Below are 57671 nucleotides of genomic sequence, written 5' to 3' on the forward strand. Positions count from 1 at the left end.
GTTGTGATGGGGTCTGCATAAAAGTTAAGGTAGTCCAAGTCAATAAGGTCCTTAAAAATACCATTGGCCACAAACATATCTTTGTTTCCATCATTGTCATAATCGGCTATAAGGGCTCCCCAGCTCCAATCTGTGGCCTCAACCCCGGCAAATCGTGAGATTTCGGACATGCTGATATGCCCTTTGCTGTTGGGTTGACCTTGGTTGAGCTGAAGTACATTCCGTGGAAATTGACGGTGGTATCCGGCGTTCACGTTCGCTCGATACTTATTCCAATCTTCAAATATGGCTTTTGTCTTTAAGCGGGATTCTTCTTTGGGCAACATTTCGGTGACAAAGATTTCTGGCCAGCCATCATTATTGATGTCGGCCATATCAGCCCCCATGGAACCCAAACTAATCTCGCCAATAACCTGTTCCAAGGATTCGGTGAAGGTTCCGTTGCCATTGTTGATATAGAGGTAGTCTTTTTCGAAGAAATCGTTGGAAACAAAAATATCTTGCCACCCATCGCGATTAATATCACCAATGGTAACGCCAAGCCCAAAACCAATGGCACTGCCATAAATTCCAGCAGCCTCGCTAACATCGGTGAAAGAATCACCATCGTTCCGATACAATTTGTTGCCGCCGTTGGGGTCGCGAATTAAACGTTGGTCCTTTTTAAGGGTGTAACCTCCAACAGAACGAATTGAGTTGTTCAAAAGGTATATATCCAAATCACCATCTTTATCATAATCGAAAAAGGCAGCATGGGTAGAAAGACCGTAATCGGCTATGCCATATTCCTTGGCCTTTTCTTCAAACCTAAGATTTCCGTCATCATCCAACCCTTGATTGATGAATAGTTCATTATGCCGATTTTCACCCTCTGGTTTCCCTGACTTACAGATATAGATATCCAGCCAACCATCTCCGTTCACATCGGCTAGACTCACCCCGGTGGACCAGACGCCTTCTGAATTCAATCCCACATCATCGGTAACATCCTTGAACTTTAAATCGCCTTGGTTCAGGTACAATCGATTACTGACCATGTTTCCGGTGAAAAAAATGTCGGGCAGTCCGTCTTTGTTCAAGTCACCGATCGCCACACCTCCGCCATTATAGAAGTTTCGGTAGGTATAGGTGTTGAATTCTTCGGTGTATTTTAGGTCATTTCTGAAATTGATTCCGGTTTCCTCGGCAGACAGCAATGAAAAAAGGGTGTCATCTGCTGAACCGCAATCCAATGGTTCTGGATGCTCTTTGCATCCAGCCATCAACATTAGCAAACAAATGACTCCCCTTTTTAACATACTATCCTACTTCAATTTCCAAAAAATAAGAAAAGACACAAAAGTATTTGTGTCCTTTCTATAAAACTAACTAAAACAAACTAATAAAAGAATAACTAATGATTTAGAATCTAGTATCCAGGATTTTGCGCCAAATTGGGGTTACCATTTCTTGCGCCGGTAGGAACAGGATAGAGATTCTTGTTTGGATCAGTGATGGTTTTTTCCCACCATTGGTTGGTAAACCTGTCGAACCTGATCATCACAGTCCTTGAATAACATTCAAAGGCCAACTCCCTTTGGATTTCATCATAAATGTCATCTTCGGTCAATGGGCTTATTTCACCCAATCCAGCTCTTTCGCGTACCTGTCTTACCAACTCAACAGCTTCGGTACTTCCGTTGTCCATTCTCCAAAGTGCTTCAGCACGCATCAATAGGATACCACCATATCGATATACTGGAACGTCGTTGTCCATGGCCAAGGCGATACCGCTTTCGAATTCAAATTTTCCGATCCTAGCACCAGATTGACTGAAAGCCTTAGGTGTCAACTCATTGATATAAGGCGTGAAAATCAAAGGCTCACCATCTGGATCAGGGTTTCCTTGTGAATCAATTTCGATAGCTCCGTTAGGGTCCATGATTGGCTCTCCAGATGCCGTATATTGCTGTCCGGTAATGAACATTTCTTTTCTGGCATCTGTATCTTCAAAAGAATTGTAGAATTCTTCAAGCGCAGTAAATCCATTCCAAGGACCATCTGTAAAATTATACGTGGCCTTGTTCAATGGGTGCAACGTTTTCATGTGCATCACCAACGCTTGCCCACTTGTCTTGGAATAAGGAACCACCAAGATGTTCTCTCCAGATCCTTCGTTCAAGTAAGTGAAGTTGTCCAAATAAGCGGGTTCCAAGAAATATTGTCCGCCATCAATGATTTGCTGCGTTAAATCAGCAACTTTTTGCCATTGTGCAGTTCCGGTATAGACTTCAGCATTGAGGTAAACGTTGGCCAAAAGGGACATAGCTGCCCATTTATTGAATCTTCCGTAATATTCGCCGCCAGTAGTTTCTGGCAAAGTTGGAATTAATTCCTCCAATTCAGAAACGATAAAATTGTATACTTCGGTTCTAGGTGTACGGGATGGATTCACTTCTGCATCAGCAAAGGAAGTAACCAACGGCACATCTCCCCATAGGTCCATTACCATAAAGAGGTATTGGGCCCTTAAAACTCGTAACTCATTTATAGCAGCTTCTGTATCACCTGCAGTTGCTGAGAATTCTTCAATGAATCGGTTACAGTTGGAAATCCCCCCGAAATAAACCCTCCAAGCATTCTCGATGCTTCCTAGGTTATTCTCCCACTCGTGTCTATGCAAGCGGGCCCAAATACCACCATCATCCCAAGGTCCAAACTTGGCGGGAGCGGCACTGGTCTCAGAGGATAGTTCCTGTAAATTAAAATACGATTCATGATAATCCCTCAACGGAGCATAAGCCGTTACAATGGTTGCTAGTTGCGTATCTGTTGTGGTATATTCCGTTTCAGGGGTAAGTTCGCTATATAAAGTGGTCTCCAAATCTGAGCAGGAATTTGTCCCCGCCAGTAAAATGCCGACCAATGTCAATTTAGTTAATATTGATGTCCTTTTCATTACAATTGTTTTTTAGAATGTTACGTTTAGACCTAAACTAACGGTACGGGTCCTGAAATAAGAGCTACGGTCGTCAATTCCAGGAGCAAGTGGGTCACCGAAAAAGTCATAGTGTACCTCTGGATCCACCCCGGTATACCCGGTTATCACAAATAGGTTCTGGCCTGAAGCATAGACCCTAAAGTCCTTGATCAAGTCTGTTTTCAAATCGATGTTATACCCTAAGGTAATGTTATCCAATTTGAAGAAATCAGCCTTCTCAACATAATAACTATTCCAGTTCTCACCTTCGGACAATTCTGGTAGATAGTATTTTGTACGAACAACGTTATAGTTGTTGGAAGCTCTTGGAGATTCATAATAAGCTCTGTTGATGTTCACCAAACTGTGACCAAATGCACCTCTTAAAGTAGCACTCAAATCAAAGTTTTTATAACGGAACGTATTGCTCCACGCTAATTCAAAATCTGGAAGTCCATTTCCAACAACCACAGCATCATCCTCAAGGGTAATCACCCCGTCACCATTTTGATCGGTGATAATACGTGTTCCGTCTTCGGCAAGTCCTTCAAATATTGGAGCAATGATTTCACCAATAGGTTCACCTTCTTCCAATTTAATAGGGGTAACACCATTCAATCCTGGAGGTCCTAAATTTCCTCTAAATGTCTTTTCTGTTTCTCCATTCAAGGTAACCAACTCGGTATTAAATGTTGAGAACGTTACTCCTGTAGTATAGTTCACATCCCTAGTCTGCACCAAGGCAGCGTTCAATGCAATCTCCAAACCATTGGATTTCAACTCTCCAATGTTACGGAGCGTCCTGTCAAAAAAGTTAGGTGGTACGGCAACATTGATGAACTGCAATACGTCTGAAGTATTTCTGGTGTACCAATCGATAGATCCGTACAATCTTGAGTTCAATACTCCGAAATCCAAACCAATGTTGGTCTCTGCTTTTTCTTCCCATTTTAAATCTGGGTTTGGGTTGGATGCAAAGTTAACCCCTTGTAAGTATCGGCTATTGTTAAAGAATACCCTTGAACCTCTTGTTAAACGGGTTCTATACTCGTAATTCTGGGTTGGAAGGTTACCGGTAACCCCGTAACCTGCACGAAGCTTAAGGCTACTAAAAGGGGTGTCAAACAACTGAGCGATATCCAAACCACCACTTACCGCATAAAAATTACCCCATTGCTCGTTGGTACCAAACTTGGATGAACCTTCACGTCTGTAGGATGCACTCACAAAATATTTGTCATCCCAGTTAAACATGGCCCTTCCAAAGTAAGAAATCAATCGGGATTCTTCCTTTTGACTATTCAACCCTACCAAGGCATCATTACCTGTAGCGGAACCCAAACCAAGCTCCAAGGCATTGTACAACAAATCATCAGTAATGAAGTTTGTGTTAAATGCATTGAAATTTGTGAATGTAAATTCCTGCCATGAATATCCTCCTAATAGGGTGAATTTAAGATCGCCAAAATATTTTTCGTAGTTGGCTGTCAACTCGAAAAGTTCGTTCTCACGATCTTCAGCTTCCTTTCGAGCCCTACCACCTTGTCCAGCTGCGGAAGAAAACCGCATTTTGGAACCGTAATATTGCGACCGTTGATCACTTTCGTGCTGCAAAGAATAGAAAGCGGCAACATTAAGATTGTCTGTTAGCTTATAATCCGCTTTAACCGTACCCAAGAGTGTTGAGAAAATTCCATCATCAGTGGTTTCTTGAGTAATGGCATAAGGGTTGTGATACTCAGGCGTATTGGGCTCCCAATAGCCATTAGCCGGGTCATTGTCTATGTAAACTGGCGCAGTTGGGTCAGCAATAATGGCAAAACGTTGCGCCTCATAAGGCATGAAGGTTGCCTTTCTCTTTGTTAAGGTACCATTGAAAGTCAAGGTCAACTTATCATTCAATGCACGTTGCGTCAAATTGAATCTCAAGTTGAATTGATCGAACCCACTGCCAAGAGATACACCTTCTACATCCCTGTAGTTTACGGAAGCTCTGTAATTTCCGTTTTTCATACCATTTGAAACGGCAAGGTTATGAACGTTAGTTACCCCTGTGCGGGTTACCAAATCCAACCAATCCGTTTCATAGCCATTGTCGATACCGCCAGCTTCTATATATTGTGCAGGCGTAGAGTTCTCAACGAATTTAGCCACACTTTCCATAGATATATAGGTATTGTACTCCACACGCGAGTTGTCAACTCCTCTAGTTTTCTTGGTAGTTACCAAAATTACCCCGGAAGCACCCCGTGTACCATAGATAGCGGCTGCAGAACCATCCTTCAAAACTTCGATGGATTCAATGTCGTTGGGGTCGATACTCTGTAGAGAACCTCCCAGTACTCCATCAATGACCACCAAAGGTTGAGAGTTGGCACCAAACGTGGATAATCCCCTCAATCGGATGTTAAATCCTCCGTTGGGGTCATTCCCTGGTCTGGCAATGGATAAACCTGCCACTTTACCTTGAAGCAACTCTGCCGGGTTGTTGATGTTTCCTTTGTTAAAATCCTTGGTGTCAACACTGGCGACAGCACTGGTAATCTCGCGACGTTCGACGGTACCATAACCAATTCCTGTGATGGTCACCTCATCCAATTGGGTAAAATCTTCCGTCAACGAAACGTCAATCGTTGTTTGGCCTCCTACCGTAATTTCCTGCGATTTAAATCCTACATAGGAAAACACAAGAACATCTTGGCTATCAACATTGAGTTGATAAAGACCATCAAAATCGGTAACTGTTCCCACGCTCTTTCCCTTTACAATGACATTTGCACCGGGAATGGGCGAGCCCGTAGCGGCATCCGTTACGGTACCGGAAACTGTTTTTCCATCTTGGGCATGCACTTGTACACCCAATAGAAATGTGAAAATTGCCAATAACCAAAGACTCTTGGGCACTCGCAACATCACACATGATAGTTGTTTGTTTTTCAGCATTTTGTTTAGTTTACGTTAAATAAGTGTGCGTTTTACACATGCAAGGAAGTGAATTAAATTGGAATTTGCAAATATTTCGTTAAAAAAATGTACATTTAACACTTAACAGGTATTCTATTTATCGCTCCCAAAAATTTTTAAGTAATATTTTTACATTTTGACCTATAGTACATGAAAGTATCCAAAGCCCCTAAAATAGCCACGTCAGACACTATGCCCCTCAATTATTACCAAAAGGAGGACCAGGTTTTACTTGCGGTGGATTGTATCATTTTTGGGTTTCATAAAAAGAGTTTAAAAGTGTTGCTCATCAAACGTAACTTTCAACCTGAAAAAGGAAAATGGTCTCTAATTGGTGGATTTCTTAAAAGAAATGAACAGCTGGACCAAGCTGCAGAAAGGGTCCTGAGTACATTGACCGGGCTAAATAATATATATATGGAACAACTCTACACCTATAGTAAGGTGGATAGGGATCCCGGGCAACGAACTATCTCGGTTGCCTACTATGCTTTAATCAATGTCAGTTCCTATCAATATGACGGTATTCATATTGAATCTGCCCAGTGGTTCGATCTAGAAGAAGCACCTCCTTTAATTTTTGACCATAATGAAATGATTGAGCGAGCAATGGCACGACTCAGAAGAAAGGCAATGACCAAACCTATTGGTTTTGAATTGCTCCCCGAAAAATTCACCATGCGAAAGCTTCAAAACCTATACGAGTCCATTCTGAACAAAAAATTGGACAAGCGCAATTTTGTAAATAAGATTATTTCGCTGGATGTTTTGATCAAACTCAATGAAAAAGACATGACGACATCCCGAAGAGGTGCCTTTCTCTATGTGTTTGACAAAGAGAAGTACGAGAAAAAAGTAGAGGAAGAAGGGTTTATTTTTAAAATTTGACTATTCCCACATCACCCCCATTTAAATAATTCCTTCTCAATCCTTCCACAATTCATAAGCTTATTTAACCCAACTATTTGGTTTACACCAAAATCTTTTGTTATTTTATAAATGTGAAAAACACACATGTAAAAAGGAATGCAAGAAAAACACTTTATCCAAGACTCTGAATTTAGGTCAAGTCAAGCAACATAAAAGCATCATCCCTTTCGAATTCATAACACCTCAAAAGAACGCCAGCCACTTTTGTTCCTTTAAAGCTGATTGGATTCTTCAATTAAATTAAATATCAAATAACATGAAAACTAACAAACTCTTCACCCTTTTATTCTTGACATCGCTATTGCTGTCGACCTTGGCATACGCCCAAAACCAAAATAAGATTGGCTTTTTGGAAAAACCTGTTCCAATTGCCTCCGTAAATGATATTGAAGGCTTCTTTGGTGACCGAATTGCATTGAATCGAGATGTCTATCTTAAGGATTTTCCTATTGATGAATATGTAGATTTTGTTGTGTCCAGACAGCATACGGAATGGAATTGGACGAAAGCTGAGCAACATGGCAAATGGGTGGAATCAGCTTATTTGTCCGCAATCCAAAGTGGAGACGAAGAATTGCTGGCCAAAGCAAAAGCTGTGCTAAAACGTATTATAGATTCGCAAGAGGAAGAAGGCTATGTTGGTGCTACCGCAAAGTCTTTCCGGACTCCTGAGCGACCTGTTCGAGGGATGGATGCCTACGAGCTTTATTTTGTGTTCCATGCATTTCTTACGGTGTATGAAGAAACAAACAATCAGGAGGCATTGACCGCCGCCGAAAAATTGGCTGACTATTATTTAAAGTATTTCGGTCCAGGAAAACTTGAATTTTGGCCATCAGACCTTCGATATCCAGAAAACAAGGGCAAAGAGGTTAAAGGAACCTCAGAATTTGCCGGTCACAGTGTACACTATTCCTGGGAAGGAACCTTGCTATGTGACCCAATTGCACGACTTTACGAACTTACAGGGAAAAAGAAGTATCTGGACTGGAGCCAATGGCTTGTCAATAATATTGATAAATGGAGTGGCTGGGATGCGTTCTCCCGATTGGATTCCGTTGCAGATGGAACGTTAGGGGTGGATAAGTTGCAACCATACGTTCATTCCCATACCTTCCACATGAACTTTATGGGTTTTCTCCGATTATATCAGATTACTGGAGATAAATCACTCCTTAGAAAGGTGGCTGGCGCATGGGATGATATCCGAGAACGTCAAATGTTCATTACCGGAGGGGTCAGCGTTGGGGAACACTACGAATACGATTATGTAAAACCGCTTTCAGGAAATGTTGTTGAAACTTGCGCCACCATGTCTTGGATGCAACTGACCCAGTTGTTATTGCAATTAACAGGAGACACCAAATATGGAGACGCTATTGAACGTCTTATGATCAACCACGTATTTGCTGCACAGGATTGCCAAGGAGGGGTATGCCGTTACCACACTGCACCCAACGGGGATAAACCCAGTGGTCATGATGGGTTTTTTCATGGACCGGATTGTTGTACGGCAAGTGGGCACCGAATCATTTCCTTACTGCCAACATTCCTTTATGCCGAAAAGGGTGGTGAGTTTTTCATCAATCAATATATCCCTTCCAGTTATGCTGGCGACCAGTTCAGTTTTGATGTAGCGGGCAATTATCCCGAAACGGAAAACTTCAGCATAAACTTCACTGCCGGAAAAAATGTACACAAGACCATCAATCTAAGGATTCCTTCTTGGTGTTCCTCTCCCAAAGTAAGTGTCAATGGAGAGTCTGTTGTCAATGTTACCTCTGGCAGCTATTTGACATTAAAGGGGAAATGGTCACAAGGAGATAAAATCGACATTAGTTTTCCTATGGAAACCCAATGGGTAAAACGTGAAAATCATAGCGATTATGTTACTTCTCTACTACCTGGTGGAGAGATTATGTACAAAGAGGAACCGACTGACAAAACTCCTTATGCTTTTATCCGTGGCCCAATCGTATATTCTCTTGACATGGTTTGGAACAAGCAGATACATAATGATGATGTGGATATAGATGGCGATATCCGGATTGATACAACTGTAGAACCCATCCAAATTGACAAACCCTACGAAAATATTCTAGGTCCTGTTTATAAAACCAAAGCACTTTATAAAGGAAGTGAGACCGATGTGGTTCTGACCCCGTTCACCAATATTGGACAATGGTACCGGCCCGATGAACCGAAACCCGTTCGAGAAGCGGATGCTTTCACCTATGGCATTTGGCTTTTTAATGAAGGTACCAAGTAAGCATCAACAATAACATTTAGTGGCATACCCTGAGGTTTTCTTTGTTAGCAAGAGAACTAAAGGGTATGCTGCTTTTTAAGATAGTCTACAGTGAAACCCCACGTTTCCATGGAATAAAATCATCTTGATTTAGATTCATCGCCTTAACGGTTTTAACACCGCTTGCCACATCAATTATGAATTCCAGAAGTTCCTCCCCAGCTTGTTGGATTGATTTTTCCCCTCGGATAATAGGGCCGGCATCAAAATCGATGATGTCGGGCATTCGTTGTGCCAATTCGGAATTTGACGAAATTTTCAACACCGGAACCACCGGATTCCCGGTTGGTGTACCCAAGCCCGTAGTGAACAATATAATATTAGCCCCTGCTCCCGCCATTGCGGTGGTACTCTCCACATCGTTGCCAGGGGTACATAGGAGGTTCAACCCCTTCTTTGAAATGTACTCTCCGTAATCCAACACATCTTCTACGGGAGAAGTCCCGCCTTTTTTTGCTGCTCCCGCTGACTTCATGGCATCGGTAATCAACCCATCTTTAATGTTCCCGGGAGAAGGGTTCATATCAAATCCAGAACCTGCTTCCACTACAGATTTTTCAAAAGAGTTCATTAAGTCCAAAAACCTATGGGCCTCATGGTCACTCACACATCGGTTTACCAATTCTTGTTCCACTCCACACAATTCAGGAAATTCAGAAAGAACCGCTGTACCTTCCAAAGCAACCAGTAGGTCGGACACATATCCAAGTGCTGGATTGGCCGAAATTCCAGAAAATCCATCTGAGCCTCCACATTCCAGACCTATTCGCAGCGTTGATAATGGTACTGGGGTTCGTGCAATGTCATTAGCTTTTTTAAGGGCTTCAAAAGAATCCTTGATGATGATTTTGAGCATTTCATCAACGGTACCCATTTGCTGCTGCTCAAAAATGAGCACTGGCTTTTCATTTTTTGGGTTGAGTTTGTCCAAGGCATCTTTAAATATCTTGACCTGAAGGTTCTGACATCCCAAACTCAGCACAGTACAACCGGCCACATTGGGATTGTTCACGTACCCGGCCAATAATCTGGCCAATGACTCCGAATCCTGCCGTATTCCGCCACAGCCTCCGTGATGCGTGATAAACTTGACTTCAACATTGTCAAAAACCTTTTCTTTGATGGTTTCAGGCTCATTTGTGTCCTTACCACTGATCAAGGAACGTAAAAACAACCGATGGTCACTTGTTTTTTGATTGAGCAATTCCTTTTCAAAAACTTCTTTAAGCACCTCAATATTCCTGTTTTCACAAAAGACCAATGGAAAGAACAACCAAACATTTCGGGTTCCTACCTGGCCATCCTTTCGGTGATAGCCCATGTAAGTCCTATTTTTCCATTTTTCAATATTTGGAGGTATCCAAGAAGTGATACTGGTCTTTTTCTTCACTTTGGCGGTTTCATGCTTCACATTTTCGGTCGTTAGAACCTCGCCTTTGGCTATGGGCCGAGATGCTTTTCCTACCAAAACACCATACATAACAATGGCTTCCCCCACTTTGAAATCCTCAAGAGCAATTTTATGCTTCGCACTCACACTTGAAGTAGGGAAAATGGGTTCACCGTCGCACAAGATAGATTCATGTGCAGCCAAATCCTGAAGGGCCACCGCCATATTATCGGCTTCATGTATTTTTAGCAGTTTTTTCATGTTAGGCCATCACTTTTGATGCATAGTTCCGATATCCTTCTTCTACCCCATGGACTTCAATCTCTTGAAGGACCAGTGCAACAGTTTCCGTTAACTCTGGGATTTTGGTCAAGTCTCTCCCCCAAAAATCGGGATTTTCCAAGATTTTGGATACGGTATCCGTCAATTTGGGTAAATTCCAAGCGGTTTCAAAATACTTCACCACATTTTCGCCATCATTAACCGGAAGTTTTGCACCTGCATAATCCCCTTTGTAAAATCGAATTAAGCAGGCCAAGCTGAATGTCAATCTTTTTGGAAGCTTATCATTTTTTTCAATATACCCCATTAAACTGGGCAGCACCCTTACCTTGAATTTGGAAATTGAATTGAGGGCAATGCTGGACAATTGATGCTGAATGTATGGATTCCGAAAACGGTCAAAAACTGCATATGCAAAATTTTCCAACTCCTTTTTATCCATATCCAAAGTGGGTATGATTTCCTCAAAAACCACTTTTCGAATAAAAGTTCCCGTAAATGTATTTTCGATGGTTTCCCGAACAGTGGTATTGCCAAAAAGTATGGAAAAAGGGACCATCGCGGTATGTGCTCCGTTCAATATCCGCACCTTTCTTGTGCGGTACGGCTGCATATCCTCAATAATCTTGACATCTAAGTCGATGTTGGCAAAAGGCAATTTTTCCTTCAGTGCGGCACCTCCTTCAATAATCCACAAAAAATAGTGCTCTGCCGTAACCATCAATCCATCTTCGTAATCCAGTTGCTCAGCGTAGGATTGAAAATCATCTTTTGGATATCCCGGTACTATCCTATCCACCAAGGTATTGTGAAAGGAATTGGCATCTTTAAGCCATGTGGTAAATTCATTTCCAAGTTCCCATTTTACACTATAGCGGACCAGTATCTCCTTTAGTGTATCTGCATTGTAATTGATAAGTTCACAAGGAATGATGGTCAGTCCTTTCTCAAAATCACCATTGAAATGCTGAAATCGCTCAAATAAAAATCGAACCAATTTTGCTGGAAACGAATTGGGCGGCTCCATCGCAAAGCTGTCGTTTTCGTCAAAAGCAATGCCGGCTTCGGTAGTATTTGAAATGACATATTGAAGGCTTTCCACTTTAGCCAAATCACAGTAGGCACTGAAATCTGCATATGGATTGACCCCTTTTACAATATTTGAAATTAGGTGCTTTTCCTGAACGGGCTTTCCATCCTTGATACCATTTAAAAAGAGCGTATAAAGTCCATCTTGTTGGTCCAGAACATGGACCAAACCTTCTTTTATGGGCTGCACAATGGCAATTCCTGCCTGAAAACCAGTTTCATCATTCAAACGTTGAAAGGAATAATCCACAAAGGCACGAAGAAAGTTGCCCTCTCCAAATTGAACAATTTTAATGGGCAGCTTTTCACCTACGGAAATTGTATTTCTGTCCAACCTCATTTTTTATTGTAGTAGTCCCGTAACACAAAAAAGGCCTTTTTCTTGTACCCTTTTTCTGAAATCAAACCCTTTCTGTTCCACCCATCCTGAACACCCGGCAATTGCCGCAACGGTGATTGAAAATCAACCAAAATCCATGGTGTCATCCCAACAAGACCATCAATTTTATCAAACATGGCCAAGCTTTCTTTGTACAGATATTCCTGAAACTCTTCGCTCCAACGGGTGCGTTTGTCAGCATAAAATCCTTGCAGAGCCCCCCCCTCCAAATTCACTTACAATAATGGGCTTCTCAAAACCTGCTTTAAATGTTTTCCCTCTGGTCTCTTCAGGGGCGCCACCATACCAACCCAAATATTCATTTATGCTGATGATGTCCAATTTATCAATTAATGGATCATTATATGTATACACACTATCTGGATGGCCATCCAATTCTTGATCTTTTTTGATGGCTGCTGAAAGTAAGCGGGTATCATCAAGTGTTCTGATGTAATCGGCCAAATCCCCCAAAAAAGCATTTCGGTCTGGTATGGACGCTGTTTCGTTGGCGATGGACCAAATTATGGAACTGGCCCTGTTATAATCCCTATTGATGAGTTCCTTATACTGCGCCTTTGCCTTTTTGAGCACTTCAGGATTTCCCCATTGGATTCCCCAATACAACGGTAATTCTTCCCATAGTAAAATTCCCATCTTATCGGCTAAGCGAACAATGTTTTCCTGATGCGGATAGTGGGCCAACCGAATAAAATTACACCCCAGTTCCTGCGCCCAGTCCAAAACGAGCTTTGCATCTTCACTAGAATTGGCACGATCTTTACGAAGTGGATTTTCATCATGAAGGCAAATACCCTTTAAAAAAATGGGCTCCCCATTCAGCAGGATTTGTTTTCCCTTTGTTTCAATGGTCCTAAAACCGATTTCATCACTGATTGTATCATCCCCAGCTTGTATGTGCACCTGATAGAGTTTGGGATTTTTGGGCGACCACAATTCCAACCCTTTCACATTTAGGGTAAAACTTGTAGCGTCTTCATTTTTTATGATTATTTCTTGGTCGACTTTTAATTCTGGGATGCTAATACGGGCTTTTGAAGGCAAGGTATTCCCCGTAAATTCCAATTTCCCCTGTATTTGTTTTGTGCTTTTGCCAAGGGTTGATTTATCCAATGCGATGAAATAATTATTGACAAAAGTTTTGGGAACCTCAATCAATTTAACCTCTCGAATAATTCCCCCATGATTGAACCAATCCGTGACCTTGGATGGAATATAATCCGCCTTTCGAGAATTGTTTACACCAACAATGAGAAAATTATCTTTTTCCTTTAGCAAATCGGTGACTTCGTAGGAGAATGGCGTGAATCCCCCTTCATGCTTGCCCAAAACCTCCCCATTGAAGGTGACGGTGGCCATGTAATTTGCAGCCCCAATATTGATGAAGTATCGTTTTCCTTCGGAAATATCGACTTTATCAAAGGTTCGTCTGTACCAAATTGTCCCTTCAAAATAAGAGAGCTCAGGGTGTTGTACGTTCCAACTACCGGGCACCCAAAGGGTTTTTCCACGACTGAAACCGTATTCAACACGGTCAGATTTGTCCTTCGGTACCGCATTTTTGTATACAGGCATTCCTCCCATTCCACCCGTTTCATAGGCATCCACTACATACTCCCATTTACCATCCAGACTGGTGAAGTTGCGGTTTTGGGTATTAGTAATAAATACGTCTTGAGCTTGTGATGTACCACAGAACAGCATCGCAATGAATAAAAATAGCGGGGTAAGCTTCGTAGAGTTCATAAAACTGGATTGGTTAGCAAGGATTCAAAACAATAGTACCACTTTGGACAAACATCCAAAAGAAATAAATCCCATTAAATTTATGGATAAAATGTGAAAACAACACTTTAATTGTCCCATTTCACACAATGATACACTCAACCAAATAGACAAGGAATCATCGGCTGAAAATAGAGTTCGAAAAACTTGGTGGGGGCAACTTTGATATAATCCATCGGAAACTGTAAGACCGTAATTGAGGAAGATTTAAACGGACCGAAGCATGGAAGGTAAAAAAAGAAAAAAGCTAAACCCAGAACAGATGCTGTCTGGATTTAGCTTGCAGTGCAGAAGTCGTTATGATATAGCCGCTAAATAACGTTTCTCCACCGATTTCCAGTCAACAATATTCCAAAAAGCATCAATGTACTCTGGTCTTTTGTTTTGGTAGTTAAGGTAATACGCATGTTCCCAGACATCCAATCCCAAAATCGGGGTGCCTTGGTCCGGTGCCGTATCCATTAAAGGATTGTCTTGGTTTGGGGTGGAAGTAACTTTTAAATCGCCATCTCCATCTACAATCAACCAAGCCCATCCGGAGCCAAATCTAGTGGCTGCTGCATTGGAAAAAGCAGTTTTCAACGCATCCAAAGAACCAAAGTCACTTTCGATGGCTTCAGACAATTTTGCAGGGATTTCGGAACCATTGGGTGTTAAAATAGTCCAGAACAAACTGTGGTTGTAGTGTCCGCCACCATTGTTTCTTATACCTCCTGACAGTTTAGAAATCTTGCCAAACAAGCTCTCCAAATCAGCATCTTCCAAGTTGGCCTCCTGCAGGGCATCGTTTAATTTATTCACATACCCTTGATGATGTTTTGTATGGTGAATCTCCATGGTTGTGGCATCAATATAGGGTGATAATGCATCGTAACTGTACGGTAATTCCGGTAGTTTGTAACTCATAATATGTAGATTTGATTAAATGATTTTTAAATACAGTACAAAGATAGTACATTTGTATAATAAACCAAATATTTACTTTGTTTATTATGAATAATAATATTCAAGAAAACGAGAAAGCCATTTGGATACTGAAGAATGAAGGTGAAAAAACCTTGAAGGATTTGGCTCAGCAACTTGGTGTTACCACTGAAGGAGCCCGTTTTCAGCTTTTGAAACTATCCAATGAAGGTTATGTAAAGTCCGAGAGTCGCGCTATTGGGCGAGGGCGTCCCCAACAATTTTGGTCGTTGACCCAAAAAGGACATGCCAAGTTCCCAGACTCACACTCAGAACTTACTCTGAGGCTGATCAATAAGATAAAGGAAAATTTGGGTGAGGATACCCTCTCCGAAATTATCAGTTCCACAGGGCAGGATAACTTGGCTAACTATCGCAAATCCATTTTAGAAACTGATTCCTTGGAGACCAAAATCCAAAAACTGGCGCAACTCAGAGAAAAAGAAGGGTATATGGCCTATTTTGAAAAAACGGAGAACGGCGATTTCCTATTGATAGAAAACCACTGCCCCATTTGTGCAGCAGCTACCTTATGCCAAGGATTTTGCTCCACCGAATTGAACACATTTCAATCCATTCTTGGCCCTAATACCAAAGTGGAACGCGTTGACCATATCTTGGCGGGTGCTCGGCGCTGTGCTTACCTCATTCAAGAAAAGTAAAAAGGCCGTACAATTTCTTGCACGGCCTTTATTTCAAAACGTTTGTTGATTACTGCTGCGCCATCTCAAGATTAATGTTCAACTCCACATCATCTCCCAGCGTTGGGGTGTCACTTCCCACTCCAAATTCCAGTCGATTTACAGTGCCTGTAAGTTTTAGACCTGCTTTCAACTTTTGACTACGTTGGTCCGTGATAATACCATTTACTTTACCGGCCAAGGTTACAGGCTTGGTAACTCCATGCATGGTTAAATCTCCTTTGAGGGTAAAGGTTTTATCCCCAGTTTTTTCAAAATTTGTGCTTTTAAAAGACATTACAGGATGCTCCTCCGCTGCAAAAAAGTCTGGACTCTTTAAGTGATTATTTCTGTTTTCGTTATCCGTATCGATGCTTGCCACTTGAATGGTCACATCAAAAGCTGCATTGTTAAAATCATTACCCGCTGTTGCCGTTATATCGAATTCTCCAAAATGGCCTTCCACTTCTGAAATCATTAAGTGGGTAATTGCAAATCCTATTTTTGAATGTGCATTATCCGATTTCCAGGTTGATTGTGCTTGAATAGTTGTTCCTATTAGAACTAGTGCTAGAAAAAATGACAGTTTTCTCATACTCATTACTTGTTTAATTGTGATTGTATAGTTTTACTTGAAATTCTAATTTTAAATGATTTGTGTATAAGCGGTTTGCTGACCGCAATCAAACAAAATACTTTTTTGGTCTGAATCTTACAGCTTGTTCCTCCTCAAATTTTTTACGACTTCCATGCTTACCCAATAAATATTTGAAAATCGGGCATTCACTCCTGAGGAATCTCTTCGGGAAAAGAAAAGAAACCTTTCGTCCGGTGAAATATATGGGCCACTTTCCCAATGAACGGTATTGATTTCATCCCCAAGATTAAAGGCTTCGGACCAATTTCCATCCCCATCCTTAAAAGTCACATACAAGTCTGCCTTTCCATGACCGCCATCACGAACAGAACCAAAAACCATATAATCTTCATTGGGAGAAATCACTGGGTCTCCTGCATCATCCTTATTAAAAGGTCCGTTTACCATATTTTTTGTGAAATGTGAGCCATTGATGGATGCAGATTCAAATATCCTGCCATTCATTTCCAATGAAGGATTTTCAGGGTCAGGCAGATACGTAGTCGCAAAAAACAATGTATTTTTTCTGGATACTGACATAAACCAATCCCGACTATTAGAACTCAGCGAATCCATTTTCTTGGGTTCTGACCAATCGCCATTTTTCATGCGTTTGGAATTCCAAAAGTTGGGCGGATAATCTGCCACAAAATATAAATCTTGGTTATCTGGAGATATCATGGGTTCTCCAATGAACCAAAAATTTTCATACTTGAATTCCTTTACAAATTGAGGCGTATCCAAAACCACACTAGTATCATCTACATTTTTAATTCTCAAAATCCGTTCATAGCGCCAAATGGCTGAATCGGTTTGGGTAAACAAGTGTTCTCGACCATCTGGGCTCATCGTTAAGTTCTGCTGATATCTTCCGTCCACATTGATAATTCCCGCTGCATATAGTTTAGGACTGGGGCCCGGATAATTTTCATCCAAATAGTGGACCTTCCTCTTACATCCAGGAAAAACCATCATCAATCCAAAAATCAACATTATGTACTTGATTTTCATTTTTTAAGATTTCTTGATGGCCTTTCCACTTCCTGAACGTTTACGTCCTACAACCTCAAATTGTTCATTCCAGATTTTAGCGGTGTTGATTGCCCATTCCATACAAATTCACCCGCTATGCCTTCTGGAAGTTCAATGGATGCTTTGAGTTTCTTTCCAGATTTTTCGTAATTGACGGAAATAGCTCCCGCGGGATGCGGCATTTTACCACCAATCTTGTCAATATCACCCAAATGAGGTTCTATTTTAACGGTCTTAAAATTGGGAGAGGCACTTTCTATCCCCAAAAGAATCCTAAAGAATTCAATATTCGGGCTAGAGCCCCACGCATGACAATCAGAACGTGTTGTTTCTACTTGAGAAGTTTCACCCCAAGTGGTCAATCCCAATTCCATATTCTTTCTCCAAACATCCAACCAGTCCAAATACTGATTGCCATAGCCGGCCTCATTCAAGGCTAAATGCAAATAGTAGCTGAAATATATGGACGCTGGTGCCAATGACTCATCCTCCAATAGTGATTTTCCAATGATTTTTTTGGTGTCATCATCCACAATATTAGCCAATATGGCCAAAGAGTTGGAATGCTGGGAATATTTGTCCTTAGCCGGAGTATCCGCAAACAATTGTTTGGATTCATCCCAATATTTTCTTTTGATGGTCTCCGTCAATTGGTCCGCCATTGTGGAATATAGGGTCACAAACTCCGGCTTGCCCATTGCCTTTTCCAATGCAATTCCAGATTGCAATGCATGTAACATTTGAAGGTCCAACGCTGCTGATGAGCCATCTTCGGCCATGGGGGCCATACCAAAGTTCCAAGCTGGCACCCAGTCGGTATAGTTCCAGCCAGGTACATTTTTCAACGAACCGTCATCATCCAAATAGGTTATGAAGTAGTTCAAAACCTGACGTGAACCCATCAATTTTTCCGTGATAAAATCCGTATCGCTGCCATACATCATATAATCGTACAGCATGCTTACATACCAAAGGGAATAGGTTGGAATCACCTGATTTTGTCTATCGGGATACCTACTGAGCGTATAGCCATCGGGTTGTCTTGAATAATCCAATAGGTTGATGGCATTTTTGATCAAACGGTCATCACCACTGTTATAAAATGACACGAAATGTTGGATTCGCGTATCGCCAACATACTGCAATCGCTCGTAATATGGGCAATCCATATAGGTATCCACAGCACAAAGGCGGGCGGTTCTCCAGCCAATTTCCATCATATCGGATAGCTCTTTTCTATCGGAAATAAGGTTGGCTTTCATCTGGAAAGGATATCCAGTGAACGTCCCATAAATATCAGTGATGGTCAAAGGTTCATTCTTGGTGTTCACCTCAACCTCCACATACCGATACGTTCTGTAGGTCAGCGAAGTGTACTCTTGATTTTCGGTTCCGTTGGAAATGATACTATCCCTTCTCCCAATCATGGTTTTACCATCAATCACATTCCGATTACCTTTGGCGCCTTCGCTATCATAAAGTCCTTCCGCATATTGAACTGTAATAACACTATTCTTGCCTCCACTGAACAAAACACTGAGATACGCATTGGTCAAGTGTTCTTGATCCAACAAAATTTTCGCTATGGAATTGGCATCAATCTTTATGGAAGCTGGCTTTTCCGGAAAAGAGGATGGCACCTTTACCCCTTCTGATTTTCGAACACTGACCAAACGTTCCTTGGTCAATTCCATTTCAGGTAAAATTGAAGGAACCAAGTTCCACCCATCCTGCTGTCTGAATCCAAAACCTTGGGCCACGGCTTCAAAAACCGTATCCGCAGTATTCCATGAGCTATCATCAAAATCTTGATTTTTCCAATTACTTATGGCTTTGTTAAAATCTATGAAATCTCCAGCTCCTGCCGCATAATACCCTCTCACTTCTTGTTTTAGGGGCGTATAGCTTTTATCTTCGACTACTTTCCAACTTTTATTGGTGTCAACCACTTTTGCAGTATCACTTTCACCCTGCACTATCAATGCAGTCTTAAAAGAGAATTGTGCCACGGCGCGCAAATCAGCCTCATTCCAAACTTTGACAGCCAAGGTGTTTTTACCCTGTTTCAAATGGGAAGCAATATCAACAGTTTGGTAATTCCAATGTTTGATGTCGCCCCAATTAGGTCCAACGGAAGCCAATGTCCCATTCACAAAAAGTTTATACCTGTTATCGGCAGAAATACGGATTTTGAATTCACTTGGTACAGCATCCAACGAAAAGGACTTACGAAAAAGATACATCCCGGCCGCTTCGGCATCAGCATCTCCCAAAGTAATCCAAGTTGCGGTCCACTCGGGTTCGGCATTGGGGTTACGCTGTCCTATCAAGGATAAGCTTGAAAATAAAATCAGTAGTGTTAGAAAGTTTCTCATGGTATTTGTAATAGCTTAGAAAATTTATCAATGGTATTTATGGCAATCGTCCTATTTCCCGCCACATCGCCAATTCTTTCGAAAATCGGTCCTCAATCACTTTGCATTCTGTATCGATGCGCATGGTTGGCCTTGTTTCCAGAGCATAGGCGGGCCAGTTGGGCAAATCTGTGGCATGCGGTACCCCTGTTTTGGCAAAACCTGTCCAATACGCTGCCATATTGTGGGAAGCAATGAAACGCTCAGGCCGCCCCCCTCCAAAAAAACTGGGTTGGTCAGGCTCTCCATTCTTGGGTGGTTGCTCGTTATTAAATTTAAAGGAAATATCCATGGCATGGGGGGTTCCCATAGGATAATCCGTTCCAGGTATGAGTTTTTCAGATTTATACCCAAAGTTGTAGAGGTACACTGGTGCCCCACCTTGAACGGTTTTTCTTTGGGCGATTTCAATAGAACCCAATCCCATCATCACAATAGATGATACGGCCACAAAAATATCTGCTGGGGATGCATCAGGTCGTGCATTTTTATACGTTTCAATCACTTTTGAGGTATCCGCACCAAACTGAGGTTCCAATCGAGCTTTTAATCCTTCAAAATCGAGAGTTGCAAACTCGGTATCCTTTCGCTCCCAGGCAAAAAAGGTGTATTCGTCCTCATTCCAACCTACCATCAACGGTTTATCTTTTGAAATAGCAGGTGCTATAGGGTCAAACGGATGGTTGGGCAATGCGTTACCATCTACCACGGGACCAAAGCCACCAACTGCCGGTTCGGTTATACCTCCGGTATTTTTCTTTTGCTGAAAGGGCGGTACAAATGGAATCTTGGCTTGTACCTTCAGAATTTCATCCGTGGGAATCTCCAAAAGTTTATCCCACGTTTTTGTGGTCAATCCAAATTCTTTGAGGACCAATTCCGTATTTCTGGAGGCCATATCCTTGGTCAACATACGAACCCCAGGGCCACTTTCTATTGAAGCCTTGTTGAAATAGGGTGCTGCCTCGGGCATAGCATAGAGACAGGATGTTTTTGCACCACCTCCGGATTCACCAAAAATCATGACATTATCCGGGTCTCCCCCGAAGACGTGAATATTTTCCTTCACCCATTTTAAGCCTTCTGTGATGTCTAGAAGCCCCATATTTCCTGAACCTGTATAATCAGGTCCTGCCACCTCGTCCAGATACATAAACCCAAGCATACCCAAACGGTGATTCGTCTCCACGACAACCACATCAAAGTACCGAGCCAAATTGGCCCCATCTTGACCGGCGGAACCTCCAGAACCAATGACAAATCCACCACCATGACTGTAGAACATCACTGGTCGTTTTTTATCGTCATTGGCGGGTGTCCAAACGTTCAAGAATAGACAATCTTCCGCGGGTGCAGGTTCGTTTCGTCGTGGCGCTTGAATGGCAGGTGGGCCCAATTCGAACGTATCACGTATCCCGGTCCATGGTTCCAACGGTCCTGGTCTACGAAACCTTCGGTCTCCTGAAACCTTCCCGGCATACGGAATGCCTTTGAATATATTTACCCCGGCAGACCGCATTCCTTTAATCTTTCCTTTGGAGATTTCTGCTTCAACCCATTCTTCAGGAATATCCCAGCCTTTATATCCAAAAGGCATCATTGTACCTGGAAGGAACATCAAAGCTGATGATGCGCCCACGGTTTTCATAAAACTTCTTCTTGTATTCATTAAACGTATTCTTATTTAATCGTTATGACTTGTATGTTATCCATCCATGCGAGTCGAGCCATTCTCCGAAAGCATCAATCCATTTATCTGAAGGAAGGTCCTGTTTTCGCATTCCAAACCCGTGTCCACCCTTTTCATAAATATGCATTTCAACAGGCTCTCCTGCTTTGTTCCATTGATTGTACAACTGTGTACTCAATGTTTGAAAACCAAAAACATCATCCGAGGTGACCGCTATAAACATAGGCATGGGTTGTTCGGGCATATGGGAAGTATCAACCACTTGAAGGGCAGGGTAAATATTGGCTACAAAATCGGGTCTATTGGTCGGGTTTGTAAATTTAAATGCTGCTGCTCCGCTCAAGGCTCCCCCTGCTGAAAAACCAATGATGCCAATCTGATCAGGCTTCACTCCAAACTCTTGGGCATGTTGTCTAACGTAGGTAATTGCTGCAAATCCGTCTGCTTTGGCCAATTCAATAATGGGTTTGATTTCTTGATCCATTTTATCGGCTCCCTCTTGTACCTTTTTCATAAATTCTGCCTGAGGGTTACCATGGGTTGGAACCAACCTATATTTTAAAACAAAGGCAGCGATTCCATTTTCGACACACCAATCCGCAACTTTTGTCCCACCGTTCGTCATACTCAGCATGTGAAAACCGCCACCTGGAGCTATGATCAAGGCTGTACCATTGGCTTTTTCTGCTGATGGTCTATAGACTGTAATGCTGGGTGTTGAAACATTGGCCACTACTACATTGTTTGGATCCGGGGTATCCACTATTTCCTCGGGCCGGGTCCATTGCCATCCCTCAGGGGCCGTTATGCTTTCCAGTTGAATGACCTCCTGCGCATTAATACATTGAACCATAAATAGTGCAAAGGGTATGGTGAATTCAATTATTCTGTTTTTCATATTTTTTCTGATAAAGAAACTTTGCCATTTTGTACTGATTTTTTGATATTCAATTTACGCCATGGTCAATTTTGTAGCAAGATTTTTACCTCGCCTAACAAACCGGAAGGAAGCAAAGGTTCATTCCCCTGATAAAAAGGCATGGTGGTATAGGTTATTTTTTCTTGAACCTCTGGTTGTGCATCCCGAATCAAGCGGTTGGCCCAGACATTGGTCACATTAATTTTCAGTGTATTTTCACCGGTCTTGATTACATCCGTGATATCAGTGGTGAAAGGTGTCTTCCAAAGCACTCCAAGGTTTTTATCATTCACGGTCACTTCTGCAACATCCTTTACCTCGCCTAAATCGAGTATAACTTTACCCGATGTGGGAACCTCATCCATGGTGACGGTATTGGTATAAGTAGCCGTGCCAGAGAAAAATTTGATTCCATCGTCCTTATTTACAGTCCATGAACCCAATGTTTCAAAAGTGGCCGAGGCAGGTGCTCCCCTATCCTCTTGAAAGGTTACCTCCCAAGGTCCTGCTATGGTTTGGATTTCCGTTTCGGTGGTATTTGGAACGATATGTTCTGTTTCATCAGTATCTTCTTCAAAAACAACAAAAAAGGCTTCCCACGGAGCAAAATCTACAGGAATAATGGTTCGTCCATCCTTGATACTCCATGAAATATCATGGATTTCACCAGTTTGTGGATGCCATATTTTTGGTGCTTTTCCGGAACTTCGGAAGCTCAGTTCAGCATAATTGTTATTATCACTTCGGCTATCCACCCAATATATATCCAAGCCCCCTACATTTCGATGCACAAACAAAACATCAGCTTGTGATTCCAGCACTTGCATGTCTGGAGCAATACCCAATTTGGTCAAAACTGCTTCTGGATATTCCTCAAAAACATTTTCATGGGACCAGATTTGCTCTACCAAGGTCTTGAATTCATTTGGGTCATCTGCCAAACTGGGTGACCGTTCTGGTTTGGTTCCTGTTACTTTTGCACCCGCCTGTACCAATTCGTTCAATCTTTTCAACGTGGGTAAAGTCATGTTTTTAGCACTCTCATGAAGCACCAAAAGACCGTACTCCGTTCCTCCTTGTGAAACTAATTTTCCGTCTTTTACGGATAGGGCATTTTGTAAGGCTGAGGCATTTACAAAATCGTATGAATACCCTGGAATTCTGGGCAATTCTTCATTGAACTCCCAGGTAAGGTTGGCATTCTCACCATAGTATACCAAAGCATCTGCCGTTGCATTTCCTTGTTGTAATAAATAACAGCTCCTGGCCAAATAGGTAATCCAAGCATGGGCTTGTTCTGCCCAAGTTTCCTGCCTCGTAAAATATTGACCAAAAGGACCCAAAGAAAAACCTGGCATTTTATCATCCAGGGGTTGATGCACGGAGGTGTGTATAACAAAGCGATTTAAACCGGAGGCCATTTCAAGATCTGCGGTACGTTTTAATTTTTCTGGTGTGTGAACGAAGGATTTCCCAATGGACGTCATGGACTCGGCCGCCACAAAAGGCTGTCCGTACAAGTGGGCCACCGAGGCTGATTCCCGAATATCCGCTTCACTCCTCACCTCTTCATCGGTACCTCCACCAAAACTGCCCGGGGTCCACATGGCACTCATAGGAATATCCGAATTTCGTTTTACGTCCATTCCATCGGCCAAAAATATACGTCGCCCTTCGTGGGATTCTGTATAGCGTTTCATGCCGCGTTTGTGTAATTCCTCACCAATGACCTCATAATGGTTTTCCACGATCATCTCCCCGATGGTCTTCCGGAAATCCCATAAAAACTTTTCGCTTTCGTCCACACTGTTCACAATTCTACCCGTAAGAACAGGCAACCATTTCAACATAGAATAGCCTCGTCTTTTCATAAATTCCTCCGGAAAGTCGTGGGTCCATGTCATATGACCTGCCTCGTAGCTATCCAAGATGATGGAACGCAATCCGGTCTCGCCAATTTGCCCACCTGTGGCATCCTTATATAGGTCCAAATAATGGTTGATGTATTTCCGGACAGCGTCTTCATCCAATTTATCCACTTCAAGACCAGTGGCTTCTGGTGAAGCTGGGTGATTTTGTCTTCCTGTCAATGAGTATCCCATACGGACAATGACCCATTCTCCGTCGGGAATTTGCCACGTTAAACTACCCGAATCATCCATTTTTTGTGTAAGGTCCACCACATTTTCTGAAGGGATGCTGGCTGCATTTTCTGGCAAATAGGTGGGTGTGTCTTCCCGCCAAGGGCTGAAACCCGCTTTATCTTCAAATTGGTCAATGCGGTCTGTGGTAAACAACTTAAACTCGGCCACCTCAACCCCAGCAGGTTCCGTGGGTGCAGATAGGCCGATCATTGCCATAAAAGGATTAATTGAAGGCGGAAGTGTCTGCCAAGCCATTCTCCAGTATTTTCCTGTGGTAGGCACAAAGGAAATTGTGCTTTGCGGTACCGTAGAACCAGGGATTTCCACTACATCCTTGAACAAAATGCCATCATTACTAACTTGAAGCGTTCTATTGTTTGGGTTCCCTTGAAATTCTCCCAAAGCCGATGTTGAGGCTCCCACAATGGACAATGCCTTGAATGTTTGTGGTGCGTTAAATTCATATTGAAGCCATGCCTCCTCTCCCACTTTCAACGGAGGTAAATAATTGGATTGATGAAGGTTTCCATCCACCAATTCTGTCAAATTGAAGTTTCCCCCAGATGAACTCACATTCGGATTGAGCTCGGTCAATCTCTTTTCACCTTCGGGAACTTTATAGGCAAAAACCTGGGCATCCTCATAATAGGTGGGTCGCTCTCCCATAAATCCTCCCATAACACCACCAGATTCGGTAGGGATATCTTGAAACTTTCCAATGGTATTTGCAGGTTGGGGCAACTCCCCTTCAAAAGTTTTTCCTCCTTGGACCCTTGTTTCGGTCCAAACGTATTTTTTCATTCCGTCCTCCGGGGCTACCCAAGGACCTCCGGTTTCACTCCAACCAGGAGAGCCGGCTATGGTCATTTCCATACCCTTTTCAATGGCGAGGTCGGTCGTGAATTTAAAGGCATCTTTCCAATCGGGTGTCATGAAAACGAGTTTCTTTTCGACAACCTCGGGAGTGGAAAGTCCCGCATCGAAATTATGGAATCCCCCTATTCCTGTCCGTTCCATCCATTCTAAATCCTTTTGTATTCCTTCTTTGGTAACGTTTCCGTTCATCCAATGCCACCAAACTCTTGGTTTTGCTTCATTAGGCGGATTTTGAAAGTTGGAACGCAGTTCCGCAATATCATAGTTGGGTTGCTCCGCTGCATCATTACAAGCAGATAACGTAAGTAATACAAGGGCTAGTAAAAGTGCATTTTTCATGAATTTCGATTTTGTCTCAGTTTAAAATCTTTTGAATACCCGATTTCAAAAAAGCGGTGATGGGTATTTTCTATTGATAGAAATCTCCACCTCAGTAAAAGAACTAACCCGGCACTGTGGACGATGCCGGGATAATCCAATTAAAATCAACTCAACTCAAATTCTATATTTAAATAATTTAAAAATTAGGGTTCAATATAGCTTCACTAGCAGGTAATGGGAACAGCGTATAGATAGTTGCAAAGGCTGCCGCTGGCGGTCCAAATCCTGCTGGGAAATAATAATCCTGTGGATTGGCCTTAACTCGCGCTCCGAATGCGGACATGACTTCCTGTGCAGTTCCAGTTCGTACCAAATCCAGCCATCTTTTGTTCTCGAAGGCCAACTCCACTCTTCTTTCATCCATAATGGCCTGTCGCATAGCAGCTTGATCCAACCCTGTAATGGGTGTTAGTCCAACTCTATCCCTTACTAGGTTTAGATATGTCTCCGCTTCTCCAGGATCACCACCTTCATTCAATGCTTCTGCATAGAAAAGCAGGGCTTCAGAAAATCTGTAAACTGGCCAGTTGGTACCTGTGATCAAAGGAGTGGAATGTGGTGTCCAAAACTTATCGATATAGGGATAGTACACTCCATCGACTTCAATACTATCAATGGAAACCTCTTTTCTTGGATCACCATCTTCATAGGCACTGAGCAAATCTGGGGTAGGAATGTTGAATCCTTGGGTATTTGCCGCTTGAGCACCAGCCACACCAGTGATAGAGCCTACTTCCTCTGCTGTCAATGGCATGGGCAACCATGCGTAGGTAAAGGAACTGGCGAAACCTTGGGTCCCTTCCAAAAACTGAACCTCAAAAATGGATTCTATGCTATTTTCATTACCTGCATCAAAAACACTGGCATAATCACCCAATAGGTCATATTCCCCTGAGGTGATCAACGTGGAAAGTACGGATTCAGCGCCTGACCAATTTTCCTGAACGATATACACATTACCCAGAAGCATTTGAGCGGACCCTCTGGTTGCCCTTCCCACTTCTTGAGCGGATTTAACGGGCAATAATGAAATGGCCTCTGTGACATCTGCAATAATCTGTGTATAAATCTCATCAGCAGTAGATAAAGGCAATGCCGCATCATCACGACCTGTTACGGGCACCAAATGCAATGGAACAGAACCGAAATACTGCACTAAATCAAAATAGCACAAGGCTCTTAAAAAATAGGCTTGCCCTTTTATGTTGTCCTTCATTGCATTATCCTCAAACTCAATCTCATCAATTAAAGCGAGAATCTGGTTGGCCCGGGCAATGATCAAATAGTTGTTGTCGTATTTGTTCTCAACAGTCCCATTTCCGTCATTGACATAAAAATCGGCCAAACCTTCACCGTTCTGCACCGCTCTAAAGTTTCCGTTGTACTTGTAATAGGTATTGTCGGAAGTTAGCTCCCCCATCCCCCAAGCACCTTGGTTGTTCACACCAACTGGTATTTGGTGCAAGTTTCTCAAAGGGGCGTATGTGGCATTTATAGCCTGTTCAAAATCGCTCTGTGTTTCAAAGAATATGGCCTGGCTCAGTGAATCTTCCGGTGGGATTTGCAAGAAATCCTCGCTACAGGAAAGAAACAAACCAGCCGTAATTATTGATATGATTCCTATAATTTTTTTCATGACATATTTTTTTAAAATGATAGATTGAAGCCTAGCGTGAATGTTCGTGGTACGGGATATGTTCCCCAATCGAACCCTTGCGCAAGGGTTGATGTTTGCTGGCCTTGCACCGAAGTACTGATCTCTGGGTTCACCCCTTTATATTTGGTAAAGACAAAGGCTTGTTGAACTGAACCATAAATTCTGGCCCTATTCAAAAACGAAGACTCATTGAGTTTAAATGTATACCCCAACGTGATGTTCTTGACCGTTAGATAGCTACCATCTTGAATGAACCTTGAATTAAACCAGTCCCTTTCCATAAAGGTGGCCCCTGTAGATTTACCATATTTGCCCTTACCAGGATTCTCGGGAGACCTCCATCTATACTTGATTTCGCTCAATACATTAAAAACCCCGTCCAAGTTGGTGGTACCTTGATCATTACCCACGGCAATATCGTTACCTACTGATCCGGACATTACAATACTGGCATCCCAATTCTTCCATTTGAAATCATTGGTAAAACCAAAAATATAGTCTGGAAATGGGTTACCGATTACAGTCCTATCGTCATCCTCCGTATTAAATTTGATGACACCATCTCCATTCACATCGACAAACTTCACAGTTCCCACTTCTGACTCAACGGCTTTTGGTGATGCATCAAATTCTTGTTGATTATCGTAAACCCCATCATGAATAAGTCCCCAGAACTGTGCAATGGGCTCTCCTGGACGTGTGATACTAGTGTAAGCCCCTCCAGGTGAATAGATTCGGTCTACCCCTTCGGCCAAAGCGACCACTTTATTTCGGTTAAATGAAATATTAAAGTTGGATGTCCATGTAAAATTATCGTTGGCGATGTTTCTGCTGATCACAGCAAATTCATGTCCCCAAAATTCAAGTTCCCCCACATTATCATTGAAATCAGAGAAACCAGATTCTTGTGGAATTGCAACATTGAACAACAAGTCCGTAGTGTTCTTTTTGTAATAATCATAAATGAATTCCACCTTGTCATTGAACAGACGTAGATCCAATCCAATATCAAACTGTTTGGTGCGCTCCCATCCAAGATTGGCATTACCTAAACTGGTAAGCGCTGCACCTGGTGCAATGGTATTTCCAAATACGGCATTCAATGAGTTGTCTATGAGCGCATATTGCGTGTAGTTACCAATATTGTTGTTACCTATAATACCATAACTGGCGCGAATCTTACCAAAACTCAAGAAGTCGGTATTTTCCATAAAGGCTTCATCAGAGAATACCCATCCAGCCGATACCGATGGGAAGTTACCCCAGCGATTGTTGGATCCAAATCGGGAAGAACCATCACGTCTAAGAGATACTGTGAACAAGTACTTACCCATATAATCATAGTTCAATCTAGAGAAATACGATGTAAGGCTCCAATCGTTGATATTGTTGAACGATCGTGTACGATCAATATTCAAAGCTGATTGGATGGTCCTCACACGATCGTCTGGGAAATTGGATAGATATAACTGGGCGTTCTCACTTTCATATTTCTGATAAGAAATACCTCCCAAAATCTCAATATTATGATCTCCAAAAGAGGTTGAATACGTAGCCGTATTTTCATTTAACCAACTTACATATTTGCTCTCCCTTCGGATTGAGGTAGCTATGGTTGGAGGCAAGGATGCAAAAGCCGTTGATGCAGTTGACGGTTGAAAGTTGAAAAATGAGGTATATCCCATATCTCCACTGATAGAAGTCTTCAACTTTAGACCTTTGATGGGCTCATAGTCCAAATAAGCGTTCCCCAGTACCCGAACATCCTTGGTTTCGTTGGTGATTTCTTCAGCAGCTCTCAACCAGTTTGGCGTTGGAAATGCGCTTATCCCAGGAATCCATGCTGTAAGTGGCAAACTGCCATCTTCATTCCTAAAAGGAAGTATTGGCCAAGTTTGCATGGCATTGGTCACCAATCCACCGGGAATACCAGCGTTGACCAGTGTGGCATAGAATGCTCCATCAGAACTTGGAATGTTATCAATAGAATAGGTAGGCGCCACAGAAATCCCAAGATTGATTTCGTCATTCAACTTGAATGTGGAATTTGCCCGCAGTGAGTACCGCTTAAAGTCGGAGTTTACCATAACTCCATCTTGGAGGAAGACACCGCCTACAATGGCCAATGAAGTTCGCTCTGTTCTGGAGTTCCAGTTTACATTGATGCTTTGGATAGGTGCAGTTCTGAACATGGCATCATACCAATCATATCCCTTTCCATATTGCGCTGGATTTTGGAAAGGTTCTGGGACGGGTTGGCCTAAATCCTCAAAATGCTCTTTTCTAAATTGGGCAAATTCTTGCCCGTTCATTAAATCGGGCCTGCCTTTTTGAGGTACTACTTGAACACCCCCATAGTAGCTGAAAGACAATCCTCCTTGCTCTGATTTACCCGATTTTGTGGTAATCAAAACCACTCCGTTGGCCGCTCTGGAACCGTAAAGAGAGGTAGAAGCTGCATCCTTTAAGACACTGATGCTTTCAATTTCATCTGGGTTGATGGAACTGATATCCCCAACAATGGGAAATCCATCCACAACATATAAAGGTTCGCTCCCTGCCAAAATGGAGGCTTGTCCCCTGACTCTAACCTGCATACCTTCTCCTGGTTTACCTGTGGTTTGATTGATTTGCACCCCTACCAATCTACCTTGAAGCTTTTGGGTTACCTGTGGAACAGGAATATCTGCCAAGGCTTCGGAGTCTATCTGTTGAACAGCTCCCGTTACCTTTCTACTGGTCTGGGTTCCGTAGCCCACAATGACCACCTCATCCAATTGCTGGCTGTCCACAGTCATACCAACATCAATTTGGGTTCTCCCGTTCACTGAAATTCTTTGCCGTGCATACCCAACCGAAGTAAATACCAAAACAGCATTTGACCCAGCGGTAATCGTATAATTACCGTCAAAATCTGCGCTGGTGCCATTGGTTGTACCATCTTCAATAATGGTGACCCCTGGCAATGGGTCGCCACTTTCTGCATCCGTAATGGTTCCATTAATGGTAATTCTCTCTTGGGCCTGTGCAGAGACCAAGCAGAAAAATGGAAGCAGAAGAAACCCTAACAATAAAGTTTTTTTAGTTCTCATAGTTTTCGTTTAGTTAATTAATTTGAATCGACAAACCCATTTTTTGTGCTTGGAAATGGGCCCATCTTGGGTCTTCAACCACTCGTAGAGTAATCGATTGATTACAACGTTAAGATAATGTTAGATGAAAACTATTCCGTTCTGTACTGTTCTGTAATGGATTGATTCTTACCGTACTTCCGCCTTGATTATAAGGAGTTTCTGGGAATCACGTAGAAGGGGTTCTCGGTGGAAAGCACTTGATTATTTAGGATAATCTCCGCTGCTTTTTTACCTAAATTTTCAAAATCTGTAGAGATGACCGTGATGCCATCAAGCAATACTTCTTTAAGGGGAGTCTCATTATATGAAACAATCCCGATATCCTTTCCAAGAACATATTTGGTTTCCTTTATTTTCTTGATCAAGATTACCAAATCGTCTTCTTTGAGATTGATATAAACTGTCCCTTTTTCAATTTCGCTGTCTTCAATGGCTTCAATAATTCCAAATTCATAGGCATATTGTCCACAAAACTTAATGAAGCCCTTTTTTATTTCGGTGGGATGGTAGGTTCGCTTGCGAAGCAACAGTTTGATCTGATGGTATTTTCGAAGACTGGGGTTCAATTCCACCAATGCGGAATAAATATCTTTCTCAAAATCTTGGTAGATGCAAGAAACCTTATTTGAAAGTCCTTCCAATCTTTTGTCCAATACAATCAGTTTTTCTTGTGGGATTTCTTTTTTAATGAAATTTAGGACATCATCCCCACCTTCCTCAAAGTGGCAGATGACCACATAATGGGTATACGTTCTTTTTTTGGATTCCAAGATAAGATCCTTGAAATGGCGATAGTTGTTTTCGTAAATAAAAAAGTCAATGGTGGCACTGTCACCCAAGGTCTTGGCAAAGGAATCATAAATGATCTTTTTATGGGGACTCAACTTGTTGAACAATAAAAATACCTTGGCCTTCAGGGCCAGTTGGTCCTTTCGAACATAATAGCCTTTTCCAGGAACCGACTCTATAATTTTATTCTTTTTAAGATGATCGTATGCACGCACCACTGTATCCCGGGAAATATCAAACTCTATCAAAAGTTCATTGACTGAAGGCAATCGATCATCCAATTTTATTTTCCCGTTCTCAATAGCAGATAATATAGAATCTACTATCTGTTTGTACTTAGGTACCTTAGATTCTTCTTTTATATCGATTAACTCGAGCATTTTAGTAACTTTTAATGCCAAATTACCTAATAGTACAGAACACTTAATAAAATTTGGCTATTTACATTTACCAGCAATAATAAAAAAAATAACCTGATGGGGACAAAGACTTTTAAACACGTAGATTACCTATGGGATGAAAAAAAAGCCCTAGAACTTGGTGATGACCAGGTGGCTCTTTTTTTATATCGTTCCAATATTTTGGGGTCTGATTTAAGGATTACAAATTATGGAGGAGGTAACACGAGCTGCAAGACCATTGAAAAAGACCCCTTGACCAACGAAGAGGTCGAGGTGATGTGGATAAAGGGTTCTGGTGGCGATATTGGTACATTGACCCGTTCAGGAATAGCCGGTTTATACACCGAGCGCCTTAGAGATTTGAAAAAAGTCTACAAAGGATTGCACGATGAGGATAGAATGGTGGGTCTTTTTAACCATTGCATCTATGATTTGGACAGTCGCGCGCCATCCATTGATACCCCTCTGCACGGATTACTCCCCTTTAAACACATAGATCACCTTCATCCTGATGCCCTCATTGCCGTTGCCGCTGCCAAGGATAGCGAAAAGGTGACGAAGGAAATCTGGGGAGATACCATGGGATGGGTACCATGGCAAAGACCCGGTTTTGATCTTGGACTTCAATTGGAAAAGTGCCTCAACGAAAATCCTGGAATTCGTGGTATTGTCTTGGGCAGTCACGGTCTTTTTACGTGGGGTGATACCTCATATGAATGCTACATCAACAGTTTAGAGGTCATTGAAATGGCTTCGAATTATATCGAAAAGAAAATAAAGGAGAAAGGAAGTGTTTTCGGTGGAGAGAAAGTAAAATCCCTCCCAGCCGAAGAGCGTAAGGAAAAAGCGGCCCAAATGATGCCTCTTTTGCGCGGACTTTGTTCTTCCGAAAAACGTATGATAGGCCATTTTACCGATGCGGACGTGGTGATGCAATACATCAACAGTAATGATTTGGAGAAATTGGCTCCCATGGGAACTTCATGTCCAGATCATTTTTTGAGGACCAAAATTCAACCGTTGGTTTTGACACTTGATCCAAAAGAAGATGCCTCAAATGCAGCGGAAGTTCTTAAAAAGTTAGAACCCGCATTTGAACAATATCGCAAAGAATACGCAGCATATTATGAAAACTGCAAGCATGACAATAGCCCTGCGATGCGGGACCCAAACCCTGTCATTATTATTTATCCGGGGGTTGGAATGTTCAGCTTTGCCAAAAACAAGCAGACTACGCGTGTGGCCAGTGAATTCTATATCAATGCCATTAATGTAATGCGGGGAGCAGAGGCCATTTCCGCTTACACTTCCTTGCCCAGACAAGAGGCATTTGACATTGAATATTGGTTATTGGAAGAAGCAAAACTCCAACGCATGCCCAAAGAACAGCCTTTATCCCGAAAAGTGGCCTTAGTCACAGGTGCCGGTGGAGGAATTGGGAAAGCTATTGCAGACAAACTTGCGGAACAAGGTGCCAACGTTGTCCTTACCGATATTGCGGAAGACCGATTGAAAGAAGCCATTAGCACCTATAAAAGAGACATTGCAGCTTATGCCGTTTGTGATGTGACCAATTCTGATTCTATTGAGGAAGCCTATAAAACTACTTGTCTAGAATTTGGTGGTGTCGACATGGTCATCCATAGTGCTGGGCTTGCTATTTCCAAACCGTTGGAGGAAACGACCAGTGCAGATTGGGACCTGCTCCAGAATGTTTTGGTCAAAGGTCAATTTGAGCTCTTCAAGCAAGGTGTAGAAATCATGGAAAAGCAAGATTTGGGGGGTGATATTATAAGCATCGCAAGCAAAAATGGACTGGTTTCCGGGCCCAATAATGTGGGTTACGGAACGGCCAAAGCAGCCCAACAGCATATGGTACGACTGCTTGCTGCTGAGCTTGGCCCAAAAGACATTCGGGTGAATACCGTAAATCCGGATGGGGTTATCGTTGGTAGTAAGATTTGGGAAGGAGAATGGGCCGAAGGCCGGGCTAAAGCCTATGGAATCAGTGTTGAAGACCTCCCCGCGCACTACGCAAAACGAAATTTATTGAACAAAATCATCTATCCAGAGGACATTGCCAATGGGGTATTTGCCTTTGTGGGATTGTTGGACAAAAGTACCGGAAACATCATCAATGTAGATGGGGGAATGGCCAACGCCTTTGTACGATAGTTTACAGTTAGTTATTTTATATTCAAGTAATTCCGCGGGTCAATGTATTGACCCGCGGTTTTCAACAACAAAGCATAGCACATGAAAATCGATATATCAAGAGTACAGGAACACGATAAAAAACTTATGGAATCCCACAACCAGAGTTTTTACTTTTTGGCCAACACTCTTGAAAAACAAGGTTTTGATGTAGAAAATATCATCAAAAAAATAGCCGATTTCCAGGTTGCCATTCCCAGTTGGGCACTAGGCGCAGGAGGAACACGTTTTGGTCGGTTTTCCTACCATGGAGAGCCTGGAAACTTGGAGCAGAAGATAGCGGATGTTGGGATGCTTCACGCCCTAACCCAATCCGCTGGGGCCATATCCTTGCACATTCCATGGGATGTGCCTGAAGATCCCGAAAAAATCAAGGCACTGACCAAATCCCATGGGTTAACCTTCGATGCCATGAACTCCAATACATTCCAAGATCAGCCCAACCAAGAACATAGTTACAAATTTGGGTCGCTTTGCAGTGTGAACACCAAGGCTCGAGAGCAAGCCATTCAGCATAATATTGATGTCATCCGAATCGGAGAGAAATTAGGTTCAAAAAGTCTTACTGTTTGGTTGGCGGATGGAGCTAACTTTCCGGGGCAGAACAACTTTCAAACTGTTTTGAAGAACACCCAGGATAGTTTAAAGCAAATCTATGCCCAACTTCCAGAGGATTGGAAACTCTTCATTGAGTACAAACCTTACGAACCCTATTTTTATAGCACGGTGATCCAAGATTGGGGCACCTCCTTTATGTTGGCCAATGAATGTGGCCCAAAAGCCTATACCTTGGTCGATTTGGGACATCATTTACCCAATACGAACATTGAACAGATTGTGGCCACCCTCATGATGAAAGGAAAATTGGGCGGTTTTCATTTTAATGACAGTAAGTATGGCGATGATGATCTTACCGTAGGAAGCATAAAACCCTATTCCTTATTCTTGATTTTCAACGAATTGGTGTATGGAATGGAAAATAACCCCCAAAATCCATACCCTGCTTGGATGATTGATGCCAGTCACAATACAAAAGACCCACTTGAAGATTTGATGCAATCCCTTGAGGCGATTCTGATGGCCTATACCAAAGCTTTGCTTGTAGACCAGAAGGCTCTTAAGTCCGCCCAACAGGAAAATGATGTGGTGGAATGCCAAGAAATCCTGCATCAAGCCTATAACACAGACGTAAGACTGCTATTGGAACGAGCACGGATACTCAACGGTGGGGCTCTATCCCCTATCAAGGCCTTCCGAAATCTTGAAATTCGGAAACAATTGGTATTGGAACGCGGAAAACATTCAGTGGCTTCGGGCCTATAAAATGCATGTACTATGGCAAAAGACGTAATCGCTATTTTTGATATTGGAAAGACCAATAAAAAATTCTTCCTCTTTGATATGGATTTCAAGGAGGTTCATCGCGATTACACCTATCTAGAACCCATTGAGGATGAAGATGGTCACCCCACGGAAAACCTCATCGAACTTCAACATTGGATCAAGGACACCTTTCAAAGTGCACTAAAATCAAAAAAGTATAACATTAAAGCGTTGAACTTTTCATCGTATGGGGCCAGCTTCGTGCACGTAGATGACCATGGGAATGCCATTCCTCCACTGTACAATTACACCAAGCCCATCGACGAGGGAATCATCACAAAATTCTACGGCAACTACGGCCCTGAACTGAAGTTCAGTAGAGAAACTGGGACCACCAAAGAAGGGTTGCTCAACTCAGGAATGCAATTGTATTGGTTGAAACAAGCAAAACCAGAGGTATTTGCAAAAATCAGATACGCTCTGCATCTACCGCAATACCTAAGTTACCTATTTACTGGCACCCCTCTGAGCGAATATACCAGTATCGGATGTCATACCGCTATGTGGGATTTTGAAAAACAGGATTACCACGAATGGGTCTACTTGGAAGGGATTCACGAAAAATTACCGCCCATTGTAGACACAGGAACCAGCATCAATATGAATCTTTTGGGGCATCCCGTAAAAGTGGGCATAGGCATCCATGACAGTTCTTCTGCACTTTTACCTTATATCCGTAGTATCGACAAGAAATTTTTGTTGTTGTCCACAGGGACCTGGAGCATTGCTTTGAATCCGTTTTCCACAGAATTATTGTCAGATGAGGACACCAACTCCAACTGCATCAATTACATGCGGGTCAATGGTGGTCCGGTGAAAGCAGCACGGTTGTTTCTGGGCAATGAATACAATGAAAAAATAAAGGAGCTCGCACAGCTTTTCAACGTACCTGAAGACTATCACAAAAAAGTGAGTTTTGATCCCGCACTGCTACAACGCATCACGGATAATTTCACCCCAAAGTTTACATGGGTAAGTCTGAACGTCGAATCAAAGGCAATCACTGGTGAACCACATTTCAGCTCTTATGAGGAAGCCTATCACCAATTGATGTTGGAGTTGGTTGATCTTCAGATTGAGAGTATCCGAAGAGCTATCGGGAAAGACACGATTACCCGACTTTATGTTGATGGAGGATTTGCCAACAATCAAATTTTTATTGAACTGTTGTCCAGAGGATTGAAGGGAATCAAAATTCGAACTACGGATGCTTCTCTAGGCTCAGCTTTGGGTGCCGCGTTGGTTATTTCCAATACAAAGTTGGATGACAAGTTCCTCAAAAAAAATTACGCCCTAAAAAAGCACAGACCTTTAATCACTAGTTAATCCATGGCCTTAACATTTGACACACGTTATCCATCTGTAGATGACCTCAGGGAAAAAGCTAAAAAAAGAATCCCTCGGTTTGCTTTTGAATATTTGGATGGTGGCTGCAATGAAGACGTCAATATTCGAAGGAACACTTCAGAAATCCGGGAAATCACCCTCAAACCGACCTACATAAAAGATTTTGGTGGAGCTTCCATAAAGACCAATCTGTTTGGGTACGAATATGATGCGCCTTTTGGGGTGGCTCCTGTGGGATTGCAAGGCCTGATGTGGCCCAACTCACCCGAGATTTTGGCCAAAGCAGCACACCAACACAACCTTCCCTTTATTCTAAGTACGGTGACTACCATGGATATTGAGCGGGCAAGTGAACTTACCGAAGGTAACGCTTGGTTTCAACTCTATAATCCTGCAGAGGATGCGGTGCGAAACGATATTTTGGATAGGGCTGCAGCCGCTGGTTGCCCGGTTTTGGTTTTGTTGTGCGATGTTCCAACGTTTGGGTACCGACCTCGCGATTTTAAAAATGGATTGGCCCTGCCGCCAAAAATGACCATGGCGAATATCCTTCAAATTTTAGGCAAACCCAATTGGGCAATCCAAACCTTGAAATATGGCATTCCAACCTTTGAAACCTTAAAACCATACACTCCAGAAGGCCTTAATCTAAAACAATTGGGCAAGTTTATGGACAAAACTTTTTCAGGTCGATTGAACGAGGAACGCATCAAGCCCATTCGAGATAAATGGAAAGGCAAATTGGTGCTCAAAGGTGTAGCTTCCGAAGAAGATACGGAACAAGCCATTCGCTTAGGATTTGATGGCATTATTGTTTCCAACCACGGAGGACGGCAATTGGATGCTGGCGAGTCCACCATTGCTCCCTTAACACGAATCGCTGCCAAATACAAGGACCAAATCACCATTATGATGGACAGCGGTATGCGTTCTGGACCAGACATGGCCCGCGCATTGGCATGCGGTGCAGAGTTCACCTTCATGGGACGTTCTTTTATGTACGGAGTGGGTGCCATGGGCAATAAAGGAGGTGACCATACGATGACTATTTTAAAAGTTCAACTACAACAGATTATGGATCAATTGTGCTGTGAGAGTATCCAAGACCTCCACCAACATTTAATTATATAAAAATAATGCACATTCGAATTAACTAAACAAACCAAATTTCATGAGCCAATTCAACATAGACGAAGAAATAGAGGAAATCGCAGGGGGCGAATTTGAACGCGAACCTGTACCTCAATCCAAATTAAAAAGCTGGAAAAGCTTTTTGGGCATGTATGCCGGGGAACATGCGGCAGGAACGGAATTTGTGATTGGCCCACTTTTTTTGACCACCGGAGTAAGTGCTTTTGATTTGATTATTGGTCTGCTCTTGGGCAATCTTTTGGCCGTATTGAGCTGGCGTTTTTTGACCGCAGAAATTGCGGTGAAATATCGATTGACGCTGTACTATCAATTGGAGAAAATCGTGGGGAAAAAACTCGTGATTGGGTACAACCTTGCCAATGGAATTTTGTTCTGTTTCTTGGCCGGGGCAATGATTACGGTTTCCGCGACTGCGGTAGGTATCCCCTTCAACATGGAAATGCCCAAACTGACCGATACTATGCCAAATGGCATCACTTGGATCATAATTGTTTTGGCCATTGGTGCCGTGATTTCAATTATCGCCGCAAAAGGCTATGAAACCGTTTCCAAAGCCGCCAATTGGATGGCCCCAGTGATTGTATTGGCATTTTTAGCAAGCGGTATTGTTGCGCTTCGCGATTTGAACGTACATAACTTTTCCGATTTTTGGAATATTTGGGGTGAAGGTAGCGAGCCTTTTCCAGGACAAATTAAATACACATTCTGGCATGTGACTATTTGGTCTTGGTTTGCCAATGCCGCCATGCACGTGGGGATGTCCGATCTATCCGTTTTCAGATTCGCCAAAAAAGCAAGCTCTGGATGGACCACAGCGGCCGGAATGTATGTGGGGCACTATATGGCATGGATAGCCGCCGCCCTACTCTATGCCGTGTATTTAAAATCGCCAGAAGCTCAAACCGCTTTATCAGCGGGCACCGCACCCACTGTAGCACCCGGGCCATTGGCTTATAATGCTTTGGGCATTTTTGGTGCCATCGCCGTTGTTTTGGCAGGATGGACCACAGCGAACCCAACCATTTATCGGGCAGGATTGGCCTTTCAGGCCATTGTTCCCAAAACCTCAACATTTTGGGTGACCATTATAGCCGGAAGTGTGGCCACCCTGGCCGGCTTGTTTCCTGCATTTGCCATGAAGTTATTGGATTTTGTAGCACTTTACGGCTTCATTTTGGCACCCATGGGAGCCATTATTGTGTTTGAACATTTCTTCGGAAAAAAGGTAAACCTAGTGGAAAACTATGCTGAAACAATCAACATTAAGTTCAACAGAGCGGTATTTTGGGCATGGATCATAAGTTTTGGTCTCTGCTATTTTGTTTCCATAACATTCGATGTTTTCTTATCTTTTATGACGCTTCCAGCTTGGTTGCTATGTGGAATTTTATTCCTCATGATGTCCAAAAAGAATATCTCGGTAGAATAACGGAACTGCGTCCCAAAAACTCTTTAAAAAGATATTACTATGAAAAAGCTCAGTGTTTTAATTTTAGCATTCATCACCTTTTCCTTGCAGGCACAGCAAGACCTTTTTAATGAACCGGCCCTAGTTTCCCCTGAAATCAATCCAGATAAAACAGTTACATTCAAAATTAAGGCACCTTTGGCCCAATCGGTAAGCGTGTCCGGAAGTCTGGATGGTGAAAATGCTTTTGCTCCCATTACCTATTCCATGGAAAAAGGAGAGAAGGGTATTTGGTCTTTTACCACACCGGTTTTGCCCTCTGAATTGTATCGATATAATTTTATAGTGGACAGTGTCCGCACAGTTGATCCCGCCAACTCTTATGTTATTAGGGATGTGAGCAATCTTTCCAATATATTTTTGGTGGAGGGAGGTAAAGCAGACCTGTACAAAGTTCAAGATGTGCCGCATGGCACTGTTGCCTATAGATGGTATGATTCCCCCGGGAATTCTAAAAAGCGAAGACTGTCCGTTTACACTCCTTCCGGTTATGAAAACAACACCGAAGATTACCCCGTATTATACCTTTTACATGGCATTGGCGGTGATGAAGAGGCATGGTTAGGCTCTGGAAGAGCGGCCCAAATAATGGACAACTTAATTGCACAAGGAAAAGCAGAACCCATGATCGTGGTAATGACCAATGGTAATGTTTACCAAGATGCTTCACCAGGAAATGGCAGTAGTGGATTTCCTAAAATAACCTTTATGCTCCCCAACACCATGGATGGCAAGTTTGAAGAAACGTTTGGTGATGTCATCAAATTTATTGAGGATAACTACAGAACTTCGGGAACCAAAGCGGATAGGGCCATCGCTGGTTTGTCTATGGGAGGTTTCCATACCGCCAATATTTCGTTGAACTATCCCAACACATTTGATTATGTGGGGTTGTTCTCTTCAGCATTGGGTGTTCCCATGAACAATGTAACCTCAAAGATGTATGAAAACAAGGAAGCAAAGCTAAAGCAACAAATGAAAAATGGGTATCAATTATACTGGATGGGAATGGGTGAAGACGACATGGCAATGATTTACAAAGGGAATGAGAACTTTAGAAAAGAAATGGATGCCATCGGTATGAAATATGAATACGTTGAAACCAGTGGTGGCCACACTTGGAACAACTGGCGCGACTATTTAACAACATTTGTACAGCGATTGTTCAAATAATAGCATCCTTATCGATTTTAAATCACATTAACGGTTGCCGCTCTGGCCCTATCGCTTATCATCGAACCCAAATATGGGCTGGAGCTATATTTATCCCGATAGGCTTGGTCAATTTTATCATTCAAAGCACCTTTTAAGGGCTCAAGATGTACTTTTCGTTCCATTCCGGCAGCCTCTATTTTCCCATGCTTTTGCTTAAGGGCTGATTTGTACCACCTGGAATTAATACCATTATACGCACGTGCATATAGTTTTCCATCCACTGCCACAGACCAAATCCAGGTCAATGTTCCATAAGTTTCTCCATCTTCCCGAAGAACTGAAATGTGAAAATCATCAGCCTCTGCAATTTGTTCAATCTCTTCAGTTGTTAGGTTTTTTGATATTGTGCTCATCATCGTCCTCTTTTAAAAACTTTGGGTAATCGAGTTACCCCGTTACCCAAAGTCAAATTTTCTTTTTCAATAAATTTTTAAGTTAGTTCTAGCTTTTGGAATATTGTTCGTCGGACACTTTTTCCATCCAAGTCACCACCTCACCATTCACTTCTTCTTGAATAGCAATATGGCTCATGGCTTTATTGGCCGAAGCCCCATGCCAGTGTTTTTCATTGGGTTCGAAATACACGATGTCCCCAGGGCGTATTTCTTCAATGGGGCCGCCCTCCTTTTGAATCCATCCCAATCCTGATTGCACAATTAACGTTTGCCCTGCAGGGTGCGTGTGCCAAGCCGTTCTTGCTCCTGGTGCAAAAGTGACCAAGGCAGCTGCCCCTTTGGTGACATTTTCAATATTTTGATACAATGGGTCTACGATCACATCTCCCGTGAACCATGCATCGGGTCCTTTCATGGATGGGATTTCCCCATTTTTATAAATTTTCATGACTCTAATTTTATTTATTTAAAATTTCTTACAACAAAAACCTAAGCGAATACGGGAAACTTGCTAGCTTCTCCGTAATCCTTGATCTTTTCCATATTCTGAAGTGTTTCCATATCGGCTTCGGAAATTTCAAAATCTAATTGGGCGTTTCCTTTCATGTGGTCGGGATTGGCCGTTTTAGGCAAAGGAAGTAGTCCTAATTGCAAATCGAAACGGATTCCCAATTGCGGAATGGATACGCCATATTTCTTGGCCATCTCAGCCACCTCATCATTTTTGAACAATTCTCCGTGACCGATTGGGGAATAGGCTTCTAACAAAACACCATTGTCTTCACAGAACTTAATCGTCTTTTCTGGCACGTTGGAAATGTGTGCCAACACTTGGTTCACTGCTGGTTTCACTGTACCATTTTCAAGGATGTTCTTTACATCTTCCACTTCAAAATTAGATAAACCAATGGCCTTATTTTTCCAGCTTCATAGGCTTCTTCCAAAGCTTTCCAAGCCTCAAGATTGCCCTCAAAAAAACGTTCCTCTCCCTGAAAATCCTGCCATGGTTTTGGGCTGTGGATGATCATCAAATCGATATAATCCAATCCCATTACCTCCAATGATTTATCAATAGCAGCAACTGCTTCATCATAGGATTTAACCTCTGCAGCAAGTTTTGTGGTTACGAAGAGTTCTTTTCGGTCCACACCACTTTCTTTGATACCTTTTCCCACTCCTTCCTCATTTTGGTATGCTTGGGCGGTATCAATATGGCGGTATCCCAATTTTACAGCATCCTTTACTGCTTGCACAGCATCCTCATTACTTATAAACCAAGTACCCAATCCCAATTTTGGAATTTGTACTCCGTTATTTAATGTATATGTTTCTTGTAGTATCATAGTATGTTTTTTAATAGTATTTATTCGATTTAAACATTTGTGGCAAAAACTAATTACCCATGTATTGTTCATCAGTGACTGGTTCCATCCAGTTTACCACACCCTTCTCTGTATTGGGAAGGATATAGAGCTGTTGCATGCCCTTCTCAGGACTTGCGCCATGCCAGTGCTTTGCATCGGGTGGGCATTTGGTCACACTTCCTTTTTTGAGTACCTCAATGGGCTGTCCTTCTATCTGATGAAATCCTTCACCATCGGTAATGATCAAAATTTGACCTGCGGGATGTGTATGCCAATTACTGCGGGCACCCGGTTCAAAATAAACATTGCCAACGAGCATGGTATAGGTAGAGTCCATAGGTACCAATCCATAGTTATAGGCATTTCCAGTAAAAAGTGTATCTGAACCTTTTTGACCTTGAGGGAAAATTGCCTCTACTTTTTGAATATCTACAATCTCTTCTGTTTCCTCTTGTTTTTCATTTTGCTTGCAGCTAAGAAGCAAAACAAAAACCATTGTGATTAGCGCTAAACTTGTGTTCTTCATTTTTGCTTTTCTGTTTTTTGGTTTTTTAAAATTCATGTCGGGAATCAGGTCTCAATTCAAATTTGAGACCTCTTATTTTGATGCGATGTGTAATTTTCAGAAAAACATGTAAAATTCCATTAACACCACTTTAATAATCAATACATCAGCAAGTTACGACTATGATAAATGCGGAGTATAATGAAAATCAAATCTAAAATTAAGAGAATCAAACCTTGATTTGATAGCGATACAGTTTGACGCATTTGAGCACAGAACCATCAAGGATTCAGTACTTAAAAAATAACGCTCTTTATGAGTAGTTGCAGCTTATCTTAAAGTCCAACACGGTATATTACCGCATTATCACCATCGGAAAGCGCATATAAGGAACCATCTGCTCCATCCAAAATATCCCTGAACCGACGACCTTCGCTTACCAACAATCGTTCTTCACCCACAACCACATTATCCTTAATGATCAATCGTACAACATGTTCACCACTCAAAGCTGCTAAAAACAGGTTGTTGGTCCATTCAGGAATCGCATTTCCAGCATAAAAATCCATACCGCTTGGCGATACTACCGGGTCCCAGTAATATACAGGTTGCTCCATTCCACTTTGTTGGGTTATGCCTGCCCCAATAGCCGCACCACTGTATTCCAAACCGTAAGAGATGGTGGGCCAGCCGTAGTCGGCGCCAGCTTCAATCAGGTTGATTTCATCCCCTCCCCTTGGACCCAGTTCTGATTCCCAAAGGTCACCGGTAATAGGATGAATGGCCAATCCTTGCACATTCCGATGTCCGTACGAATAAATTTCGGGGAGAACGCCTGTTTCCGATGTAAATGGATTACCGGCTGCAGGTTCTCCATCAGTGGTAATCCGCAATACCTTGCCCAAGGCAGCATCCAATTCTTGAGCTTCTGGACGAGTTATTGTACTGGACCGCTCCCCTGTGCTAACAAATAGATTTCCCTGTCCATCCCAAGCCAGTCGAGATCCATAGTGGAGTGTACTATCAAATTCTGGAATGGCGGTGTAGATTACTGTGGCGTCCTCTACTTGGTCTTCACTGTCCGAAAGTCTACCTTTTGCCACTGCAGTTGCGGTGCCACCAGGTCCGTTTTGGGAAAAGGTCCAATAAACCATTCTATTTTCATCAAAATTTGGGTCTATGGCCACATCCAAAAGACCACCTTGTCCTGCACTATTCACTGATGGAATACCTGTGATAGGCGCACTTACGCTCCCAGAAACGGAAACCAGACGCATATTCCCACCCTTTTCAGTCACTAAAATTCTACCATCGGGTAACTGGGCCATCCCCCAAGGATTGGTAAGACCCGTTGCAAAAACGGACACGGTATATTCGGTTTCCGTCTGGGCACCTGCGATTCTTGTTTGTCCTTCAAACGCAGGGGAATAATCCGCATTTGGGTCTGCCGTTTCCACAGGATCTAACGTTTCTTCGGGGGTTGATGGGTCGTCATCGCTATCATCATTTTCGTCGTCTCCGATTGTATCATCGTCGGAGCCTTGAGGTTCTTCAACATCCGGAGCTCCCGGGGCTTCACTGGAACTGCATGATAGTTGAATTCCCCCTACCATCAACAACAACAACACCAACCACACTATATTTTTTAGAAAATAATTCATAACAAATTGTTTTAAAGTAAGTTACCATTTTGTTTTCAACGAAAACCATAGTTTTGCTTTTTATCGGTAACAGACATGCTGATTTTGCTAAAACAGCTCAGAAGTTATGCTTTTGTGGCCGTTGGGGTTACTTGGTTTGAATAAACTTTTGACTGATATGCTATTCTTCAAGAATCTCAAAAGTTACTGGTTCGGTTGCTATTTTTTGAAGCTTTTCAATTCTGTTGCCATCTATCTCCCCTAATCGAATAAGCCCCAAAGAATAGCTGAAATCTTTATAAAAAATAGCAACATCACCCCATGGAGCGTAATAGGTGATATCTCCTTTTGAGGGTTGATATCCGCCTGGCGCCCCAACTTTGGTCAACTTTCTTTCCGGGTAAAAAATCTTCTCATTATTTGCATAATCTTCCAATTGTGTTGTAATTGGAAGCATGGAAATAAAATCCCGTGTGGTATCATTATCGTTCAAAGTTGCGGTTAGTTCAGTGTCTCCGAATGAGATTTTCAATTTCATATTTTTGATAGTTACCTGTTCTTTTAAAGGTCGATTTTCTATATGGGAAAACCAATACACCATTCCAAAAACGCCTAAAAGAATTGTCAAAAAAGTTACTCTTATCATTGTTAGTTTTTGAATTCCTTCTGTTTGGAGTTATTGTTTCATTTAAAAGTGCAAAAAAGTGCTACGATCAAAAGTCTGACCGCAGCACTAGCAACCAATTCTTTACAGATTATCTGAAAAGAACTTTTCCAACTTTTCAAAAGGAATCACATCCAATTGATCGTAAAGGTCAGTATGTACTTTTCCAGGAATGATCATTAATTCCTTGGGTTCGTTTGCTGCTTCAAAAGCGTCCTCACTAAAATATTTAGAGTGGGCATTTTCCCCAGCAATAATCAATACAGGTCTTGGAGAAATCTCTTTGATATACGTCATAATTGGCATATTCATGAGAGAAATTGGGGTGGTAACTGTCCAAGAACTGTTGGAGTTGATGGATCTTGGGTGAAAGCCCCTGTCTGTTTTGTAATAATCAAAATATCCTTTTACAAATTCAGGTTCATCCCCTTTGATTTCGTTCGGCAATCCAAGTCCTGATAAAGCTGCGGTTCCATTTTCTGCATCAACCCATCTTTGTTGGTTCATTTGTTCCAACATTTGGGTACGTTGCTCTGGTGTAGTGGAATCAAAGTAACCCTTTGCATTGACTCTGGACATGTCATACATACTTGTGGTAGCAACCGCTTTTACTCTTTTGTCAACCGCAGTCGCGTTCAAGGCAAAACCTCCGAAACCGCAGATTCCGATGATTCCCACCTTTTCACGATCTACATTTTGTTGCAGTCCCAAAAAGTCGATTGCTGCACTAAAATCCTCAGTATTGATATCCGGTGAAGCTACGTGTCTTGGCTCACCCCCACTTTCCCCTGTGTAGGAAGGATCAAAGGCCAACACCACAAAACCTCTTTCCGCCATTTGATTGGCATATAAACCTGACGCTTGTTCTTTCACCGCACCAAAAGGTCCACTAATGGCCAAGGCGGACAATTTTTCGCCTGCTGTATTTTTAGGAGTGTATAAATCTCCCGCTAACGTTATTCCATAACGGTTTTTGAATGTTACACTCTGTCTGGATACCTGATCACTTAAATCGAAGGTATATTGTTCTGCTGTTCTGCTCATATTGCTTAATTTTTGTTTTGAATTTGATTGACTGAATACTTGACTAAAAACAAGCACTGCAGCGATTGTAATAAATAGTATCTGTTTCATTTTTTTCATTTTTAAATTGATTTAACCACCTTGGCTGGAATACCCGCCGCTACAGTTCGGGCAGGAACATCTTTCGAGACCACAGCACCTGCCGCAACCACCGCATGTTCCCCAATTGTTACTCCCGGAAGAATGGTTGCTCCCGCTCCTATCCATGCATTTTGTTTTATATGAATGGGTTTTGCGATTAGAAACTTTCTGGATTCAGGTGCAATGGGATGTGTTTCGGACAAGAGATTTACTCGAGGTCCAATCATTACATTATCATCTATGGTAACGCCTCCCAAATCCAGTATTTGGCAATTCTGATTGATAAAGACGTTCTTGCCCAGTTTAATGTTCTTTCCGTAATTGGAACTGAAGGGGGTGTAAAGTGTAGTACTTTCATCTACCTGATACCCAACCAAAGTGCTGAGCTGTTTTCTGATATCACCGATAGTTTTGGATGAGTTCAGCTCCACTAAAATGGCCATGGCCCGTTCCGCTCCTTCGGCTAGTTTATAAAATTCAACTTCGTCAAATGAAAGTGCCACTCCCTTTTTTAGGCGTTGAAAGATGTTGTTAGATTCGTTTTCCATTGCCCATTTTCTTTGTTGTAAAAAGAATATGGCACAAAGGTATGGCTGGAATAGAGCCTCCAGATAACGATAATCACATCAAAAATTAAGAAATTCAAATATTAAGACCGAATGGCCTTGGGCGTGGTCCCTGTTAATCGCTTGAAATAGTTATTGAAATAGGTGGGATAGTCGAAACCGAGTGCATAGGCTACTTCGCTCACATTCCAATTGGTGTGTTGCAAAAGGGCTTTTGCTTCCGTAACAATTCGTTCCGAAATGTGGGTCGATGTAGATTTACCTGTTACTTCCTTGATGGATTTATTCAAATAATTCACATGCACCGATAGGTTATCGGCATAATCCTGAGGGGTGCGCAACTGTAAAGGACTATCCGCAGTCTCAATGGGAAACTGCCTTTCCAACAGCTCCAAGAACACATTGGTCAACCGAGAGGCCGCGCTCTGGTGCTGGGCGTAATTCTCGGAAGGTTGCATCTTCAGGGCTTCGTGAAGAATCAGGTGAATATAATTTCTAATTAAATCATCTTTAAGGGAATAGTCTGTTTGCTGCTCTTCAATCATTTTTTCAAAAATGGCATTCAAGAACAGTCTTTGGTTCTCGCTTATCTTCAATACCGGAGTACCTCCCAAACTAAACAAAGGTGATTTAAGAATACTGTCAGATCGTTCAGATAAATTGAGGAAATCCTCAGAAAACAAGCAGGTATAACCAACATACGAAGTAGAAATCGTCTCCCATGAATATGGGATGTGCGGATTCCCAAAAAATAGAATGGTTCCCTCTTGCTCAAAACTTCGATCAGAATAGTTGATGATACTTTTTCCAGTGGTCAAACAAATCTTGTAAAAGTCCTTTCGACTGTAAATCTTTGTGGCGCTATTATCCTCTTCAATCTTGAAAACGTTGAACCCTTTTAGCTTCAGCTCTTGGTTAAACGATGATACGGACCTTTGTGTTTTTGTTTGCATGATGCAAAGTTAAGAAAATCAAATCGACATAATGGTATCCGTGCTACCAAAAATCTACCTCTCCTTGGCTAAAAAGTCAGGTGGCAATCCACTTCAAATACAATTCAAAAATAATTGCATATTGTATATTTGATGGATGTTATGATACTGTTTTTACACTAAAAATAAGATGATCAGGATACCAAAATTAAAATTCGGGGGGTTGTTCTTCTTCATCCTTTTGATAGCTTCATCAAGCTGCAAAAAAAATATAGGCTCCACTAAAACTGCGGAATTGAAAGATTCCGTTGAAGTGAAAGCACCTTCCATGGAAGCTCCAGAGGGAATGGTCTGGATTCCGGGTGGAAATTTTGTGCAAGGTGCCGTTACCAATGACAAAATGGCCATGTCACATGAGCGTCCCGCGCATCGTGTTTCGGTTGATGGATTCTTTATGGATGAACATGAAGTGACCAACGCCCAATTTGCCGAATTCGTAAAGGAAACGGGGTATGTTACCGTAGCTGAACGCAAAATTGATTGGGAGGAAATGAAAAAGCAATTGCCCGAAGGCACGCCCAAACCCCACGATTCCATTTTGCAACCGGGTTCTTTAGTATTCAAAAAGACCAAGTCCAGTGTGCCAAATCTTTACGATTATTCCCAATGGTGGGAATGGAGGATTGGTGCTGATTGGAGCCACCCAAGTGGTCCAAACAGTTCTATTGATGGTAAAGAAAATGATCCCGTGGTACATATTGCCCTAGAAGATGCCTTGGCTTATTGCAAATGGGCTGGCAGAAGACTTCCTACGGAAGCGGAATGGGAGTATGCTGCAAGGGCAGGTAAAACCGACGCCTTGTTTTTCTGGGGTGATGATATTGACGTATTACAAAATTATGCCAATTCATGGGAAGGCGAATTTCCTGTCAATAACAGTCAAGAAGATGGTTATGAACGTTTGGCTCCGGTGATGAGCTACCCAAAAAACGATTTTGGACTTTATGATATGGCAGGGAATGTTTGGGAATGGACCAATGATTGGTACAATTCCAATTACTATACTGAGCTAGCAAACAAAAATGAGACTACCAAAAATCCAAAAGGTGCAACAAAGGCGTTCAACGCTTCAAACCCATATGCCATAGAAAAGGTCATCAAAGGAGGTTCATTCTTGTGCAGTGCTTCGTATTGTGCCAGCTACCGCATCAGTGCACGAATGGCCACCAGCCCCGATTCTGGAATGGAGCATCTTGGGTTTCGAACTGTACTTTCGCCTTAAATGCATTTGCTTCAACAATAAACGATTTGCCTGTTGATGGTATCACTGAGTGGGTTGCCGATTTCCAATGCGGGTAGCCATAATACTTATGATAAAAATCTGCGAAGCGTGAAAAAGCATTAGCGGAAGCAGAATGATTCCTATGGGCATAGTAGCTGGGAACAGAATCTTGGAAAACACGGTACCATGCACCAATGATTTTTTTGTCCCACAAAATTGGGCCGTTATTCGGTCTTCTCGATTAAACTGAAGTTTATCCGCAACCAATCCAATAACAAAATACACAAGAAAAAATAAGCCTAAAACACCCGCATAAATCAATAGAAAATCTTTCAAATCCACTGAACTGAAAACATTGTCCTCAAAGGAATGCACAAAGCTTTTGTAAATGATCAGCAAAATGACGGATTTATCAAAAAGCGTCAAATAAGAGCTGTAACGAGCTGCGTATTTCCCCAGATATCGATTCAACAATAGACCCAAAATCACAGGTAATAAAATTTCGGTGAGGAGTTTTAGATAAACGTCCAACAAATCAAAATCACCTGACCCCTGCTCCAAAAAGATACCCATCCAAAGTGGTGTGACCACAATTCCAATAAGTCCTGAAATACTTGCATTGAAAATAGCTGCCGGAACATTTCCTTTGGCCAAAGATACCATCACCACCGATGAAGAAACCGTTGAGGGTAAGGCTGCCATAAACAGAAAAGCCAGCCAGATGCTGCTATTTTCACCAGAACCCAAGAACGGGTAAAAGGTCAGAACCAGCAACGGAAAAAACAGAAAAACAGAAAGCTGTACCAAAAAGTGGAGTCGCCAATTCTTTAATCCCGTTTTTATTTTCTCCGGACTGAGTTTTAGACCATAGAAAAAGAAGATGAGCGAGATACCCACACTGGAAATCTGGTCCAAAGGAATCTTACTTTCCCTACCACCCAAACCGGGAAAAAAATAGGCCAACAATACCACTAGAATAATGGCCAGAACAAAGCGGTCCAATTTAATCCTGTTGATTATCTTCATATGCAAGATGGAATAGCGGAAAGTGCAATAAATACACCTTTCAAGGCGGCAAAGGTAAACTAAAGCAGGAAAAGAATCAGGCAATTCGTAGAGGCAGGGCTCTACTGATATCATTTCATTTTGGCCCAAACCCTTATTCTATTTTTCATATCTTCACAACATATTCGTACTCGTCAAAAACTAGTTGCATTGAGGCTTTCAATTCTTTTTTTTCTGGTAGGCTTCAGCGCGAATCTCTGTGCCCAAGAGTTGCCTCCTATTCAAAATTATACCCCAAAAGAATATAATGGGGAATATCAGAATTGGGGTATTTCGCAATCCAATTCTAGAAACATATATGTGGCCAACCACACCAGTCTTTTGGAGTTTGATGGAAACAAATGGCACAGTTTTAAACTTCCTACTTCATCCATAATCCGTTCGGTAATCGTTGTTGATGATAAAATCTATACGGGATCTTATAGAGAATTCGGATTTTGGAGCAAAGACGAAACCGGTCAACTGTTATACACCTCCCTTTCGGAAAGACTGGACAAGCCACTCTCTGAAGATGAGGAGTTTTGGGATATCCTTGCTTTGGACCATTGGGTGCTTTTTCAATCCTTGGACCGGATTTATATTTATGACCAACTGGAAGATAGTTTTAAAATCATAGAGGCGAATTCGGCCAAAGCCAATCTCAACTTGGTCAAGGATAAGGTTTATTTTCAAAAAGACAGGGAAGGACTCTTTACCATTGAAAACGGAGAGCCCATATTGGTAAATGACGCTACTGTTTTGACCAATACATCCATAATCGGCATTTATGATGTTGAGAATTACCTTTTGATTGTAACCGAAGATGCCCGATTTTACCAATATAATTTTGAATCCCTCACACCTTGGCCAACCGACTTGGATTCATTGAACATCACCTTATACAGCAGTATACGCTTAAAAGATGGGAGCTTTGTCCTTGGGAGCATATCCAATGGTTTTTATCATTTGACTTCGGATGGGCGGTTGCTCAGGAACATCAACCAAGCGAAGGGTCTCAACAATAATACCGTTTTATCCCTTTTTGAGGATGTAGATCATAATTTGTGGCTGGGGCTGGACAATGGCATTAGCGTGGTCAATCTCTATTCTCCTTTTAATGAATATGTGGATAAGCTCGGAAATATCGGTCTGGTCTATGCCGCGCTCAACCATGATGGCTATCTGTACCTTGGGACAAATCAAGGTCTTTTCTTTAGAAAAGAAGAGGGGGCTGAAGAATTTAGAATGATTCCCGGCACTGAAGGGCAAGTTTGGAATCTACAACTGGTAGACTCTACCGTTTTTTGCGGACATAACAGGGGCACTTTTGTGGTTGAGGGCAGTCGTGCGCAACAAATTTCCGATTTTCCAGGGACTTGGGGCGTGAAACCGATGCCCACTACTCCCAATCTTATCCTTCAGGGAAATTACAATGGTCTCAGTGTTTTGGAAAAAAATGCTGGGTCATGGAAACTCCGAAATACCATTGAAAACTTTAGTATTTCCAGTCGATTTTTTGAAATAGTAGACTCTTTGGAAATCGTTGTGAACCATGAACAAAAAGGACTTTATCATATTTTCTTGGACCCCAACTTGAAACGGGCTGAAAAGGTGATAAACGAGGAACCTGTTGGTCATAGCTCCAACATATTCAAATTTAAAAATCGATTGTACTATAAGACCTACGACGGTATTTACACCATAGAAAATGAGCTTGACAACATTTCTTTGGATAGTACATTGACCAAGATGGTTTTTGTTGAAAATGAGAACCCTATTAGCATTGTAATACCAGATACTATTCAAGAACGGTTATGGTTTTTTACCGAAAACGGCATAAAATATATTACGCAGAGCACGTTGAGTGGAAAATTGAGTGTGAATTATGTTCCCATGTCGAGCACGCTTCGGAGCAACCTTGGGGTTTCGGGGTTTGAAAACATTTCCAGAATCTCAGAGAACAAATACCTTATTGGTAGCTCAAATGGGTACGTAACATTAGATTTGGACAACGTAACTCCAATTGAAAACACGATTAAAATCAACCATGTTTTTTATGGAGATTACCCTAATTTGTCCACCAGAATTCCAACGCAATCTATTGGTGAGTTCTCCTATACCAACAACAATGTAAAATTTGAGTATAGCGTACCAGAGTTTGATAAATACACGGAAGTAAAGTACCAATATAAGTTGGAAGGCATTTACGATGAGTGGAGCGAATGGGATGAAATTCCGGAGACCACATTCAACAATTTGTCTTTTGGGGAATACACTTTTAGAGTTCGGGCCATGGTAGGAAACTCCGCGACCGAAAATACGGCTTCTTACCAGTTTTCCATTGCACGACCTTGGTATTGGTCCATCAGCGCAATTATTGCCTATATCCTTGCATTGTGTCTCATCTTTTTTCTGATACATAGACTTTACAAAAGGTATTACCGTAAAAAACAAGAAACGCTGATTCTTAAAAATCAAAAGGAATTGGAGCGTCGGGAGCTTCAAGAAAAAGAGCGCATTGCACAAATACTTAACGACAAGCTTCAAGATGAGATTGAAAACAAAAACCGGGAGTTGGCCATTTCCACTATGAGCATCCTAAAAAAGAACAAATTCCTCTCGCAGTTAAAATCGCAGTTGAACACCGTTACCGACAAAGGCAAGAGCATAAAAACGGTAATTAAGGAAATAGACCGCAATATCAACAGCGAAGATGACTGGAAATTCTTTGAAGATGCCTTCAACAATGCCGACAAAGATTTCCTCAAAAGAATAAAGTCAAAACATGAGGACCTTACCAATAATGATTTAAGATTATGTGCATATTTAAGGTTGAACCTCTCTTCGAAAGAAATAGCGCCACTCCTCAACATATCGGTAAAAAGCGTTGAAATGAAGCGGTACCGACTCCGTAAAAAATTCAATTTACCGCACCAGGACAACCTTACCGATTACATTTTAAACTTTTAGAAGAACTCTACCTTCAACCACTACGTACTCTACAAATCCTAAAAACACCTCTACATCAACTCTACTTTTGTGTTTTTAGACTCAATTCAACTACCTCACATCAAATTTTAACAAAACCCCGTAATATTTATAATTCCATAGGTTTCGAAGCCTTATTATGCGAAATAGTCAATTTTTAGCCATATAATTTAATGATGTAGGTTTTTTATAGAGGTGCATCCTTTGTTAAGAATACGTTAAGCCATCTATTTTTACCCTCAATTAAAATCGCTCTAAAATGAGATATGGCTTAATAAAATTAATGGTGTTCCTATGCACAGCGTATGGATTTTCTCAGACAAAGACCGTTACAGGTACTGTATCTGATGCTACCGGACCAATACCCGGAGTAAATGTGCTGGTAAAAGGAACCACTAATGGCGTGGTAACCGATTTTGACGGAGAGTTTACCCTAGAGGATGTAGCAAGCGACAATACACTTGTGTTCAGCTATATTGGTTTTGAAACACAAGAGGTCCTAGTGGGCGGCCAAGATGTATTCAACATTGTGCTCACGGAGGACACACAGAACCTTGATGAGGTCATTGTGGTCGGTTATGGTACCCAAAAGAAAAGTAATGTTGTGGGTTCCGTTGCCAGCGTTGAAGTTGAGGAAGCCACCAGCGTACCTACCACCAATGTATCGGAAATGCTGCGGGGTAGAGCTGCGGGTGTTCAGGTGAACTTGGGCGATGCCCGCCCCGGAGGTAACTCCAACATCGTTATTAGGGGTAATGTTTCCGTGGCTCCCAATGGTAACTCCCCATTGATTATTGTGGACGGTTTGCCTTTTGATAATCTAAATGATGTTGCTCCGGATGATATCGCAAATATTGAAATCCTAAAGGATGCTTCATCTACCGCTATCTACGGTTCCAGAGCATCTAATGGTGTCATCTTGGTCACCACCAAAACCGGAAAATTGGGAAAAGTGAGCATTGACTACCATGGATATACCACAGTGCAAACCCTCACCAAAAATTTTAACCAATACGATGGGCAGCAATTCATAGACCTTAGAAGGGAGGCCAATAGAAATAGATTCACCGGCGCTTATATAAGTGATGAGAACATCTTCTCCCCATTTGAATTGGAGGCCATTGAAAACAAAAACTTTGTGGATTGGGAAGACTTGGTACTTCGCGATGCCGTAATTCAAAGCCATTCCTTGAGCTTCTCTGCGGGTAGCGAAAAAACCAAAGTTTACTCCAGTGTCAATTACTTCACTCAGGAAGGTATCATCCCTAATTCAAGTTTTAACAGGGGCACCTTTAAGTTGAACATCGACCAAAAATTGACCGATAAGCTCCTGTTCCGCGGAATTATCAACTATCAGAATGCAACACAAGACAGGGAGACCGGAGGTCTAAATTTCACCACCATTACCCCACTGGCCAAACCATTTGATGATGAAGGCGAACTTGTGAAGTTCTATTTAGGCCCATCAAACACCGCTGTTAACCCATTGTGGGACCAGAGAGAATCAACGGATGACACAAAAATAAACCTCACCGACATCAACCTAAGCTTAGTGTATGACATTACATCCAACCTCAGCTATACGTTAAAAACCTTCCTTAGAAACAGAAATACCAACAGAGGTTTGTATCGCACTTCCTTGCATTCTGGCGGGGACGAAGGTATTGATGGACTTGGTGTGCTGTCCAACACGCTTTTCAAGCAGGTGCTTGTAGAAAACATTGTGGACTACACTCCGAAAATCAATGACAATCATGATCTAAACCTAACATTTGTTCAGGCTTTTGATGAGCAAAGCAATGAGTACACCCAACTAGACAAGTCAGGTTTCACCAATGATGCGTTGCTTTATAATGGAAACGCCACTACCCTGCTCAATAATTTCAGGGATGTTTCCCAACGAAGATTACTTTCCTTTTTGGGAAGGTTGCGTTACGGATATCTAGATCGATATCTTTTGGAAGCCACCGCTCGGGCTGATGGTGCCTCTGTATTTGCCGAGAACAACAAATGGGGATTCTTCCCAGCCGTCTCTGTGGCTTGGAAAATGCACAACGAGCCCTTTATGCAGAATTTGGATGCCATCAATGAGATGAAATTCAGGGTAAGTTATGGTGCCACCGGAAACCAAGGAATCAATCCATTGGAATCCTTGGGCGTGGCAGATGATCGTCCTTATGTATTTGGTGACCAAACCGTAGCGGGTGCAACTGCGTCTTCCCGTTTGCCCAACCCCAATCTAAAATGGGAAACCACTGCCACATTGAACACTGGTGTGGATTTTAGATTGTTCAACAACCTTTTTGAAGGAACGTTTGAATACTACAAGGCCAACACCACTGATTTGCTCTTGGACCGCTCCATTGCAGGAACCACTGGTTTTAATGTGATCAGATTCAACGTAGGGGAATTGGAAAATCAAGGCGTTGAGGCCACGTTGACCACAAATTTTATTCGCAAGGATGATTTTAAATGGTCCTTGGGATTGGTGTTCTCCAGAAACCGAAACAAGGTGATTTCTCTTACCGGGGAATTGGATGATGACGGAAACCAAATCGATATTACCGACACATTTGGAAGAAGGTTGTCCGTAGGACAATCCATCAACAATATTTGGTTGCCCAAGTATGACGGTATCTACCAAGAAGGTGATGATATTGCCAGCTCTGGAAACCCACTGGCCCAGCCTGGAGACGTTAGGGTAATCGACCAAGACGGAAACGGCCAAATTGATGACAGGGATAATGTATTTACCAATACAGACCCTGATTGGTACGGTTCCATCACCAATACCATCAGCTATAAAAACTTTGACCTGTTCGCCGATATTTATATTGTGCAAGGCGCTACAAGATTGAATCCTGTTCTTGCAAACGGTGAACTTTGGAAAGGGGCCATAAACGGCATCAGGGCTAAATACTACACCCCTGAATACCCATCAACCGAATATCCAAGACCAAAACCAGACACACATTTGCACCTGTTCCCCTTTGCAGTGCGGGATGCTTCCTACGTGCGTTTACGAACGTTGACCCTTGGGTACAATGTACCAAAGAGGACCTTCTCAAAAATAGGATTGCAAAATGCCAAGGTCTATGTTACTGGAACCAATCTGTTCACGTTCACTGATTTTAGATCGTACAGTCCAGAACAAAACCCAGTAAATGGATTTGAAACCGCTTTCCCAGAGACCAGAAATATTACCCTAGGTGTCAAATTAGGATTTTAAAAAAATTGATATGAAAAATATGAACCTTTATTTATTATCAAAAAGACTCTTTACAATGGTGGCTGCCATTGTAGTGCTCTCTTCCTGTGAAAAAGATTTCTTGGAAGACAAATTGCGTTCAGATACTTCGGTGGATTTCCTATACACAACACCCGAAGGTCTGGAATCTGCCGTGGTAGGACTCTACAGTCTTAACCGGGAAATCTACCAAGACCTCAGCTTAAATGGGACCTATCCGTTGATTCTTCAAGCCAAAAGTGACTTGGGTGTAGGGATAACCGGAGAAGTATCATTGTACAGCAGATTGCTTTGGGGCGCCAGTTTGGGCGATTTTGGAACCACTTCTGGAATCAATGCGCATTGGGTGCACCACTACCGAATTGTAGACCGCTGCAACGCAATCATAAAAGGTGCAGAAAACTTGGAGGGCATTGATGAAAGCCGTAAAAATCAAATATTGGCCGAAGCCATGTGCATGAGGGCCAACGCTTATTTTTCACTCTACAGACTTTTCAACAATATCTATATCACCACTGAACCTACAACTCCTGAGAATGCATTCGATGTCCCTCAGGACAAGTCTTCCGTTGAAGAAATTTTTTACCTACTACGGTCCGATTTGGATTTTGCCATCGATAATTTGGACTACAATCCAGAGCAATTTGGACGATGGGGACAGGGAGCTGCCAGACACCTTAGGGCAAAAGTGGCCATGTGGGAAGAGGATTGGACCGAAGCCGCTGCTCAAGCTGATGCCATCATTACCAGTGGCAATCACAGTTTGGTACCTACCGAAGAGGTATTCGCTGGCGAATTGGACCATTCCGAAACACTTTTCGCTATCAATTTTGAAAGGGAAACCATTGGAGGCGGAAGTCAACACATTATGAACTGGAACATGGTCTCAGCCTATTCTGATGCCCCAGGTTTGGTTCAATCTGTGGAAAATGGTGGTGCAGGTGCCGGTTTTATCTCGTTGAACCAATACACCATCGACCTCCTCAATGAAGACCCCAATGATAAGCGCAGAAACAATACCTATTACATCTTTGAATATGCCTATAATGATGAAAGTGGACTTCCAGCAGGAAAGGAGTTGGGTGAACCGTTAGACTTGTATGAAAACAGCCCAACGGACCAAAACGAGTTTATGCTGTACTACAGAAGACAAAACCCGGGCATATTAAAGTTTTTTGATGAAACCGTTGAACCAACAGATAGAAACCACTTCAAAAATATTATGATCTACCGATTGGCCGAAACCTATCTCATTGGTGCGGAAGCCCACATGATGT

General features: G+C 42.2%; 39 protein-coding genes and 1 pseudogene (2 of these 40 cut by a window edge). 13 read left to right on the plus strand and 27 right to left on the minus strand.

Translation table 11 applies throughout. The features are described from left to right. From ACFSJE_RS04580 to ACFSJE_RS04590, 3 genes are all read right to left on the minus strand, one after another. Positions 1 to 1268, minus strand: partial view of a VCBS repeat-containing protein gene (locus tag ACFSJE_RS04580; RefSeq protein WP_379829802.1) — the beginning only. Its footprint begins 2083 nt before the window's first position; only the first 1268 of its 3351 coding nucleotides appear in the window; the start codon lies at positions 1266 to 1268; its stop codon lies beyond the left edge, outside the window. Between the two features lie 140 nt (positions 1269 to 1408). Continuing rightward, complete coding sequence (locus ACFSJE_RS04585) at positions 1409 to 2938, minus strand: RagB/SusD family nutrient uptake outer membrane protein (protein WP_379829803.1); 1530 nt, start codon at positions 2936 to 2938, stop codon at positions 1409 to 1411. A gap of 12 nt (positions 2939 to 2950) precedes the next feature. Beyond that, the gene (locus ACFSJE_RS04590) at positions 2951 to 5902 is read right to left on the minus strand and encodes a SusC/RagA family TonB-linked outer membrane protein (protein WP_379829804.1); all 2952 of its coding nucleotides are present in this window, start codon (positions 5900 to 5902) and stop codon (positions 2951 to 2953) included. 171 nt (positions 5903 to 6073) lie between these two features. On the opposite strand from ACFSJE_RS04590, the gene ACFSJE_RS04595 reads away from it, so the two are divergent. Both ACFSJE_RS04595 and ACFSJE_RS04600 read left to right on the plus strand, forming a co-directional pair. Next, entirely contained in the window at positions 6074 to 6811 is a 738-nt protein-coding gene (locus ACFSJE_RS04595) for an NUDIX hydrolase (protein WP_379829805.1), read from the plus strand. A gap of 298 nt (positions 6812 to 7109) precedes the next feature. After that, complete coding sequence (locus ACFSJE_RS04600; protein WP_379829806.1) at positions 7110 to 9122, plus strand: beta-L-arabinofuranosidase domain-containing protein; 2013 nt, start codon at positions 7110 to 7112, stop codon at positions 9120 to 9122. 85 nt (positions 9123 to 9207) lie between these two features. Here the strand turns inward: ACFSJE_RS04600 and ACFSJE_RS04605 are convergent, their stop codons facing one another. From ACFSJE_RS04605 to ACFSJE_RS04625, 5 genes are all read right to left on the minus strand, one after another. Further along, on the minus strand, positions 9208 to 10812 hold the full coding sequence (locus ACFSJE_RS04605; protein ID WP_379829807.1) for a UxaA family hydrolase: 1605 nt from the start codon (positions 10810 to 10812) through the stop codon (positions 9208 to 9210). A 1-nt stretch (position 10813) separates the two neighbouring features. Then, entirely contained in the window at positions 10814 to 12262 is a 1449-nt protein-coding gene (locus ACFSJE_RS04610) for a tagaturonate reductase (protein ID WP_379829808.1), read from the minus strand. Further along, the gene (locus tag ACFSJE_RS04615; RefSeq protein ID WP_379829809.1) at positions 12259 to 12537 is read right to left on the minus strand and encodes a hypothetical protein; all 279 of its coding nucleotides are present in this window, start codon (positions 12535 to 12537) and stop codon (positions 12259 to 12261) included. Before ACFSJE_RS04615 ends, ACFSJE_RS04610 begins: the two co-directional genes overlap by 4 nt. Then, positions 12497 to 14068 (minus strand): glycoside hydrolase family 2 protein, encoded by a 1572-nt coding sequence (locus ACFSJE_RS04620; protein WP_379829810.1) that lies wholly within the window; start codon positions 14066 to 14068, stop codon positions 12497 to 12499. The genes ACFSJE_RS04615 and ACFSJE_RS04620 overlap by 41 nt, the downstream gene beginning before the upstream one ends. 336 nt (positions 14069 to 14404) lie before the next feature. Next, positions 14405 to 15013, minus strand: coding sequence for a superoxide dismutase (locus ACFSJE_RS04625; protein ID WP_379829811.1), 609 nt, complete (start codon positions 15011 to 15013; stop codon positions 14405 to 14407). 86 nt (positions 15014 to 15099) lie between these two features. Between ACFSJE_RS04625 and ACFSJE_RS04630 the strand changes: the two genes are divergently transcribed. Then, positions 15100 to 15732, plus strand: a complete 633-nt coding sequence (locus tag ACFSJE_RS04630; RefSeq protein ID WP_379829812.1) for a helix-turn-helix transcriptional regulator — start codon at positions 15100 to 15102, stop codon at positions 15730 to 15732. A gap of 49 nt (positions 15733 to 15781) precedes the next feature. Here ACFSJE_RS04630 and ACFSJE_RS04635 read toward each other — a convergent pair whose 3' ends face one another. The 9 genes from ACFSJE_RS04635 to ACFSJE_RS04675 form a co-directional block, all read right to left on the minus strand. Beyond that, complete coding sequence (locus tag ACFSJE_RS04635; protein ID WP_379829813.1) at positions 15782 to 16351, minus strand: YceI family protein; 570 nt, start codon at positions 16349 to 16351, stop codon at positions 15782 to 15784. Between the two features lie 111 nt (positions 16352 to 16462). Further along, entirely contained in the window at positions 16463 to 17398 is a 936-nt protein-coding gene (locus ACFSJE_RS04640; RefSeq protein ID WP_379829814.1) for a TolB-like translocation protein, read from the minus strand. 47 nt (positions 17399 to 17445) lie between these two features. Continuing rightward, positions 17446 to 19794: a family 78 glycoside hydrolase catalytic domain gene (locus ACFSJE_RS04645; RefSeq protein WP_379829815.1), complete on the minus strand. Its 2349-nt coding sequence runs from the start codon at positions 19792 to 19794 to the stop codon at positions 17446 to 17448. A 37-nt stretch (positions 19795 to 19831) separates the two neighbouring features. After that, positions 19832 to 21502 carry a carboxylesterase/lipase family protein gene (locus ACFSJE_RS04650; RefSeq protein WP_379829816.1) on the minus strand — a complete coding sequence of 557 codons (1671 nt, stop codon included), beginning with the start codon at positions 21500 to 21502 and terminating at the stop codon, positions 19832 to 19834. A 22-nt stretch (positions 21503 to 21524) separates the two neighbouring features. Then, positions 21525 to 22421: an alpha/beta hydrolase gene (locus tag ACFSJE_RS04655; protein ID WP_379829817.1), complete on the minus strand. Its 897-nt coding sequence runs from the start codon at positions 22419 to 22421 to the stop codon at positions 21525 to 21527. Positions 22422 to 22486: 65 nt separating this feature from the next. Then, positions 22487 to 25801 (minus strand): glycosyl hydrolase, encoded by a 3315-nt coding sequence (locus ACFSJE_RS04660; RefSeq protein WP_379829818.1) that lies wholly within the window; start codon positions 25799 to 25801, stop codon positions 22487 to 22489. A 178-nt stretch (positions 25802 to 25979) separates the two neighbouring features. Next, on the minus strand, positions 25980 to 27479 hold the full coding sequence (locus tag ACFSJE_RS04665; protein ID WP_379829819.1) for a RagB/SusD family nutrient uptake outer membrane protein: 1500 nt from the start codon (positions 27477 to 27479) through the stop codon (positions 25980 to 25982). 11 nt (positions 27480 to 27490) lie between these two features. After that, complete coding sequence (locus ACFSJE_RS04670) at positions 27491 to 30592, minus strand: SusC/RagA family TonB-linked outer membrane protein (RefSeq protein ID WP_379829820.1); 3102 nt, start codon at positions 30590 to 30592, stop codon at positions 27491 to 27493. A gap of 188 nt (positions 30593 to 30780) precedes the next feature. Then, positions 30781 to 31803, minus strand: coding sequence for a GntR family transcriptional regulator (locus ACFSJE_RS04675; protein WP_379829821.1), 1023 nt, complete (start codon positions 31801 to 31803; stop codon positions 30781 to 30783). Positions 31804 to 31899: 96 nt separating this feature from the next. On the opposite strand from ACFSJE_RS04675, the gene ACFSJE_RS04680 reads away from it, so the two are divergent. The 6 genes from ACFSJE_RS04680 to ACFSJE_RS04705 all read left to right on the plus strand — a co-directional run bounded on the left by ACFSJE_RS04680 (position 31900) and on the right by ACFSJE_RS04705 (position 40561). After that, positions 31900 to 33999, plus strand: a complete 2100-nt coding sequence (locus ACFSJE_RS04680; protein WP_379829822.1) for a bifunctional aldolase/short-chain dehydrogenase — start codon at positions 31900 to 31902, stop codon at positions 33997 to 33999. Between the two features lie 81 nt (positions 34000 to 34080). After that, on the plus strand, positions 34081 to 35361 hold the full coding sequence (locus ACFSJE_RS04685) for a sugar isomerase (protein WP_379829823.1): 1281 nt from the start codon (positions 34081 to 34083) through the stop codon (positions 35359 to 35361). Between the two features lie 12 nt (positions 35362 to 35373). After that, positions 35374 to 36747 (plus strand): FGGY-family carbohydrate kinase, encoded by a 1374-nt coding sequence (locus tag ACFSJE_RS04690; RefSeq protein ID WP_379829824.1) that lies wholly within the window; start codon positions 35374 to 35376, stop codon positions 36745 to 36747. 3 nt (positions 36748 to 36750) lie between these two features. After that, complete coding sequence (locus ACFSJE_RS04695; protein WP_379829825.1) at positions 36751 to 37899, plus strand: alpha-hydroxy acid oxidase; 1149 nt, start codon at positions 36751 to 36753, stop codon at positions 37897 to 37899. A 40-nt stretch (positions 37900 to 37939) separates the two neighbouring features. After that, positions 37940 to 39349 (plus strand): purine-cytosine permease family protein, encoded by a 1410-nt coding sequence (locus ACFSJE_RS04700; RefSeq protein WP_379829826.1) that lies wholly within the window; start codon positions 37940 to 37942, stop codon positions 39347 to 39349. Between the two features lie 39 nt (positions 39350 to 39388). Continuing rightward, positions 39389 to 40561 (plus strand): esterase, encoded by a 1173-nt coding sequence (locus ACFSJE_RS04705; RefSeq protein ID WP_379829827.1) that lies wholly within the window; start codon positions 39389 to 39391, stop codon positions 40559 to 40561. Positions 40562 to 40578: 17 nt separating this feature from the next. On the opposite strand, the gene ACFSJE_RS04710 is transcribed toward ACFSJE_RS04705, so the two are convergent. From ACFSJE_RS04710 to ACFSJE_RS04750, 9 genes and pseudogenes are all read right to left on the minus strand, one after another. Beyond that, positions 40579 to 40956 carry a DUF2255 family protein gene (locus ACFSJE_RS04710; protein WP_379829828.1) on the minus strand — a complete coding sequence of 126 codons (378 nt, stop codon included), beginning with the start codon at positions 40954 to 40956 and terminating at the stop codon, positions 40579 to 40581. 88 nt (positions 40957 to 41044) lie between these two features. Next, positions 41045 to 41446 carry a (R)-mandelonitrile lyase gene (locus ACFSJE_RS04715; RefSeq protein WP_379829829.1) on the minus strand — a complete coding sequence of 134 codons (402 nt, stop codon included), beginning with the start codon at positions 41444 to 41446 and terminating at the stop codon, positions 41045 to 41047. Positions 41447 to 41487: 41 nt separating this feature from the next. Next, positions 41488 to 42413 (minus strand): annotated as a pseudogene (locus ACFSJE_RS04720) (aldo/keto reductase). After that, on the minus strand, positions 42391 to 42888 hold the full coding sequence (locus ACFSJE_RS04725; RefSeq protein ID WP_379829830.1) for a cupin domain-containing protein: 498 nt from the start codon (positions 42886 to 42888) through the stop codon (positions 42391 to 42393). The pseudogene ACFSJE_RS04720 and the gene ACFSJE_RS04725 overlap by 23 nt, the downstream one beginning before the upstream one ends. A gap of 314 nt (positions 42889 to 43202) precedes the next feature. Then, positions 43203 to 44528, minus strand: coding sequence for a PQQ-dependent sugar dehydrogenase (locus tag ACFSJE_RS04730; protein WP_379829831.1), 1326 nt, complete (start codon positions 44526 to 44528; stop codon positions 43203 to 43205). Between the two features lie 160 nt (positions 44529 to 44688). Next, on the minus strand, positions 44689 to 45045 hold the full coding sequence (locus ACFSJE_RS04735) for a cyclophilin-like fold protein (RefSeq protein WP_379829832.1): 357 nt from the start codon (positions 45043 to 45045) through the stop codon (positions 44689 to 44691). Between the two features lie 210 nt (positions 45046 to 45255). Then, positions 45256 to 46215 carry an alpha/beta hydrolase gene (locus tag ACFSJE_RS04740; RefSeq protein ID WP_379829833.1) on the minus strand — a complete coding sequence of 320 codons (960 nt, stop codon included), beginning with the start codon at positions 46213 to 46215 and terminating at the stop codon, positions 45256 to 45258. A gap of 101 nt (positions 46216 to 46316) precedes the next feature. Beyond that, positions 46317 to 46883 carry a DapH/DapD/GlmU-related protein gene (locus ACFSJE_RS04745; RefSeq protein WP_379829834.1) on the minus strand — a complete coding sequence of 189 codons (567 nt, stop codon included), beginning with the start codon at positions 46881 to 46883 and terminating at the stop codon, positions 46317 to 46319. A gap of 101 nt (positions 46884 to 46984) precedes the next feature. Beyond that, entirely contained in the window at positions 46985 to 47854 is an 870-nt protein-coding gene (locus tag ACFSJE_RS04750) for a helix-turn-helix domain-containing protein (protein WP_379829835.1), read from the minus strand. A 169-nt stretch (positions 47855 to 48023) separates the two neighbouring features. On the opposite strand from ACFSJE_RS04750, the gene ACFSJE_RS04755 reads away from it, so the two are divergent. Then, positions 48024 to 49115, plus strand: coding sequence for a formylglycine-generating enzyme family protein (locus ACFSJE_RS04755; protein ID WP_379829836.1), 1092 nt, complete (start codon positions 48024 to 48026; stop codon positions 49113 to 49115). A 42-nt stretch (positions 49116 to 49157) separates the two neighbouring features. Here the strand turns inward: ACFSJE_RS04755 and ACFSJE_RS04760 are convergent, their stop codons facing one another. Further along, positions 49158 to 50141, minus strand: a complete 984-nt coding sequence (locus tag ACFSJE_RS04760; protein ID WP_379829837.1) for a bile acid:sodium symporter family protein — start codon at positions 50139 to 50141, stop codon at positions 49158 to 49160. Positions 50142 to 50330: 189 nt separating this feature from the next. Here ACFSJE_RS04760 and ACFSJE_RS04765 point away from each other — a divergent pair, with 189 nt between their 5' ends. From ACFSJE_RS04765 to ACFSJE_RS04775, 3 genes are all read left to right on the plus strand, one after another. Further along, positions 50331 to 53129: a triple tyrosine motif-containing protein gene (locus ACFSJE_RS04765; RefSeq protein WP_379829838.1), complete on the plus strand. Its 2799-nt coding sequence runs from the start codon at positions 50331 to 50333 to the stop codon at positions 53127 to 53129. Between the two features lie 277 nt (positions 53130 to 53406). After that, the gene (locus ACFSJE_RS04770) at positions 53407 to 56376 is read left to right on the plus strand and encodes a SusC/RagA family TonB-linked outer membrane protein (protein WP_379829839.1); all 2970 of its coding nucleotides are present in this window, start codon (positions 53407 to 53409) and stop codon (positions 56374 to 56376) included. Positions 56377 to 56386: 10 nt separating this feature from the next. After that, positions 56387 to 57671 carry the 5' portion of a RagB/SusD family nutrient uptake outer membrane protein gene (locus ACFSJE_RS04775; protein WP_379829840.1) on the plus strand. 329 nt of this gene lie beyond the right edge of the window, so only the first 1285 of its 1614 coding nucleotides appear in the window; its start codon is at positions 56387 to 56389; its stop codon lies off the right edge, out of view.

Source organism: Flagellimonas iocasae, from assembly GCF_042682725.1.
GTDB lineage: Bacteria > Bacteroidota > Bacteroidia > Flavobacteriales > Flavobacteriaceae > Flagellimonas > Flagellimonas iocasae.

What these genes read in the sequence shown, in the direction of transcription:
- ACFSJE_RS04585 (WP_379829803.1), bottom strand. Translation starts at nt 2,938, where the DNA reads ATGAAAAGGACATCAATATTAACTAAATTGACATTGGTCGGCATTTTA.
- ACFSJE_RS04590 (WP_379829804.1), bottom strand. Translation starts at nt 5,902, where the DNA reads ATGCTGAAAAACAAACAACTATCATGTGTGATGTTGCGAGTGCCCAAG.
- ACFSJE_RS04595 (WP_379829805.1), top strand. Translation starts at nt 6,074, where the DNA reads ATGAAAGTATCCAAAGCCCCTAAAATAGCCACGTCAGACACTATGCCC.
- ACFSJE_RS04600 (WP_379829806.1), top strand. Translation starts at nt 7,110, where the DNA reads ATGAAAACTAACAAACTCTTCACCCTTTTATTCTTGACATCGCTATTG.
- ACFSJE_RS04605 (WP_379829807.1), bottom strand. Translation starts at nt 10,812, where the DNA reads ATGAAAAAACTGCTAAAAATACATGAAGCCGATAATATGGCGGTGGCC.
- ACFSJE_RS04610 (WP_379829808.1), bottom strand. Translation starts at nt 12,262, where the DNA reads ATGAGGTTGGACAGAAATACAATTTCCGTAGGTGAAAAGCTGCCCATT.
- ACFSJE_RS04620 (WP_379829810.1), bottom strand. Translation starts at nt 14,068, where the DNA reads ATGAACTCTACGAAGCTTACCCCGCTATTTTTATTCATTGCGATGCTG.
- ACFSJE_RS04625 (WP_379829811.1), bottom strand. Translation starts at nt 15,013, where the DNA reads ATGAGTTACAAACTACCGGAATTACCGTACAGTTACGATGCATTATCA.
- ACFSJE_RS04630 (WP_379829812.1), top strand. Translation starts at nt 15,100, where the DNA reads ATGAATAATAATATTCAAGAAAACGAGAAAGCCATTTGGATACTGAAG.
- ACFSJE_RS04635 (WP_379829813.1), bottom strand. Translation starts at nt 16,351, where the DNA reads ATGAGTATGAGAAAACTGTCATTTTTTCTAGCACTAGTTCTAATAGGA.
- ACFSJE_RS04640 (WP_379829814.1), bottom strand. Translation starts at nt 17,398, where the DNA reads ATGAAAATCAAGTACATAATGTTGATTTTTGGATTGATGATGGTTTTT.
- ACFSJE_RS04645 (WP_379829815.1), bottom strand. Translation starts at nt 19,794, where the DNA reads ATGAGAAACTTTCTAACACTACTGATTTTATTTTCAAGCTTATCCTTG.
- ACFSJE_RS04650 (WP_379829816.1), bottom strand. Translation starts at nt 21,502, where the DNA reads ATGAATACAAGAAGAAGTTTTATGAAAACCGTGGGCGCATCATCAGCT.
- ACFSJE_RS04655 (WP_379829817.1), bottom strand. Translation starts at nt 22,421, where the DNA reads ATGAAAAACAGAATAATTGAATTCACCATACCCTTTGCACTATTTATG.
- ACFSJE_RS04660 (WP_379829818.1), bottom strand. Translation starts at nt 25,801, where the DNA reads ATGAAAAATGCACTTTTACTAGCCCTTGTATTACTTACGTTATCTGCT.
- ACFSJE_RS04665 (WP_379829819.1), bottom strand. Translation starts at nt 27,479, where the DNA reads ATGAAAAAAATTATAGGAATCATATCAATAATTACGGCTGGTTTGTTT.
- ACFSJE_RS04670 (WP_379829820.1), bottom strand. Translation starts at nt 30,592, where the DNA reads ATGAGAACTAAAAAAACTTTATTGTTAGGGTTTCTTCTGCTTCCATTT.
- ACFSJE_RS04675 (WP_379829821.1), bottom strand. Translation starts at nt 31,803, where the DNA reads ATGCTCGAGTTAATCGATATAAAAGAAGAATCTAAGGTACCTAAGTAC.
- ACFSJE_RS04680 (WP_379829822.1), top strand. Translation starts at nt 31,900, where the DNA reads ATGGGGACAAAGACTTTTAAACACGTAGATTACCTATGGGATGAAAAA.
- ACFSJE_RS04685 (WP_379829823.1), top strand. Translation starts at nt 34,081, where the DNA reads ATGAAAATCGATATATCAAGAGTACAGGAACACGATAAAAAACTTATG.
- ACFSJE_RS04690 (WP_379829824.1), top strand. Translation starts at nt 35,374, where the DNA reads ATGGCAAAAGACGTAATCGCTATTTTTGATATTGGAAAGACCAATAAA.
- ACFSJE_RS04695 (WP_379829825.1), top strand. Translation starts at nt 36,751, where the DNA reads ATGGCCTTAACATTTGACACACGTTATCCATCTGTAGATGACCTCAGG.
- ACFSJE_RS04700 (WP_379829826.1), top strand. Translation starts at nt 37,940, where the DNA reads ATGAGCCAATTCAACATAGACGAAGAAATAGAGGAAATCGCAGGGGGC.
- ACFSJE_RS04705 (WP_379829827.1), top strand. Translation starts at nt 39,389, where the DNA reads ATGAAAAAGCTCAGTGTTTTAATTTTAGCATTCATCACCTTTTCCTTG.
- ACFSJE_RS04710 (WP_379829828.1), bottom strand. Translation starts at nt 40,956, where the DNA reads ATGAGCACAATATCAAAAAACCTAACAACTGAAGAGATTGAACAAATT.
- ACFSJE_RS04715 (WP_379829829.1), bottom strand. Translation starts at nt 41,446, where the DNA reads ATGAAAATTTATAAAAATGGGGAAATCCCATCCATGAAAGGACCCGAT.
- ACFSJE_RS04725 (WP_379829830.1), bottom strand. Translation starts at nt 42,888, where the DNA reads ATGAAGAACACAAGTTTAGCGCTAATCACAATGGTTTTTGTTTTGCTT.
- ACFSJE_RS04730 (WP_379829831.1), bottom strand. Translation starts at nt 44,528, where the DNA reads ATGAATTATTTTCTAAAAAATATAGTGTGGTTGGTGTTGTTGTTGTTG.
- ACFSJE_RS04735 (WP_379829832.1), bottom strand. Translation starts at nt 45,045, where the DNA reads ATGAAATTGAAAATCTCATTCGGAGACACTGAACTAACCGCAACTTTG.
- ACFSJE_RS04740 (WP_379829833.1), bottom strand. Translation starts at nt 46,215, where the DNA reads ATGAGCAGAACAGCAGAACAATATACCTTCGATTTAAGTGATCAGGTA.
- ACFSJE_RS04745 (WP_379829834.1), bottom strand. Translation starts at nt 46,883, where the DNA reads ATGGAAAACGAATCTAACAACATCTTTCAACGCCTAAAAAAGGGAGTG.
- ACFSJE_RS04750 (WP_379829835.1), bottom strand. Translation starts at nt 47,854, where the DNA reads ATGCAAACAAAAACACAAAGGTCCGTATCATCGTTTAACCAAGAGCTG.
- ACFSJE_RS04755 (WP_379829836.1), top strand. Translation starts at nt 48,024, where the DNA reads ATGATCAGGATACCAAAATTAAAATTCGGGGGGTTGTTCTTCTTCATC.
- ACFSJE_RS04760 (WP_379829837.1), bottom strand. Translation starts at nt 50,141, where the DNA reads ATGAAGATAATCAACAGGATTAAATTGGACCGCTTTGTTCTGGCCATT.
- ACFSJE_RS04770 (WP_379829839.1), top strand. Translation starts at nt 53,407, where the DNA reads ATGAGATATGGCTTAATAAAATTAATGGTGTTCCTATGCACAGCGTAT.